This window comes from Streptomyces sp. NPDC008150 (genome assembly GCF_042956945.1).
GTDB lineage: Bacteria > Actinomycetota > Actinomycetes > Streptomycetales > Streptomycetaceae > Streptomyces.
Genome location: NZ_JBIBHJ010000010.1, coordinates 232,624 through 288,717 on the forward strand (window position 1 = coordinate 232,624; position 56,094 = coordinate 288,717).

General features: G+C 72.4%; 50 protein-coding genes, 1 tRNA gene, 1 pseudogene and 1 riboswitch (2 of these 53 cut by a window edge). Of the genes and pseudogenes, 31 read left to right on the plus strand and 21 right to left on the minus strand.

Annotated elements, in window-relative coordinates; all coding sequences use genetic code 11:
• Positions 1-146, minus strand: the 5' end (the start) of a protein-coding gene (locus ACFZA0_RS24525; RefSeq protein WP_391020670.1) for a cupin domain-containing protein. 262 nt of this gene lie to the left of the window's left edge; the window shows 146 of its 408 coding nt (coding positions 1-146); the start codon lies at positions 144-146; its stop codon lies beyond the left edge, outside the window.
• A gap of 200 nt (positions 147-346) precedes the next feature.
• Between ACFZA0_RS24525 and ACFZA0_RS24530 the strand changes: the two genes are divergently transcribed.
• The 12 genes from ACFZA0_RS24530 (at position 347) to ACFZA0_RS24585 (ending at position 11,923) form a co-directional block, all read left to right on the plus strand.
• Positions 347-937 carry a carboxymuconolactone decarboxylase family protein gene (locus ACFZA0_RS24530; RefSeq protein ID WP_391020672.1) on the plus strand — a complete coding sequence of 197 codons (591 nt, stop codon included), beginning with the start codon at positions 347-349 and terminating at the stop codon, positions 935-937.
• Positions 934-2,502 (plus strand): ATP-binding cassette domain-containing protein, encoded by a 1,569-nt coding sequence (locus ACFZA0_RS24535; RefSeq protein ID WP_391020674.1) that lies wholly within the window; start codon positions 934-936, stop codon positions 2,500-2,502. Before ACFZA0_RS24530 ends, ACFZA0_RS24535 begins: the two co-directional genes overlap by 4 nt.
• Entirely contained in the window at positions 2,499-3,512 is a 1,014-nt protein-coding gene (locus ACFZA0_RS24540; protein WP_391020676.1) for an ABC transporter permease, read from the plus strand. The genes ACFZA0_RS24535 and ACFZA0_RS24540 overlap by 4 nt, the downstream gene beginning before the upstream one ends.
• 225 nt (positions 3,513-3,737) lie before the next feature.
• The gene (locus ACFZA0_RS24545) at positions 3,738-4,691 is read left to right on the plus strand and encodes a substrate-binding domain-containing protein (RefSeq protein WP_391020678.1); all 954 of its coding nucleotides are present in this window, start codon (positions 3,738-3,740) and stop codon (positions 4,689-4,691) included.
• A 232-nt stretch (positions 4,692-4,923) separates the two neighbouring features.
• On the plus strand, positions 4,924-5,835 hold the full coding sequence (locus tag ACFZA0_RS24550) for a LysR substrate-binding domain-containing protein (RefSeq protein ID WP_391020680.1): 912 nt from the start codon (positions 4,924-4,926) through the stop codon (positions 5,833-5,835).
• A gap of 169 nt (positions 5,836-6,004) precedes the next feature.
• The gene (locus ACFZA0_RS24555; protein ID WP_391020682.1) at positions 6,005-6,925 is read left to right on the plus strand and encodes a VOC family protein; all 921 of its coding nucleotides are present in this window, start codon (positions 6,005-6,007) and stop codon (positions 6,923-6,925) included.
• A gap of 40 nt (positions 6,926-6,965) precedes the next feature.
• Positions 6,966-8,414 (plus strand): aldehyde dehydrogenase family protein, encoded by a 1,449-nt coding sequence (locus tag ACFZA0_RS24560; RefSeq protein ID WP_391020684.1) that lies wholly within the window; start codon positions 6,966-6,968, stop codon positions 8,412-8,414.
• 4 nt (positions 8,415-8,418) lie between these two features.
• The gene (locus tag ACFZA0_RS24565; RefSeq protein ID WP_391020686.1) at positions 8,419-9,216 is read left to right on the plus strand and encodes a fumarylacetoacetate hydrolase family protein; all 798 of its coding nucleotides are present in this window, start codon (positions 8,419-8,421) and stop codon (positions 9,214-9,216) included.
• Positions 9,213-9,584, plus strand: a complete 372-nt coding sequence (locus ACFZA0_RS24570) for a VOC family protein (protein WP_391020688.1) — start codon at positions 9,213-9,215, stop codon at positions 9,582-9,584. Before ACFZA0_RS24565 ends, ACFZA0_RS24570 begins: the two co-directional genes overlap by 4 nt.
• A 26-nt stretch (positions 9,585-9,610) precedes the next feature.
• A complete protein-coding gene (locus tag ACFZA0_RS24575; RefSeq protein WP_391020690.1) occupies positions 9,611-10,384 on the plus strand; it encodes an alpha/beta fold hydrolase in 774 nt (257 codons plus the stop codon).
• 9 nt (positions 10,385-10,393) lie between these two features.
• Positions 10,394-10,864, plus strand: coding sequence for a heme-binding protein (locus ACFZA0_RS24580; protein WP_391020691.1), 471 nt, complete (start codon positions 10,394-10,396; stop codon positions 10,862-10,864).
• Positions 10,865-10,867: 3 nt separating this feature from the next.
• Positions 10,868-11,923, plus strand: a complete 1,056-nt coding sequence (locus tag ACFZA0_RS24585) for a methionine synthase II (cobalamin-independent)-like protein (protein WP_391020693.1) — start codon at positions 10,868-10,870, stop codon at positions 11,921-11,923.
• 130 nt (positions 11,924-12,053) lie between these two features.
• Here ACFZA0_RS24585 and ACFZA0_RS24590 read toward each other — a convergent pair whose 3' ends face one another.
• Positions 12,054-12,341, minus strand: a complete 288-nt coding sequence (locus tag ACFZA0_RS24590; protein ID WP_391020695.1) for an antibiotic biosynthesis monooxygenase — start codon at positions 12,339-12,341, stop codon at positions 12,054-12,056.
• Between the two features lie 259 nt (positions 12,342-12,600).
• On the opposite strand from ACFZA0_RS24590, the gene ACFZA0_RS24595 reads away from it, so the two are divergent.
• The 5 genes from ACFZA0_RS24595 (at position 12,601) to ACFZA0_RS24615 (ending at position 19,106) form a co-directional block, all read left to right on the plus strand.
• Positions 12,601-14,049: an aldehyde dehydrogenase family protein gene (locus ACFZA0_RS24595; RefSeq protein ID WP_391020697.1), complete on the plus strand. Its 1,449-nt coding sequence runs from the start codon at positions 12,601-12,603 to the stop codon at positions 14,047-14,049.
• Positions 14,050-14,084: 35 nt separating this feature from the next.
• Entirely contained in the window at positions 14,085-15,293 is a 1,209-nt protein-coding gene (lhgO, locus tag ACFZA0_RS24600; protein WP_391020701.1) for an L-2-hydroxyglutarate oxidase, read from the plus strand.
• Between the two features lie 132 nt (positions 15,294-15,425).
• Positions 15,426-16,286: an amidohydrolase family protein gene (locus ACFZA0_RS24605; protein WP_391020703.1), complete on the plus strand. Its 861-nt coding sequence runs from the start codon at positions 15,426-15,428 to the stop codon at positions 16,284-16,286.
• Between the two features lie 13 nt (positions 16,287-16,299).
• Positions 16,300-18,009 carry a thiamine pyrophosphate-dependent enzyme gene (locus ACFZA0_RS24610; RefSeq protein ID WP_391020705.1) on the plus strand — a complete coding sequence of 570 codons (1,710 nt, stop codon included), beginning with the start codon at positions 16,300-16,302 and terminating at the stop codon, positions 18,007-18,009.
• A gap of 20 nt (positions 18,010-18,029) precedes the next feature.
• Entirely contained in the window at positions 18,030-19,106 is a 1,077-nt protein-coding gene (locus tag ACFZA0_RS24615) for an Ldh family oxidoreductase (RefSeq protein WP_391020707.1), read from the plus strand.
• Positions 19,107-19,406: 300 nt separating this feature from the next.
• On the opposite strand, the gene ACFZA0_RS24620 is transcribed toward ACFZA0_RS24615, so the two are convergent.
• Together ACFZA0_RS24620 and ACFZA0_RS24625 are read right to left on the minus strand one after the other, a co-directional pair.
• Positions 19,407-20,465 (minus strand): YncE family protein, encoded by a 1,059-nt coding sequence (locus tag ACFZA0_RS24620; RefSeq protein ID WP_391020709.1) that lies wholly within the window; start codon positions 20,463-20,465, stop codon positions 19,407-19,409.
• A 239-nt stretch (positions 20,466-20,704) separates the two neighbouring features.
• Entirely contained in the window at positions 20,705-22,546 is a 1,842-nt protein-coding gene (locus ACFZA0_RS24625) for a hypothetical protein (protein ID WP_391020711.1), read from the minus strand.
• 178 nt (positions 22,547-22,724) lie between these two features.
• On the opposite strand from ACFZA0_RS24625, the gene fes (ACFZA0_RS24630) reads away from it, so the two are divergent.
• A complete protein-coding gene (fes, locus tag ACFZA0_RS24630; RefSeq protein WP_391020713.1) occupies positions 22,725-23,987 on the plus strand; it encodes an enterochelin esterase in 1,263 nt (420 codons plus the stop codon).
• On the opposite strand, the gene ACFZA0_RS24635 is transcribed toward fes (ACFZA0_RS24630), so the two are convergent.
• The 10 genes from ACFZA0_RS24635 to fes (ACFZA0_RS24680) form a co-directional block, all read right to left on the minus strand.
• Positions 23,927-24,901 (minus strand): 4'-phosphopantetheinyl transferase superfamily protein, encoded by a 975-nt coding sequence (locus ACFZA0_RS24635; protein WP_391020715.1) that lies wholly within the window; start codon positions 24,899-24,901, stop codon positions 23,927-23,929. The genes fes (ACFZA0_RS24630) and ACFZA0_RS24635 overlap by 61 nt on opposite strands.
• Positions 24,874-25,053: an MbtH family NRPS accessory protein gene (locus ACFZA0_RS24640; protein ID WP_391020717.1), complete on the minus strand. Its 180-nt coding sequence runs from the start codon at positions 25,051-25,053 to the stop codon at positions 24,874-24,876. Before ACFZA0_RS24640 ends, ACFZA0_RS24635 begins: the two co-directional genes overlap by 28 nt.
• Positions 25,050-28,955, minus strand: coding sequence for an amino acid adenylation domain-containing protein (locus ACFZA0_RS24645; RefSeq protein ID WP_391020719.1), 3,906 nt, complete (start codon positions 28,953-28,955; stop codon positions 25,050-25,052). Before ACFZA0_RS24645 ends, ACFZA0_RS24640 begins: the two co-directional genes overlap by 4 nt.
• On the minus strand, positions 28,952-29,179 hold the full coding sequence (locus tag ACFZA0_RS24650; protein WP_391020721.1) for a phosphopantetheine-binding protein: 228 nt from the start codon (positions 29,177-29,179) through the stop codon (positions 28,952-28,954). Before ACFZA0_RS24650 ends, ACFZA0_RS24645 begins: the two co-directional genes overlap by 4 nt.
• A gap of 6 nt (positions 29,180-29,185) precedes the next feature.
• Positions 29,186-29,818, minus strand: coding sequence for an isochorismatase family protein (locus ACFZA0_RS24655; RefSeq protein ID WP_391020723.1), 633 nt, complete (start codon positions 29,816-29,818; stop codon positions 29,186-29,188).
• A 15-nt stretch (positions 29,819-29,833) separates the two neighbouring features.
• Positions 29,834-31,501: an AMP-binding protein gene (locus ACFZA0_RS24660; protein WP_391020847.1), complete on the minus strand. Its 1,668-nt coding sequence runs from the start codon at positions 31,499-31,501 to the stop codon at positions 29,834-29,836.
• An 8-nt stretch (positions 31,502-31,509) separates the two neighbouring features.
• Positions 31,510-32,706, minus strand: a complete 1,197-nt coding sequence (locus tag ACFZA0_RS24665) for an isochorismate synthase (RefSeq protein WP_391020725.1) — start codon at positions 32,704-32,706, stop codon at positions 31,510-31,512.
• Positions 32,707-32,816: 110 nt separating this feature from the next.
• Entirely contained in the window at positions 32,817-33,638 is an 822-nt protein-coding gene (locus tag ACFZA0_RS24670) for a 2,3-dihydro-2,3-dihydroxybenzoate dehydrogenase (RefSeq protein WP_391020727.1), read from the minus strand.
• Positions 33,635-34,633 carry an ABC transporter substrate-binding protein gene (locus ACFZA0_RS24675; protein ID WP_391020729.1) on the minus strand — a complete coding sequence of 333 codons (999 nt, stop codon included), beginning with the start codon at positions 34,631-34,633 and terminating at the stop codon, positions 33,635-33,637. Before ACFZA0_RS24675 ends, ACFZA0_RS24670 begins: the two co-directional genes overlap by 4 nt.
• Positions 34,634-34,751: 118 nt before the next feature.
• On the minus strand, positions 34,752-36,164 hold the full coding sequence (gene fes, locus ACFZA0_RS24680) for an enterochelin esterase (RefSeq protein ID WP_391020731.1): 1,413 nt from the start codon (positions 36,162-36,164) through the stop codon (positions 34,752-34,754).
• A gap of 297 nt (positions 36,165-36,461) precedes the next feature.
• Between fes (ACFZA0_RS24680) and ACFZA0_RS24685 the strand changes: the two genes are divergently transcribed.
• From ACFZA0_RS24685 to ACFZA0_RS24695, 3 genes are all read left to right on the plus strand, one after another.
• Positions 36,462-37,514 carry an iron chelate uptake ABC transporter family permease subunit gene (locus ACFZA0_RS24685; protein ID WP_391020733.1) on the plus strand — a complete coding sequence of 351 codons (1,053 nt, stop codon included), beginning with the start codon at positions 36,462-36,464 and terminating at the stop codon, positions 37,512-37,514.
• Positions 37,511-38,590 carry an iron chelate uptake ABC transporter family permease subunit gene (locus ACFZA0_RS24690; protein WP_391020735.1) on the plus strand — a complete coding sequence of 360 codons (1,080 nt, stop codon included), beginning with the start codon at positions 37,511-37,513 and terminating at the stop codon, positions 38,588-38,590. The genes ACFZA0_RS24685 and ACFZA0_RS24690 overlap by 4 nt, the downstream gene beginning before the upstream one ends.
• A gap of 93 nt (positions 38,591-38,683) precedes the next feature.
• Positions 38,684-38,757 (plus strand) — tRNA-Pro (locus tag ACFZA0_RS24695).
• Between the two features lie 156 nt (positions 38,758-38,913).
• Here ACFZA0_RS24695 and ACFZA0_RS24700 read toward each other — a convergent pair.
• Complete coding sequence (locus ACFZA0_RS24700; protein WP_391020737.1) at positions 38,914-39,213, minus strand: tyrosine-type recombinase/integrase; 300 nt, start codon at positions 39,211-39,213, stop codon at positions 38,914-38,916.
• A gap of 738 nt (positions 39,214-39,951) precedes the next feature.
• On the opposite strand from ACFZA0_RS24700, the gene ACFZA0_RS24705 reads away from it, so the two are divergent.
• Positions 39,952-40,158, plus strand: a complete 207-nt coding sequence (locus tag ACFZA0_RS24705; RefSeq protein WP_391020848.1) for a DNA/RNA non-specific endonuclease — start codon at positions 39,952-39,954, stop codon at positions 40,156-40,158.
• Between the two features lie 1,039 nt (positions 40,159-41,197).
• On the opposite strand, the gene ACFZA0_RS24710 is transcribed toward ACFZA0_RS24705, so the two are convergent.
• From ACFZA0_RS24710 to ACFZA0_RS24725, 4 genes and pseudogenes are all read right to left on the minus strand, one after another.
• Positions 41,198-41,887, minus strand: coding sequence for an IS630 family transposase (locus tag ACFZA0_RS24710; RefSeq protein ID WP_391020850.1), 690 nt, complete (start codon positions 41,885-41,887; stop codon positions 41,198-41,200).
• Positions 41,888-41,924: 37 nt separating this feature from the next.
• Positions 41,925-42,116, minus strand: a pseudogene (locus tag ACFZA0_RS24715) (transposase); the annotation flags it as partial.
• 210 nt (positions 42,117-42,326) lie between these two features.
• Positions 42,327-43,520: a 4-hydroxybenzoate 3-monooxygenase gene (locus ACFZA0_RS24720; protein WP_391020739.1), complete on the minus strand. Its 1,194-nt coding sequence runs from the start codon at positions 43,518-43,520 to the stop codon at positions 42,327-42,329.
• A gap of 188 nt (positions 43,521-43,708) precedes the next feature.
• Positions 43,709-44,491, minus strand: a complete 783-nt coding sequence (locus ACFZA0_RS24725; protein WP_391020741.1) for an IclR family transcriptional regulator C-terminal domain-containing protein — start codon at positions 44,489-44,491, stop codon at positions 43,709-43,711.
• Positions 44,492-44,752: 261 nt separating this feature from the next.
• Here ACFZA0_RS24725 and ACFZA0_RS24730 point away from each other — a divergent pair, with 261 nt between their 5' ends.
• Positions 44,753-45,295 carry a hypothetical protein gene (locus ACFZA0_RS24730; RefSeq protein WP_391020742.1) on the plus strand — a complete coding sequence of 181 codons (543 nt, stop codon included), beginning with the start codon at positions 44,753-44,755 and terminating at the stop codon, positions 45,293-45,295.
• Between the two features lie 61 nt (positions 45,296-45,356).
• Here the strand turns inward: ACFZA0_RS24730 and ACFZA0_RS24735 are convergent, their stop codons facing one another.
• Both ACFZA0_RS24735 and katG read right to left on the minus strand, forming a co-directional pair.
• Complete coding sequence (locus ACFZA0_RS24735) at positions 45,357-46,880, minus strand: hypothetical protein (RefSeq protein ID WP_391020744.1); 1,524 nt, start codon at positions 46,878-46,880, stop codon at positions 45,357-45,359.
• 228 nt (positions 46,881-47,108) lie between these two features.
• A complete protein-coding gene (katG, locus tag ACFZA0_RS24740) occupies positions 47,109-49,343 on the minus strand; it encodes a catalase/peroxidase HPI (RefSeq protein ID WP_391020746.1) in 2,235 nt (744 codons plus the stop codon).
• Between the two features lie 255 nt (positions 49,344-49,598).
• Here katG and ACFZA0_RS24745 point away from each other — a divergent pair, with 255 nt between their 5' ends.
• The 8 genes from ACFZA0_RS24745 to ACFZA0_RS24780 form a co-directional block, all read left to right on the plus strand.
• Positions 49,599-50,018 (plus strand): transcriptional repressor, encoded by a 420-nt coding sequence (locus ACFZA0_RS24745; RefSeq protein WP_391020748.1) that lies wholly within the window; start codon positions 49,599-49,601, stop codon positions 50,016-50,018.
• Between the two features lie 196 nt (positions 50,019-50,214).
• On the plus strand, positions 50,215-50,379 hold the full coding sequence (locus ACFZA0_RS24750; RefSeq protein WP_391020750.1) for a putative leader peptide: 165 nt from the start codon (positions 50,215-50,217) through the stop codon (positions 50,377-50,379).
• Between the two features lie 222 nt (positions 50,380-50,601).
• A complete protein-coding gene (locus tag ACFZA0_RS24755; protein WP_391020752.1) occupies positions 50,602-51,498 on the plus strand; it encodes a glutathione S-transferase C-terminal domain-containing protein in 897 nt (298 codons plus the stop codon).
• 66 nt (positions 51,499-51,564) lie between these two features.
• A riboswitch (SAM riboswitch) is annotated at positions 51,565-51,673 on the plus strand.
• A 409-nt stretch (positions 51,674-52,082) separates the two neighbouring features.
• Positions 52,083-53,084 (plus strand): ABC transporter permease subunit, encoded by a 1,002-nt coding sequence (locus ACFZA0_RS24760; RefSeq protein WP_391020754.1) that lies wholly within the window; start codon positions 52,083-52,085, stop codon positions 53,082-53,084.
• Positions 53,081-53,878 carry an ATP-binding cassette domain-containing protein gene (locus tag ACFZA0_RS24765; RefSeq protein ID WP_391020756.1) on the plus strand — a complete coding sequence of 266 codons (798 nt, stop codon included), beginning with the start codon at positions 53,081-53,083 and terminating at the stop codon, positions 53,876-53,878. Before ACFZA0_RS24760 ends, ACFZA0_RS24765 begins: the two co-directional genes overlap by 4 nt.
• 110 nt (positions 53,879-53,988) lie before the next feature.
• Positions 53,989-55,008 (plus strand): transporter substrate-binding domain-containing protein, encoded by a 1,020-nt coding sequence (locus tag ACFZA0_RS24770; RefSeq protein ID WP_391020758.1) that lies wholly within the window; start codon positions 53,989-53,991, stop codon positions 55,006-55,008.
• A 144-nt stretch (positions 55,009-55,152) separates the two neighbouring features.
• Positions 55,153-55,311: a putative leader peptide gene (locus tag ACFZA0_RS24775; protein ID WP_391020760.1), complete on the plus strand. Its 159-nt coding sequence runs from the start codon at positions 55,153-55,155 to the stop codon at positions 55,309-55,311.
• 65 nt (positions 55,312-55,376) lie between these two features.
• A protein-coding gene (locus tag ACFZA0_RS24780) for an LLM class flavin-dependent oxidoreductase (protein WP_391020762.1) crosses the window boundary here: on the plus strand, positions 55,377-56,094 show its 5' portion. The gene runs 515 nt beyond the window's last position; only the first 718 of its 1,233 coding nucleotides appear in the window; the start codon lies at positions 55,377-55,379; its stop codon lies beyond the right edge, outside the window.

The window sequence follows — 56,094 nt, forward strand, 5'->3', positions numbered from 1 at the left end:
GCGCCCGAGCCGACCGGATACACGCTCATACCGCTGGTGATGCGGTTCTCGCCGCCCGCGGACGACGTGGTGATCAGCGGCGTCGTCACGACGGCGCCCCCTCGGTCCAGCAGGGGGACGTCCGCGACCTTGATGATGGTGGGCATCCGGGTTCCTCTCGACGGTGCGGTGTTGCGTCGAACGACGTTAGGTGTCCGCCCCGTGAATGGGTGCCCCCTCCCGTGCAGGTTTACCTTGCGCTCCGGGAAGGGCTGGCTTCTTGAACCCGGCTGTAGCGTCGGCGGCGTCGCACGGTCCGTGGATCCGTGCGTGTAACGCGCCGGAAAGAAAAGGCAGGTACGGCCCCATGAGGCTCCCCGTTCTCACCGAAGAGGAAATGAACCCCCGCCAGCAGGAGCTGGCGGCCCGCATCACCGCGCGCCGCGGTGCCGTGCGCGGCCCCTTCCGGGTGTGGCTCAACAGCCCGGACCTGTGCGACCGCGTCGAGTCGCTCGGCGCCTTCGCCCGCTTCGACTGCAGCCTGCCCAAGCACCTGCGGGAGCTGACGCTGCTGATGGCGGCCCGCAACTGGGACGCGCAGTACTCCTGGAACGCCCACGTGCACCAGGCGATCGAGGCCGGCGTGCCGGAGACGGCCGTCAAGGCCATCGCGGAGAAGCGCCCCGCCGCGTTCGACAACGCCAAGGACCAGGCGTTCTACCAGTTCTGCCGGGAGATCCTGGAGGAGCACTTCGTCTCCGACGAGACGTTCGCGGCCGTCCAGGAGCACTTCGACGCGACCGCGCTCGTGGACACCATCGGCGCGCTCGGCAACTTCACGATGCTCGGCATGTGCCTGAACACCTTCCAGGTGGACCTCCAGGCCGACAAGCAGCCCCCGTTCCCCGACATCCGCGGCTACGGCCGTGTCGCACCGGACGGGGAAGACACTCCATGACCTCTCTCAGAGACCGGAACCCGGAGGGGGGAGGCGCCCCCGCACCGTCCGTCGCGGACGGCAGGGGCGCCGGGGTGCCGGAGGCCGTCGTGCGCGTACGGGGTGTCACCAAGAGCTTCGGCGGGGCGGCCGCGCTCAAGGACGTGGACCTGGACCTGTACCCGGGTGAGATCCACGCCCTGATGGGCATGAACGGCGCCGGCAAGTCGACGCTGGTGCAGGTCCTCTCGGGGATCCACCAGCCCGACTCCGGCACCGTGGAGGTGAACGGGCACACCGAGCACGGACTGACCGTGCGCAGGGCCCGGCGGCTCGGCATCTCGTCCGTGCCGCAGCGGCGGGAGCTCGCGATGGGGCTCACCGTCGCCGAGAACGTCATGCTCGGCGACCTGCCGAGGCGGGCCGGCGCGGTGCACTGGCGCCGGGTCCGCTCGGAGGCCCGCGCGGCCCTGGCCGCGCTCGGCATCGACATCGACGTGGAACGCGTCGCGGGCTCGCTCACCGTCGCCGAACAGACGATGGTGGAGGTCGCCCGCGAGGTCCGCCGCGGCGGGCGGGTGCTGATCCTGGACGAGCCGACCGCGTGTCTGAGCGCGGAGGCCGCCAACCAGATCAGGGCCCTGGTGCGCACCCTGCGCGACGAGGGTGTCGCCGTGGTGTACATCTCGCACTACATCGACGAGGTCATGGCGGTCGCCGACCGGCTGACCGTGCTCCGGGACGGGGCCGTGGTGCGCAGCGCCCCGGCGGCCGAGATGGACCCGGCGCTCCTGGTCCGCTCGATGGTCGGCAGGGACGTCGTGTCCACCCGCCCCGAACGCCCGGCTCCCAAGGCGGAGATCGGCCTCGCGGTGCGCGGCCTCGGCGACGGACGGGCCATCCACGACTTCGCCGTGGACGTCCGCAAGGGCGAGATCGTCGCCGTGCTCGGCCCGGCGGGCGACGCGCAGTCCCGCCTGTTCCACCTGTTGTCGGGGCGCGAGCGCCCGGCGGCGGGCGCCGTGCACGTCGACGGCAGGCGGATACCGCCGGGCCGGGTCGCGCACGCGCTGCGCGGCGGTCTGCGCTGCGTCACCGGAGACCGCAGGACCCTCGGCCTGGTGCCGGGGCTGACGGTGGACGAGAACCTGATGCTGGCCGGCGACCGGTTCGCCCGCCGCCGCCTGCACCGCACGACCGCCCTGGCCCGCCGCGCGGCACCCGTGCGCACCGCCTACGGCGTGGTCGCGCTGTCCGGCAACCCGCCCGTGGGCTCGCTGTCCGGCGGCAACCAGCAGAAGGTCCTGCTGGGCAAGTGGCTGGAGACGGAACCCGTCGCCTGCTTCCTGGAGGACCCCACCAACGGGGTGGACATCGCGGCGATGGCGGACATCCACGTCCTCGTCGACGACCTCGCCTCCCGGGGCGTCGCCGTGCTCCTCGCGTCGTCCTCCGCGGAGGAGGTCATGCGCCTGGCCGACCGGGTCGTCGTCGTCCGCTCCGGACGTGTCGTCGCCGAGCACGCCATCGAAGACATCACCCACGACGAACTCGTCGCCACCGCCCTCGGAGGACAACCGCAGTGAGCGTCAAGACACTTACCGACGGTCCGGACCTCACGGAACCGGGCGCGGCAGCGGGTTCCCGGTTCTCGCCGGCCGCGCTGGGGCGGATACCCCACATCGGACTGATCGCGGTCCTGGTCGTCGTGATCGTCGCCACCGCGACGCAGACCGACTCGTTCACCACCACGAACAACATCGTCAACGTGCTGCGCCAGGTCAGTGTGACCGCCGTGATCGCGGCGGGCCTGACGCTGCTGATGACGGCCGGCGGCATGGACTTCTCCATGGGCAGCAACGTCGCCGTCACCACCGCGGTCGGCGCGCAACTGCTCTCGCACGGCCACTCCACCCTGTTCACCATGGTCGCCTCGATCGTGCTCGCCACGCTTCTCGGCCTGGTCAACGGGCTCGTGGTGACCTTCACCAACGTCGCCCCGTTCGTCGCCACCCTCGCGACGGCGACGCTCCTGGACGGAGTGGCCCTGCTCGTGCTGAACGGCATGAGCGTGTCCATCGGCACCAAGATGTTCGCGCTGGGCAACGACAAGGTGCTCGGTGTGCCGTACCTGCTGGTCGTGGCGATCGTCGTGCTCCTGGCGACCGCCCTGGTCATGCGGTTCACCGTGTTCGGCCGCGACGCCTACGCCATCGGCGGCAACGAACACGTCGCCCGCCTGTCCGGCATCAACGTCACCGCCCGCAAGCTGTCGCTGTACGCCGTCACCGGCGCGCTCTCCGGTCTCGCGGGCCTGATGCTGCTGTCCCGGCTGGGCTCCAGCAGCCCCGGCACGGGCGGTCTCACGCTCCAGCTCACCGCCGTGGCCGCGGTGGTGATCGGCGGCACCTCGCTGGCCGGCGGCCACGGAACCGTCGTGGGCACCGCGCTCGGCGTCGTCCTGCTGGGCGTCGTCGCCAACGCGCTCAACCTCGTGCAGGTCTCCAGCTACTACCAGCAGGTCTCGGTGGGCGGTGTGCTGCTGATCGCCGCCGTCGCCAACGAGATGCACAAGGCACGCGCCGCGCGCGGCTGACCGCGCCGCACCTCCCACGCGGGACGCGACTCCCCGGCCCACGGCGGCACTTGGAACCCGCCCCGGGCCCCATCGGCGACACCCGGAACACGTCCGGACACACCCCGGGCGCACCTCGGGGCACGTCGCCGACGCACCACGGCACCAACCGTGGCACTGAACCACGCCACTGAACCATTCCTCTGACGCTCCGTCATGAAATCCGCTCAGGAAAGGCGTTACACCATGAGACTCTCCGTCCACTCCCGCAGAGCACTGTTCGCGGCTGTCGCCGGCACCACCCTCGTACTGGCCGGCTGCGGCAACGACGGCGGCGGCAGCGGGAGTTCCGGCGACAAGACCCTCGGGTTCGTCAACGGCGGTGACACCGAGTTCCACACGTGTCTGCAGAAGGCGGTCCAGCAGCAGGCCAAGACCGACGGAGCCAAGGTCCTGACGGCCAGCTCGCACCAGGACTCCGGGGCCGAACTGTCCAACATCGAGGACATGATCTCCCGGAACGTGGACGCGCTGATCGTGCAGACGGTCAACGTCGACGCCCTCAAGGGCGACATCGCCAAGGCCAAGGCCTCGAACATCCCGATCTACCTGACGTCCGTCGCCACCAGCGACGTCGACGACATCCTCGGCGCGGCCGTCGTCGACCTCGGCAAGGTCGGCGCCCTCGACGCCGGCTGGGTGTCCAAGGACGCGGGCGGCAAGGACGTCAAGGTCGGCATCGTCGCCGGTGCCCCCGGTGCCGCCTCCGACCTGCTGGTCAACGGCTTCACCAAGGCCCTGCCGGCCAACGCCAAGGTCGTCGCCAACCAGCCCGGCATGTTCAACGCGGCCAAGGCGCAGGACGTCGCCGAGAACATGATCCAGGCCCAGCCGGACCTGGACTACGCCTTCGTCGCCAACGAGGAGATGGGTCTCGCGGTGCGCAAGGCGTTCGACGCGGCGGGCGCCAAGGACGTCAAGATCGTCACGGTCAACGGTACGGACGAGGGCCTGGCCGCCGTGAAGGACGGCAGGTTCTCCGCGACCGTCGCCAACTCTGCCATGAGCATCGGCCAAACGGCGGTCAAGAATTCGATAGGACTCCTTGAAAAGAAGAAGGTTGACAAGATTGCCAACATTCCTCTTGTCTTGGTCACCAAGGACAACGTGAGCGAGGCCCCTCAGTACTGCCCGAAGTAAGGTGAACGGGCCGCCGCCGGGAGCGGTGCCCCACTGATCCGAGTCCTGAGCCGCCCGTCCGCCAGGTGTCCGGAATGCCTTGACAGAGCCGCTGTGAAGGCATTCCGGAGTGGCGTGATCCCACGTCCAGCACATGCCGTGAGTCCCGTCTCCGGGCGACCACCCACCCGCACTAACGTACGACCGGCGTGGCCGGGGGCACCCCTGGCAGCCCGGGTTCTCCGGAGGAAACATGGACCGCTTGCTCCTCATGCACAGCTTCGTCACCGTCGCACAGGCCGGCAGCTTCAGCGGCGCCGCCAAGAAGCTGGGCTCCTCGGGGTCGCTGGTCTCGCGCCACGTGGCCGAACTGGAGCGTCAGGTGGGCGTCCGCCTGGTCAACCGCACCGCCCGCTCGGTGAGCCTGACCGAACCCGGCCAGCGCTACGCGGAGTTCGCCGCGCGCATCCTCGAGGAGATCGACGCCGAGGACGCCACCCTCGGCCAGCTGCACGACCGTCCCGAGGGCACCCTCAGCATCATCTGTCCCAAGTGGATCGGCAGCCTCGACCTCGGCGACGCGATAGCCGCCTTCTCCGCCGCACACCCCAAGATCCACGTCCGCTTCGAGCTGGGCGGCATGTCCGACCGCACGTACGACTTCCTGGACAGCGGCTTCGACGTCGCCTTCCACACCCGCGACCTCCGGGACTCCAGCGTCCGGCTGAAGAAGATCGCCTCGCTGCCGTTCGTGCTCTGCGCCTCCGAGGGCTACCTCGACCGGCAGGGCCCGCTCACCGAGCCCAACGGCCTCGCGCAGCACGAGTGCCTCGTGCACGTCAACGACCCGGTCTGGCGCATCGGCCACGGTCACGCGTCCACCCTGCACAAGATCCGCAACGTCGCGTTCTCGTCCAACTCGTACATCGCGCTCCAGAAGGCCGCCCTCTACGGCCGCGGCATCGCCCTGCTCCCGCAGCGCCCGGCCTACGACGACCTCATGTCCGGCGCCCTGCGCGTGCTGCTCCCGGAACTCACCGTGCCGGACCGCCCGCTCTACGCCATCTACGGCCCGGGACAGGCCACCCCGCGCAAGGTGACGGTCTTCCTCGACTTCCTCACCGAGTGGTTCTCCAGCAACCCCATTCCCGCGATCGGCCACTGACCTGCGGCGCAGCCGTTCCCCGCGGGGGCGACCCAGTGTGCAAGAAACGATTGCAATGCCCGCGTGACGTGGCTGTTGAGGCTGCCCGACGGCCAAACCTACGATCGCCGAGGACCGGTGACCGTGTGAGCCACCGCAGGGGCATGATCTGCGACTAAGCGAGGAATCGATGGGAATCCAGAGAATCGAATCGGTCACCTACGGCATCGACGACCTCGACGAGTGCGTCCGCTTCTTCGAGGACTTCGGGCTCCACCTGGTCGAGCGGACCGACGAGCACGCCGTCTTCGAGACGCTCACCGGACAGACCCTCCAGCTCGACACCGAGCCCGCCTCCTGGCTCCCGGCGCCCGTCGAGTCCGGCCCCACCCTGCGCGAGGTCACCTGGGGCGTCGACACCCAGGACGAACTGGACCGCCTGGTGGCCGAGGTGAGCCGCGACCGCGAGGTCCTCTCCGACGCCGCCGGTGTGCACCACACCAAGGACGAGACCGGCTTCGGCGTCGGCCTGACCCTCGCCCGCCCGCGCAACGCGGACGTCGAGCCCCGCCCGGCCAACGCGCTGGGCGCCGTCACGCGCTGGAACGACAACCTCGGTCCCCTGCACCGCGCGCACCCGCTGCGCATGTGCCACGTCGCGCTGAACATCCCGAAGCCCGGCAAGGACGAGGCCGTCGGCTTCTACACCGACCGCCTCGGCTTCCGCGCCGTCGACATCGTCAAGCCGATGGGCGTGTTCATGCAGGCCCCCGGCGACGACGACCAGCACACGATGCTGCTGTGCCACCGCCCCGACAAGGCCGGTGTCAACCACATCGCCTACGAGGTGCCCGGCTTCGACGACGTCATCGAGGGCGGCAACTACATGATCGAGAAGGGCTGGCGCGAGGCCCGCAAGCTCGGGCGCCACACGGTGGGCTCCAACGTCTTCCGCTTCGTGCACGCCCCGTGCGGCGGACGCGTGGAGTACGCGGCGGACATGGACCGGGTCGACGACACGTACGAGACCCGCGTGCACGAGGAGACCCCGCCGCACCACATCTGGACCCTGCGCACCAACCGCGACGCGCAGGACGCGCCGGCCTCCTGACCACCACCCCGCAGCCCGCAGCCTGGAAAGGCACCCATCCATGACCACCGACCACGGTTATCCCGCCGTCCGCATGTACATCGCGGGCGAGTGGGTCCAGGGCGGCACCGGACGGACCGCCCCCGTCGTCAACCCCGCCACCGAGAAGCCGGTCGGCGACGTGCCGCTCGCCACCGCCGACGACCTCGACCGCGCCCTCGCCTCCTCCGCGGAGGGCTTCAAGGTCTGGCGCGCGACGCCCGTCGCCAGGCGCACCGAGATCCTGCACGCCGCGGCCGACCTGCTGGAGGAGCGCGCCGCCGACATCGGCCGGATCTCCACCCTGGAGCAGGGCAAGCCGCTGCGGGAGTCCACCGGCGAGGCCCGCCGCGTCTCCGGCACCCTGCGCTGGCACGCGGACGACGCCCGCCGCGCCTACGGCCGGATCATCCCCTCCGAGCCCGGCACCCTGCTGTCCGTGCGCCGCGAACCCATCGGCCCCGTCGCCGCGTTCGTGCCGTGGAATTTCCCCGCCGGCGGTCCGATGCGCAAGATCTCCTCCGCGCTCGCCTCCGGCTGCTCCATCGTCATCAAGGCGTCCGAGGAGACCCCCGGGACCGCCGCCGCGCTCGTGGCCTGCTTCGTCGACGCGGGCCTGCCGGCCGGCGTGATCAACCTCGTCTTCGGCGAGCCCGCCGAGGTGTCCGCGCACCTGATCGGCTCCCCGGTCACGCGCCTGATCGCGTTCACCGGCTCGGTGCCCGTCGGCAAGCTGCTGGCGGGCGAGGCCGGCAAGGTCATGAAGCCCTCGCTGATGGAGCTCGGCGGCCACGCCCCCGTCATCGTGTGCGCCGACGCCGATCCCGTGAAGGCCGCCCGCAAGGCCGCGCAGGCGAAGTTCGCCAACGCCGGCCAGGTGTGCACCTCCCCGAGCCGGTTCCTCGTCCACGAGAGCCTCATCGAGGCGTTCACCGCCGAGTTCGTGAAGGCCGCCGAGGCGGTCGTCGTCGGCGACGGCCTCGCGGACGGCACCACCATGGGCCCGCTCGCCAACGAGCGCCGCCTGGAGTCCGTCGAGCGGCTGACCGCCGACGCCGTGCGCCGCGGCGCCACCGTCCGCACCGGCGGCGAACGCCTGGACCGGCCCGGCTACTTCTTCGCGCCGACCGTCCTGACCGACGTCCCCGCCGACGCCGACCTGATGAGCGAGGAGCCCTTCGGCCCGCTCGCCCCGATCGTCCCGTTCACCGACCTCGACGAGGCGCTCGCCGTCGCCAACTCCCTTCCGTACGGCCTGGCCGCCTACGGCTTCACCGAGAGCGCGGCCACCGCCGAGCGCCTGGTGGAGGGGTTCGAGGCCGGCATCCTCTCCATCAACCACTGCGGCGGCTCCGTCCACGAGGCCCCCTCCGGCGGCTTCAAGGACAGCGGCTACGGCAGGGAGGGCGGCCCCGAGGCACTGGACGCCTACCTCGTCACCAAGCGCGTCTCCCACCTGCTGGCGGGCTGACGCCATGAGGTACACCCGCGTGTCCGTCGGCGGCCGGGCGGTCTGGGGCCGCGTGGGGGAGGAGGACGTCGAACTGCTGTCCGAGTCCCCCCTCGACGGCGAGCCCACCGTCATCGGCACCGTCCCGCGCGCCGACGCCGTCTGGCTGCCCGTCGTCGTGCCGCCCGTGTTCTACGCGGTCGGCATGAACTACCCGCGCCACATCGAGCACGCCGCGCGGCTCGGCAACGCGGCCGCCGTCGTGCCGAAGACGCCCGAGGTCGGCTACCGCGCCAACAACGCGCTCACCGGCCACCGTTCACCCATCGTCAGGCCCGCGGGCGTCGAGGGCCGCTTCGAGGCCGAACCCGAACTCGTCGCCGTCATCGGCCGCACGCTGCGCCACGCCACCCGCGAGGAGGCACGCGAGGCGGTCTTCGGCTGGACGATCGGCAACGACGTCAGCGCCCGCACCTGGCAGCACCAGGACCGCACGTTCTGGCGCAGCAAGAACAGCGACACGTTCAAGCCCATGGGGCCGTGGATCGAGACCGACGTCGACGCCCTGGCACAGACGACCACCCTCCGCGTCGACGGCGAGGAACGTGCCTCGTTTGCCACCGGCGACATGGTCTTCGACCCCTTCGACTTCATCGTCGAGATCACCCGGCACAACACCATGCACCCCGGTGACGTGCTGTGGATGGGTGCCGAGTCCACCTGCCAGCTGGAGCCGGGGCAGACCGTGGACATCGAGATCAGCGGAATCGGCGTCCTGTCCAACCCCGTTCAGGCCGAACCCCCGGAAAGGCAGCAGTCATGAGCAACGCCCCCCGCTACATCCATCACGTCAACTTCCCCACCACGGACCCGGACCGTACCGCCGAGTGGTACACGAAGGTCTTCGGGATGAAGCGCATCATGCCCAAGTCCAACACCAAAGTGGTGCTGATGACCCGCGGCAACTTCGACCTGCACTTCACCCCCGTCGAGGAGATGGAGCGCATGGCGCCCTATCACTTCGCCGTCGAGGTCGACGACTGGGACGAGTTCCTCGCGCACCTGAACGAGCTGGGCATCAGGCACACCCGGCCCATCGAGCGCCCCGAGAACCAGTCCAAGTTCTGCTACATCCACGACCCCGACCACACCATGATCGAGCTGGTCTTCCACGGCAAGCGCCCCAACTGACCGCCACCAGCTAGGAGTTCACCCTCATGCCTATCGCCGACTCCGACGGCACCTCCATCTACTACGAGCGCCACGGCAGCGGCCCGGCGATCCTCTTCGTGCACGGCAGCGGCGGACACCACGCCGCCTGGTGGCAGCAAGTGGCGGCGCTGCGCGACGAGTTCACGGTCGTCACCGTGGACCTGCGGGGCTTCGGCAAGTCCGACTCCTCCATGCCCGAGTTCGACGGCCAGGACTTCCCCGGGGACGTCGTCGCCGTGCTCGACCAGGAGGACCTCACCGACGTCATGCTGGTGGGCCAGTCCATCGGCTCCGTCGCCGCCCTGCGCGCCGGCCTGCTGCGTCCCGAGCGCGTCACCTCCGTCGCGCTCGGCCACTCGCTCGGCGGCCTGAGCCATCCCGAGTTGAAGGAGCTGGCCGCCGCCGACCGCGCCGAGGCCGTCAAACTCCCGGTGATCGACCGGCTGTTGACCAAGCAGTTCCAGCAGGAGCGCGCCGACCTCACGTTCCTGTTCCAGCAGATGGGCACGTTCAACGTCGCCAAGATGGCCGACCTGCGCAACCTCGACACCAACGGGCCCAGCCTGGAGGAGATCGAGGCGTCCGGCGTCAAGGTCGCGTTCCTCGCCGGCGAGAAGGACGCGGTGCTCAGCGTGAAGACGGTGACCCGCGCCCACGAACTCCTGCCCGGCTCCCACCTGGAGATCGTTCCCGGCGCCCCGCACTCGATGTACTGGGAGACGCCGGAGAAGTACAACGCGGCCGTCGCCCACCTGCGCCGCACCCTGACCGCGAAGTAAGGAAGCAGCATGAGCAGCCTCACCCTCGACGCCGCCGAAGAGATCATCGCCGCCGCCCACAAGCGCGCCCAGGCGATCGGCAAGGCCGTGAGTGTCGCCGTGGTGGACGCCGGTGGCTTCCCCATCGCGATCCGCCGCCCCGACGGCGCCCGTCCGCTCACCCCGGACATCGCCCGCGCCAAGGCGTACACCGCGGCGATCATGCAGCGCCCCGGCAAGATGCTGAAGAAGTGGCAGGAGAGCCAGCCGGTCTTCTTCTCCCAGCTCTCCCAGCTCCCCGGCGCCTCGATGCCGATCCTCGCCACCGAGGGCAGCCTCACCATCAAGAAGGACGGCGAGATCATCGGCGGCCTGGGCATCGCCGGCGGTACCGCCGACGAGGACCAGCAGATCGCCGAGGACGTGCTGTCGGGTCTCGGCTACGAACTGGAGTTCGCAGCCTGGGGTGTCGCGGGCAAGCCCGCCGGAAAGGACGACTGACCCATGGCGGACACGTTCAACTACCGCATCGACCACCACGGCAGCCTGGTCCGCCCCGTCGAGCTGGTGACCGCGCGCGAGAGGCACGCCGCCGGCGACATCGACGCCGCGGCCCTGCGCGAGGCGGAGCTGGCGGCGGTCCAGGAGGTCGTGGCGGTCCAGCGCAAGCTGCGCTCCACCGTCGTCACCGACGGCGACCTGCCCCGCGAGGACTTCCGCAGCGCCGTGCTCGAAGGCGTCTCCGGCTTCCGCCGCACCGACGACACGGACGAGGACGGCCTGGTCCGCTGGGTCGCCGAGTCGCTGCCCAAGGCCGACGGCCCGCTCGTCGCCGACTGGGCGGCCCGCCTGGCGGACCTGACCTGGATCGCTCCCAAGGTGACCCTGCCGTCGCCCGCCTACATCGCCGCCACCACCTTCGACCCGGCGCTCGCCTCCTCCGGCGGCCCCGCCTCGGCCCGCGAACTCGGCGAGGCCCTCGCCGCGATCGTGCAGGCCGAGATCGAACTCCTCGTCACGCGCGGCGTGCGCCTGATCCAGCTCAACAACCCGCTGCTGCTCGCCCAGGTCGCCGCCGAGCCCGCCGGGGGCGGCGCGCTGTCCTTCGAGGACGCCCTCGCCGTGGACGCGCTCGCCGTGCGCCTGGACGAGCGCCCCGAGGGCGTCCGCATCGGCCTCGCCCCCGGCTTCGAGGCGCCCGCCGCACTCGACGCGGCGAAGGTCGGGCAGCTGTACGCCGGCATCCCGGTGGACCGCTGGGTGCTCCCCTACTTCCAGGGCACCGAGAGCGAGCTGGAGCTGCTCAAGGCGCTGCCCGAGGACCGGGACGTGTGCCTGGGCGTCGTGGACGCGACCACCGCCGAGCTGGAGGACATCGACACCGTCATGGCACGGGTCGACGCCGGCGCGGAGTTCAAGGACATCGAGGACATGGCGATCGCCCCCTCGCGCGGCTTCGCCGACGTGGCCGCACGGCCGCTGCTGACCGCCGAGGAGCAGCGCCGCAAGCTGGTCCTGGTGGAGACGCTGGCCCGCTACTGCTGGGGCAACGAGTTCTGACCGCGGCACCCCCGGGCGCGGAGGCCGCCCTCCGCACCCGGGGCACGCGAAAGGCCGGAAGACGCGTGAGCGTCTCCCGGCCTGCGGCGTGCGCGACGCCGCGAACTCCCGTACCGGCGCCGCCGGTTCCTCAGAGCACGTCGGCGAACGTCACCGAACGGTCCGTCAGCAGCGGCCACACCGTCCCCACGATCAGCTCCTGGAAGTGGGCCGCGTCCTTGTGCGCGTCGAACCCGGCGCGGTCCGCGTACTGCTCGTACAGCACGAAGCTGCCCGGCCGGTCCACCTCGGCGTGCACCTCGTACGCGAGGTTCGCCTCCTCGGCCCGGGTGTGCTCGCGCACCTTCAGCAGCGCGGCACGCACCGCGGCCTCGTCGGCGGGCTCACAGTGGTAGCGGGCGACGACTGCGTAGGCCATCCGTGGTTCTCCTTCGTACGGGCCGGGCCGCGGGCTCCCCGCCCCGGCCCGTCGGCTCCCGGCGGCGTGGCACATGCCGTCCGGCCTGCTGATTCCAACACGGCCGGCCCCCGCCCCGGCCCGCGCGCGGTGCAAGCAATGCCTTCCCGCGCGGGGGTGGTGCGGGTACCGCTTCATGGTGTGTGGTCACATCCGGCCCGTTCTGCAGCGCCACAGTGCGGAACGCGTCACCACGGCCGACAAAGGAAGTGATCTTTCAATGCGTACCCTGGAAACCCTCTCCGGCGGGGAGTGGGTCGCGACCGGTGAGTGGATCGACGTCCACGACCCCTCCGACCTGCGCACCCCGGTGGCCCGCGTTCCCGCGATGAGCGCCGCGGACGTCGCCCGCGCCTACGACCACGCCGAGCAGGGCTTCGCGACCTGGAAGCGCACCAGCCCCTTCGAGCGGGCCCGGATCATGACCGACGCGGCCCGCCTGCTGCGCGAGCGCGTCGGACGGATCGCCGAGGACGTCAGCACCGAGATGGGCAAGACCCGCGCCGAGGCGACGGGCGAGACGATCAAGGCGGCCGACTTCCTGGAGTACTACGCGGGCGTCGCCCGCCAGGGCTACGGGACGCTGCTGCACGACGCGCGCCCCGAGACCCGCACCAGCTACCAGCGCGAACCGCTCGGCGTCGTCCTGCTGATCACCCCGTGGAACGATCCGCTGATCACCCCGGCCCGCAAGCTCGCGCCCTGCCTCGCCGCGGGCAACGCGGCGATCCTCAAGCCGGCCACCGACACCCCGCAGTCCGCGCTGCACCTGGCGCGCGCCCTGCACGACGCGGGCCTGCCCGCCGGTGTCCTCAACGTCGTCACCGGCCGCGGCGCGCAGATCTCCGACCCGCTGATCGCCGACTCCCGGCTGCGCGCGCTGTCCTTCACCGGCAGCAACGAGGTCGGCGAGGCGCTGCGCGCGCAGCTCGCCGCCACCGGCGTCCGCTTCCAGGGCGAACTCGGCGGCAAGAACGCCACCGTCGTCCTCGCCGACGCCGACCTCGCCGCCGCCGCGAAGGCCGTCGCCAACGCCGGGTTCGCCCAGGCCGGCCAGCGCTGCACCGCCACCAGCCGCGTCATCGTGCAGCGCCCGGTGTACGACGAGTTCAGCAGGCTGCTGCTCGCCGAGGCCGCCGCCCTGCGCCTGGGCCCCGGCCTCGCCGAGGGCACCACCATGGGGCCGCTGGTCAGCGCCCGGCAGCGGGACGGTGTCCTCGCCGACATCGAACGCGCCGTCAAGCAGGGCGCGTCCGTCCTCGCCGGCGGCGACCGCCCGGCCGACGAGGCCCTCGGCCACGGCTGCTACGTCACCCCGACCGTGCTCGGCGACGTCACCGCCGACCTCGACATCTGGCGCGAGGAGGTCTTCGGGCCCGTCGTCGCGCTGTACCCGGTGGACACCTTCGAGGAGGCGGTCGAGGCGGTCAACGACTCCGTCTTCGGCCTCGCCGCCGCCGTCTTCACCAAGGACCTGGGCAACGCCTACCGGTTCACCGACGAGGCGGAGTGCGGCCAGATCGCCGTCAACACCACCACCTCCGGCTGGGACGTCCACCACCCCTTCGGCGGCTTCCGGGACTCCGGCTCGCCGTTCAAGGAGCAGGGCGAGGAAGCCCTGCGGTTCTACACCCGCGTCAAGACCGTCGCCATCCACTTCGGTGCCTGACGCCCGGGTCTCCCAGCAAGGAAAGGAGGATGCCGATGGCTGACGAGACGATCGGCATCGTCGGCGCCGGCATCGTGGGCCTGGCCACGGGCCGCGAGATCGCGCTGCGCCGCCCCGGCACCCGTGTCGTGGTGTTCGAGAAGGAGCGGACGGTCGCCGTCCACCAGACCGGCCACAACTCGGGCGTCGTGCACGCAGGCATCTACTACGCGCCGGGCAGCCTCAAGGCCGACCTGTGCGTGCGGGGCGTGCCGCTGCTGCGCGAGTACTGCCAGGAGCGGGGCATCCCGTACCGGGAGATCGGCAAGCTCGTGATGGCCGTCCGCGAGGACGAACTGGGCCGCATGGAGGGCCTGTACGAGCGGGCCGGGAACAACCACGTGCCCGATCTCCGCAAGGTCTCCAAGGAGGAGATCAGGGAGCTCGAACCGAACGCGGGCGGCATCGCCGCACTGCACTCGCCGCGCACCGCGATCACCGACTACCCGGCGGTCGCCCGCGGGTTCGCCAAGGACATCGAGGACTCCGGCGGCGAGGTCCGCCTCGGCTTCGCGGTCACGTCCATCACCAACGTGCCCGGCGGCATCGAGGTCGCCTCCGGGCAGGACAGGGTGAAGGTCGACCGGCTGCTGCTGTGCGCCGGCCTCCAGTCGGACTCCGTCGCGAAGCTCGCGCAGGACAAGCAGGAGCCGCGGATCGTGCCGTTCCGGGGCGAGTACATGCTGCTCAAGCCGGAGAAGACGGACCTGGTCAACGGCCTCATCTACCCTGTCCCGGACCCCCGTTACCCCTTCCTCGGCGTGCACTTCACCCCGCGCGTCGACGGCTCCGTCGAGGTCGGCCCCAACGCCGTCCTGGCGCTCGCCAAGGAGGGCTACAGCCTGGGCAGGGTCTCCGTGAGGGACCTGGCGGCGCTCGCCGCGTACCCCGGTGCCTGGAAGATGGCCGCCCAGCACTGGCGGACCGGCGTCAAGGAGTACCGGGGCTCGCTGTCCACGGCCGCGTTCATGAAGGACGCGAAGCTCTACGTGCCCGGCGTCGGACCCGCCGACGTGGTGCGCGGCGGAGCGGGCGTGCGCGCCCAGGCACTGGACCGGGACGGCACCCTCGTGGACGACTTCCGCATCCATCAGGTGGGCCGCATCACCGCCGTGCGCAACGCCCCCTCGCCCGCCGCCACGGCGTCCATGGCGATCGCGGAGCACGTGGCCGCGGCCGTCTTCGGCGACGGTTCCGCAAGCTGAAAATGCCCTGCGTACTGCGCACTTCCGCGCAACTACTGCTTGCATCCCCAGCTCTCGGCAAGGCGTTCCCGTCCGCCTAGCGTTCCTTCCGCACCACTTCACCACCCCCCGTCGAAGAGAAAGAGTCACACCATGTTCGTTGTCGACACGCAGATCCACATCTGGAAGGAAGAGACGCCGGACCGTCCCTGGGTCCCCGGCGCTCGCGAGCGGATCCGCCTCAACGGCCACCGTGAGGAAGCTTTCTCGTACGAGGAGGCCCTGGAGCTCATGGACGAGGCCGGCGTGAACCGTGCGCTGATCCTGCCGCCGTCGTGGGAGGGCAACCGCATCGACTACGCGCTGGAAGCCTGTGAGGCCCACCCGGACCGCTTCGGCATCATGGCCCGTGTCCCGCAGGACAACGAGGTCGAGGGCACCGCGATGCTCAAGGACTTCGCGCAGAATCCTTACATCAAGGGCACCCGCCTCACCTTCCACCGCCCGCAGGACCGCAACTGGATGATCGACGGCACCAACGACTGGTACTGGCCGGTCGCCGAGGAGCTGAACGTCCCCACGATGGTCCACGCGCCCATCTGGAAGCGCGAGCTCGGCGAGATCGCCCAGAAGCACCCGGGCCTGAAGATCATCATCGACCACATGGGCATCATGGCCCGCTGCGTCGACGACGCGATCGGCTACTGGGTCGCGGAGACCGCCGACCTGGCCCCGCACCCGAACATCTACGTCAAGGTCTCGGCGCTCCCCGGCTACTCGACGCAGCCCTTCCCGAACAAGAACATCGAGAAGTACGTGCGCGAGATGGTCGACAAGATGGGCCCGCAGCGCTGCTTCTACGGCACGGACATCACCCGCCTGCTCGGCCACGGCATCACCTACACCGACACGATCGAGCAGTTCACCAAGCACTACGACTTCACGCCGGAAGAGCTTGAGTGGATCATGGGCCGCGGCATCAGCGAGGTCCTGAACTGGCCGATCGAGGGCTGAGGAAACACCAGAGATGACGGACAGCAAGCACACCCCAGGCACCGACGGCGGTGACGCCGTCGTCTCCGCGTTCAACGCCGTCGGCGCCGACTACATCTTCTGCTCCTCGGGGTCCGAATGGGCCCCGGTGTGGGAGTCCCTGGCCCGGCGTCACCGTGACGGTGACCCGGCGCCGGAGTACCTGGACCTGACCCACGAGACCGTCGCGGTCGGCATGGCGACCGGCTACGGCCTGGTCGCCCGCCGCCCGCAGGGCGTGCTCCTGCACGCGGCCCCCGGGCTGCTCCAGGGCTCCATGGCCGTGCACGGCGCCCTGCTCGCCGGCGTCCCCATGGTGGTCACCTCCTCGGAGTCGAGCACCTACGGCGACGGACCGGGCCAGGACCCCGGCGGCCAGTGGTACCGCAACCTGTCGATCGTGGGCGGGCCGCACAACATCGCCCAGCCGTTCACGAAGTGGTCGAACGAGGCGGCCAGCGTGCACACGCTGCCGACGATGATCACCCGCGCGGCCGAGCTGTCCTGGCGCGCCCCGCAGGGCCCCGCGTACCTGAACATCCCCCTGGAGATCCTCCTGGAGGAGTGGGACGGCCGCGCGGCCAAGGACATCGTCAGGCCGGGCTCCATGCACAGCTCGCCCGAAGAGGTCGACCCCGTCGCCCAGATGATCCGCGAGGCGAAGAACCCCGTGATCGTCACGGAGACGGCCGGCCGCGAGGACGGCGGCTTCGAGTCGCTCGTCGCCTTCGCCGAGGCGTGGAACATCCCGGTCGTCGAGCCCGACTCGGCGGTGTGCGGCAACTTCCCGCGCACCCACCCGCTGCACGCGGGCAGCGACATCGGCCCGTGGATGGACGAGGCGGACCTGATCCTCCTGGTCAACTGCCGCGTGCCGTTCTACCCGCCGAGCCGCAAGCCGTCGAAGGCGAAGATCGTCGTCATCGACCAGGTACCGCAGCGCCCGCACGTGGTCTACCAGGTGCTGTTCGCCGACGTGTACCTGGAGGGCAACGTCGCGAACACCCTGCGCCAGCTCGCAAAGCGCGCCAAGGACCTCGACGCCGACGCCGTCACCGCGCGCCTCGCCGCGCAGGAGGAGCGCCGCGCCGCCGAGCAGGCCGCCATCGCCGCGGCCGAGGCCAGGGCCGAGCAGAGCGAGGGCGTCGACCCGGTGCTCGTCGCCGCGACCCTGCGCAAACTGCTCGACGGCAAGGACGGCATCGTCGTCGACGAGACGATCACGCACAGCCGTGTCGTCAAGCGCCACGTGCGGACCGACGACCCCGACTCGTACTTCTACGTGCAGGGCGGACTCGGCCAGGGCATGGCGGTCGCGCTGGGCGTGAAGCTCGCCGCCAAGGAGCGCCCCGTGGTGCTCACCATCGGCGACGGCGCCTTCACCTACAACCCGGTGATCCAGTCGTACGACGCGTCCAACGCGTACGGCCTGCCGGTGCTGATCGTGGTGTTCAACAACCGTGTCTACAAGTCGATGAACCTGAACCACCGCAGGTTCTACCCCGAGGGCGCGGCGGCCGACACCGGCGAGTGGCTCGGCACCGACCTGCACCGCCTTCCCCGACTCGCGGCCTTCGCCGAACCGTTCGGGATGCACACCGAGACCGTCGACACCTCCGACGCCCTCGCGCCCGCCCTGGAGCGCGCGCTCAAGGCCGTCGCCGAGGGCACCACCGCGGTCGTCGACGTCCTCGTCACCCGCTGAACCGAGAGGCATCCGCCACCATGACCGACACACCCGCACCCAAGCCGGGCAAGGTACTGGTTCCCGCCGAGGACCTGCGCACCTTCTCCGCCGCGCTCCTCGAGAAGGGCGGCCTCAGCGCCGAACACGCCGCCACCACCGCGGACGTCTTCGTCTGGGCCGCACTGCGCGGCGTCGACTCGCACGGCATCGCGCGCGTCCCCGCCTACCTGGAGCTGATCTCCAAGGGCATCGCCAACGCCACGCCCGACATCAAGGTCGAGTCGACCTCCCCGATGGCCGCCGTCGTGGACGCCGACCGCGCCCCGGGCCCGGTGGCCCTGAGCGCCGCCGCGGACGAGGCCGTGAAGCGGGCGAGGACCGGCGGCATCGCCGCCGTGGGCGTGCGCACCACCGTGCACACCGGCGCCATCGGCTACTACGTCACGAAGATCGCCGAACAGGGCCTGGTCGGGCTCGGGTTCGTCGCCGGCATGCCCAACATGGGCTACACCGGCGTCAAGGGCGCGGCCGTCGCCACCAGCCCGCTGGCCATCGCCGTCCCGGCCGAGGACCACGCGCCGCTGCTGCTCGACATGGCCACCGCCACCATCGCCCTGGGCAAGATCCGCCAGGCGAAGGCGAGCGGCACCCCGCTGCCCGAGGGCGCCGCGGCCACCGCCGACGGCACCCCGACCACGGACCCCGAACTCGCGGTCATGCCGCTGCCGTTGGGCGGCGCCAAGGGGTCCGGCATGTCACTGGCGTTCGAGCTGCTGACCAGTGTGCTGGTCGGCGCGCCGATCTTCTCGTCGTTCCACTCGGACGACCCGAAGGGCCGCAAGCACCGCCAGAACGCGCTGCTCATCGCCCTGGACCCGGCGGCGTTCGGCGGGGCCGAGGGCTTCACCGCGGCCGTCGACCAGACGCTCACCACCCTCAAGGGCCTGCCGGCCGCCGACGACGCCGAGGGCGTCTTCTACCCCGGCGAGCGGAGCTCCACGGTGGCCGCCGGCCGCGCGGACAAGGGCATCCCGGTGGCGCCGAAGGTCTGGCGCGAGCTGAACGAGAGCGCGGAGCGCCTGGGCGTTCCGGTGCCGAAGCCGGTCTCGGCCTGAACCGGCGGGGGCCTCCTGCCGAGGAGGCCCCCGCCCGACGGCCGCCGCACGTGTCCGGGGGGACGCGGGCGGCGGCCGTTTCTTCTATGACTGCGCGTCAACTGACATGCAGAGCAGCTGAGTTGTCCTCGGGGAACCGCGGGCCCGGACCGGAGGACCGGGCGAGGGGGCCCGTGTCCGGCCGACGTCCGGCGCCGCGACACGCTCGCGGTCGGTCGCGACGGGGACGGCCCGGTCCGGGCCCGCGGTGGCTCAGTGCCTCAGCGGCTCAGCGGCTCAGCGGCTCAGCGGCTCAGTGGCTCAGCGGCCGAGCACGACGCGCGTGATCTGGTCCGAACCGTCCACGCCCGCGCCGGACTTGTCGACGACGTACGCGGTGCCGTCGACGACCTCGACGTGGTTGGGGTTGGCCCCGGTCGCGACGCTCTCCTTGACGGTGCCCTTGCGCGGGTCGACGACCGTGGCGGTGGCGGCGGTGCGGTTGACCACCACGACGTTGCCCGACCGCTCGTCGGTGGCGACGGACAGGGCGCCCGCGCCGGTGGCGACGGTCCGGGTGACAACTCCCTTGCGCAGGTCGACGACCGAGACGTCACCGCCGGTCTGGTCGGCCGTGTACGCGGTCCTGCCGTCCTTCGACAGGGAGACGGAGATCGGGCCGTCGCCGGCCGGGACGAACACGGGCGTGGCGGAGTGGCGGCGCAGCTCGATGATGCGGTCGCCCGCGAGGTCGGCCGCGTACAGCGTGCCGGTCCTCTCGTTCACGGCGAGTCCGGCCGGTCCGGCGCCCTCGATCGTGACGCGCTCCTTCTCCTTGAAGGTGCGGCTGTCGTACGCCACGAGGGTGCCGTCGCCGTAGGCGCTCGCCCACACGGTGTCGTGCGCCTCGTCGACCACGATCTCCCGTGCGTGGCTGACGTTCGGCAGGGTGGCGAGGTGGGCCCCGGTGCGCTGGCTGTAGACGCCGACCGAGTTGGAGCGCGTGTTGGTCGTCCAGACCGTGTCGTGCTCGTCGTCCACGGCCACGCCGTACACGGCCTCGACGGCGCCCGTGGCGGCGTCGGTGGCGGCCGCGTAGGTCGCCTTCACCTCAAGGGTGCGGGGGTCCACCTTGCTGAGCGAGGAGGGCGTGCCCGCGCGGCCCACGGCGCTGGTGACCCAGAGGGTGTGGTTCCGCTCGGAGTACGCGGACTGGTAGAGGCCGGCGGTCAGCGAGGCGACCGTCACCTTGGACGTGCTCGTGGCTCCGGAGTGCGCGGACGCCGTCCCGGTGAGGGCGAGGGCGGTACCCGCCGCGACCGCGACGGCGATCGACGTGCGGGCGGCGGCACGGCTGGTGCCGCGAGTGGTTGAGGACATGGAAAGGGTCAACTCCAAGGCATCGGTACGTAGTTGGTGTGCGGATCCGACCTCTTCAACTTAGCTTAGGCTTACCTAAGTAAGGAACTCTTGCCGTGTGAGCCCGGTTACATTCGATCTTCCGGGGGCGGACGGAACGCGCAGGGCGGCATCAGGGCGCGCCAACGGCCCCCGGGGCGCCGCCCGTTGGGGGCGGACCGGTCCCGGGGGCTGCCGGTGTGCGGGGTCGTGCCGGGGTGTCAGCCGGCTGCGGGGGTGGTGGTCGCGGTGCCCCCGGAACTCGTGCGGCGGCGCACCACGTACAGCGTCGTGGCCGCGGCCCCGGCAGCGCCGCCCACGGCCGCCGCCGCGGCCGACCAGGCGATCGTGGCGTAGGAGACCGGCGCCTCCAGGGACGCGGCGTTCGCCGTCGTGGCCGCCGAGCCGATGTCGCCGGAGCCGGTGCCGGTCGTGGCGGTGTCGTCGCCGGAGGCGGCGGCCGCCGTCGCCGCCGTCACCGTGAAGCCGACCTTCAGCGTGGTGGGCGGGTTGGGCGCGAGGAAGCGCAGCCAGTGCGCGCCCGCCGAGGTGCCGGCGGGGACGGTCACGTCACCCTCGTAGGCGCCGTCCGCGTCGGTCTTCCACTGGCCGAGGATGTCCTCGTCGTCCAGCTTGAGGGTGACCTGCTGCGACGCCGGGAACTTGGTCACCCTGAAGTGCAGCCTGCCGCCCGCCTGGACCTTGGTCGCGGTGATCGTCGCCCTGGCGCCCGCGTCGTTGGTGGCGCTGGCGGGCTCGCCCGACGCCTCCGGGACCGGGGTGGCGGACGTGCCGTCGGCGCCGTCCGCGCCGGTGGAGCCCGTCGTGCCCGAGCCGGAGGTGCCCGCCTCCGCGCCCGAGGTCACCGTGAAGGCCGCCTTGAGGCTGGTGGGCGGGTTGGGCGCGAGGAAGCGCAGCCAGTGCGCGCCCTTCGTGATGTCGTCCGGCACGGTGACGCTGCCGGAGCGGCTGCCGTCCGACCCGATCGTGGTCTGGGCGACGATGGTCTCGTCGTCCAGCTTCACGGTGAGCTGCTGACCGGCCGGGAAGCCCGTCACCCGGTAGGAGACGGTGCCGCCGGCGGCCACCCGGGAGCCGCCCGTGACGGTCGCCGTGGTGCCGGAGGTGCCTGAGCCGCCGGAGGCCGAGCCGGTCGAACCGCCGCCCCCGGAAACGCCGTTGGAGCCGCCCGAGGACGAGCCGCCGGACGACGAGCCGCCCGAGCCCGAACCGCCGGACGAGGAGCCGCCGGAGGCCGAGCCGCCCGAGCCCGACGGGCTTCCGCCGTCGCCGCCGCCCGAACCGGACGCCGTGACCGTGATGTCCGCCTTCAGGCTCGTCGCCGGGTCGGCGGCGAGCACCCGCAGCCAGTGCGCGCCCGCCGAGGTGCCCGCGGGCACGGTCACCGAGGCGGAGAAGGTGCCGTCGGCGCCGACCGCCGACTTCCACTGGCCGATGATGTCCGCGTCGTCCAGCTTGACCGTGACCGTCTGCCCCTTGGCGAAGCCGGACAGGTCGAAGGAGACCTTGCCGCCCGCCCGCACCGACGAACTCCCCAGCCCGATCGCCGGATCGGCGGCCTTGGTGGGGGTCGCGGTGGGTGTGGGCGTCGGCGTGGGGGTGCTCTCCGCCACCACCGAGAGGGCGTCGCTCCGGACGCTCGTGCCGGTGGACAGGAAGCGCAGCCAGTGCCCGTCGCCCACCGTCGCGCCGGCGGGAACGGTGACGCTGCCGGAGAAGCCGCCGTCGTCCCCGATGGTGAACTGCTTGAGCAGCGCGGTGTCGTCGAACTTGACGCTCAGGGTGCCGCCGGCCGGGAAGCCGGTGACCGTGAAGGAGACGTCCCCGCCCGGCTTCACCGACGTGCTGCCGAGGCTCACCGAGGGCGTCGTGGCGTCCGCGGCGAGGGCCACCGTGCCCGTGGTGTCGACCGTGCCGTCGCCGGTGGCCAGGGGGAGCGCCGCGGCGAGCGCGCCCAGGCCGAGCGTGGCCCCGGCCGTCAGCGCGACGGCGCGGTGGGCGCGGGTCCGGGACGGAGTCGTGGTGGGTCTGCCGGAGTTCATGGGACGGGGCTCCTGACGTGCGGCGCGAGGGCGCGAAGTGAGAAGGCGTCGGGAGTGGGGCGCGGGCGTGCGCGGGTGCGTGACACCGGGTCGCGGCACCGGGGCCCGCACCCCCCGACGATGTTGACTTAGGTTAGCCTAACCTTCTGTTGGAACGTTCTCTCACCCCGGAGCCACGATGATCGCGTCCGCCCCGCCCCAGGGGGCACCGCACCACCCGCCCCGGCTGACCAGGCCCGACCCGGTGCCGCGGTTGTCCGCCCCCGGTGTCCAACTCCCGGACCCAGCCGATGCGGAGGAGTTCTGGGCCGAGGCGGCCCGCCGGGGCACACCGCTCCTGGCCCCCGATCCGCTGGGCGCGGCCGACCACTTGGCGGTGACGTTCCTGTGGCGGGGCACCCCCGCGACGCGCGCGGTGCACGTCCTGCCGAACAAGCTCGGCGATCCCCGGTCGCCCGAGGGCAACCTGATGGAGCGGGTGCCGGGCACCGACGTCTGGCACTGGACGCTGCGGCTGCGCGACGACTGGCGCGGTACCTACGACCTGTTCGTGGACGAGGGCGACTGCCCCGAGCCCGGCACCCGTGACTACTGGGCCCGGCTGCGTACCCGTCCGCGTGCCGACCCCCTCAACTCCCGTACGCTGCCCCGTCGCTGGGGCGGTGTCCCGGTCCCGTACGCCGAGCTTCCGCGCGCGCCGCGGGCGGGCGACTGGCAGGCCCGGCCGGGGGTGCCCGCCGGGACCGTCACCGAGCACACCGTCGCGAGCCGGGTGCTCGGCGGCAGCCGCCGCGTGTGGCTGTACGAACCCCCGGGACGTGCGGGGGAGTTCGCCGATCTCCCGGTGCTCGTACTGCTGGACGGGGAGCACTGGCAGCCGGGTCTCGGGGTGTCCGCGCTGCTGGACAACCTCATCGCCGACGGCCGGATCCCGCCGACCGCCGCCGTCCTGCCGGAGTCGGTCGACGCCGCCACCCGCTGGGCCGAGCTGTCGTGCCGCCCCGCGTTCACGTCCTTCCTCGCCGACGAGCTGCTGCCCTGGGCCGCCGGGCGGCAGCCCGCCCTCACCGACGACCCCGCGCGCACGGTGCTGGCCGGACAGAGCCTCGGCGGACTCACCGCCGTCCACGCGGCCCTGGGCGCGCCGCACCGGTTCGGCAACGCCCTTGTCCAGTCGGGGTCGTTCTGGTGGCCGGTGGGCCCGGACGCCGAGTGGCTCACCGCGCGCATCGCCGCGTCACCGCCGCTGCCCGTGCGTCTGCGGCTCTCCTTCGGCGAGCAGGAGTGGGTCGCGCTGCCCGCGGCCCGGCGCCTGCGCGACACGCTCGCCGCCGCCGGGTACGACGACGTGACCTACCGCGAGTTCAACGGGGGTCACGACTATCTCTGCTGGCGCACGGAACTCGCGGACGGCCTGGTCGAACTCCTCGGCGCGGGCTGACGCGCCCCGGCCGGGCGGCGGTCGCCGTGCCGCGGCCGGTCCGGCGGTGCGGGGGAGCGGCGCGACCGCGCAGGCCCCCGCCCACGGCCCGGGGACCACGGCGTGGGGGGGGGGGGGGGGCCGCCCCCCCCCCCCCCCCCCCCGGCCCCCCCCCCCCCCCCGGGGGGGGGGGGGGGGGGGGGGCGGGCGGCCCCCGCGCCGCCCCCCCCCCCGGCCGGGGGCCCCCGGGGGGGGGGGCGGGGGGCCCCCCCCGCCCCCGACGCCGGACGTGTCCCCGTGCCCACGAAGTGTTCCCGGAGGGCACGGTGCGACAGCCCCTCGCCCGTCGCCTTCAACAGCGCCTCCTTGCGCGTCCAGCACCGGGCGAACGCGGCGGCCCGTCCGCCCGGTGCGAGACGGGCCAACTCCCCTTGCTCGCGGGGGTGCAGGGCCGCGGTCGCGTCCCGTACCAGGTCCGGGTCCGGGGTCCGCTCCAGATCCACCCCGACCGGGGCGGCGGCCACGCCCAGCAGTGCGGCGCCGGCCGTGCGGGAGAGCGAGAAGTGCAGCCCGGCCCCGGCCGGTCCCGCGACCGCCGGGCGGCCGTGCGGGCCCCCGCAGCCGGGACAGGGCAGCCGCGTCAGCGGTACCTCCGCCGGGGCCGACCCGAGCCGCAGCCCCAGCAGCAGGCGCAGCACGGCGTGCGCGGCGACGTACAGCGCACGGTCGTCGGCACGCCGCAGCGCCGACGCCCGCTCCCGTTCGCCGGAGCTCAGCGCGGACCACCCCGGCGGGTCCGCCGGGGACCCGCCGGGGACCGTCCGCACCAGCCACAGCCGCGGCGACCGCGGCCCGCTCGTCGCGGGCGCCCCGCCGGACCCCCGTGCCCCGGTCCCGGACACCGCGCTCACCCCCGCTCCACCCGCCGCACGCACGCGTCGTGCGGCGCCGGGCCGAAGCGGGCCGCCCAGCCCGGGGGCACCGCCCGCCAGGCCGGCCACAGCGACACCGCGCCGCGCGGGCTCTCCAGCACGAGGTGGGTGTCGTGGCCCTCGGGACCCGGGTCGAACGGGCCGGCGGCGCTCACGCGTCGATCTCCCTCAGCCGGGCCGTCAGCGCGGCGGCGATGTCGTCGAGGAACCGGTCACGCATCAACTGCGGGTGCGTGCAGTCGAGATCGAGGTTGACGATCTCGCCGCCGACGTGCGGACGCCACGCCTCGCGGGTCAGCCAGTCCTCGGCGCGCGGCGCCGCCGCCGTGAAGAACAGCACGTCGCCGTCGTACCGGGCGTGCCGGTGTTCGCGCATCATCCGCGCGTGGTTCGGCACGATGTCCACGATCCGCGACAGCGTGCGGTCACCGAGTCCCGCGAGCGGACTGCCGGCCCGGCGCAGCGTGGCGAGCACGTCGTCGCGGTCGCGTTCGCCGGTGCGCTCGAAGCCCGCCATGCGCAGCACCGCCGTGAGCGCGTCGCCCTCCTCGGGCGCGGACCGTTCCCGCCACTGCTCGGCGGGGAACGAGTCGAGCAGCGCGAGGAGTTCGACCTCCTCGCCCGCCTCCTGGAGCAGCACGGCGACGGTGTGCGCGAGGACCCCGCCGACGGACCAGCCGACGAGCCGGTACGGGCCGTGCGGGCGCGTCCGGCGGATCTGCCGGACGTAGTCCTCCGCCTCCTCCTGGAGGCTGGCCGGCAGCGGGTCGTCGTCGGCGAGGCCGCGCGCCTGGATCCCGTACACGGGCTGGTCGGGGCCCAGACGTGCGGCCAGTCCGGCGTAGCACCACGCGATACCGCCCGCCGGATGGATCGCGAACAGCGGGGCGCGCCCGCCCTCCGCGCGCAGCGGCAGCACCACGCCGAGCGCGTCCCCGGACGCCGGGCGCCCGGCGTCGAGACGCGGTGCGAGCGCGGCCGGGGTGGGCGCCTCGAACAGGGAGCCGATGGTCAGTTCCGTGCCGAACTCCTCCCGTACCCGGCCCACCAGTCGCACCGCGAGCAGCGAGGTGCCGCCCAGGTCGAAGAAGGCGTCGTCGGGACCGACGCCGTCCACCCCCAGCACCTCGGCGAACAGCCGGGTCAGGGCCTCCTCCCGCGGACCCGACGGGCGCCGGGCACCCGGGCCGCCCGCGAACACGGGGGCGGGCAGCTCCCGGCGGTCCAGCTTGCCGTTGGGGCTGAGCGGGAACGCGTCGAGGACGACCACCGCCGACGGCACCATGTGCTCGGGCAGTTCACGGGCGACGGCGGCGCGCACGGCAGCGCCGTCGACCGCGCCGGTGACGTAGCCGACGAGGCGGTCCTCCAGCACCAGCGCGCAGGCGCCGTCCACGCCGTCCCGGGCCGCCAGCACGGCCTCGATCTCGCCGAGTTCGATGCGCTGCCCGCGCAGCTTCACCTGGTGGTCGGTGCGGCCCAGGTACTCGACCTCGCCGTCGCGCGTCCACCGGGCCAGGTCGCCGGTGCGGTACATGCGGGTGCCGGGCGCACCGAACGGATCGGCCACGAACCGGGTCGCGTTCAGCTCGGGCCTGTTGAGGTAGCCGTCCGCCAACTGCGCACCCGCCAGGAACAGTTCGCCCGGAACGCCGGGCGGGCACGGCTGGAGCGCCGCGTCCAGGACGTACAGGCGGGTGTTCCACACCGGCGCCCCGATCGGCACGGGACCCGTACCGTACGGCGCGCACGCGTGGAAGGTGACGTCGACCGCGGCCTCCGTCGGGCCGTACAGGTTGTGCAGCTCCACGCCGGGCAGCGCGTGCCCGAAGGCGTTCGCCGTCTCGCGGGGCAGCGCCTCGCCGGAGCAGAAGACGCGGCGCAGTCCGGTGCAGGACGCCGCGTCCGGGCCGGCCAGGAAGACCTGGAGCATCGACGGCACGAAGTGGCAGGTGGTGACGGCCTGTTCGCGGATCAGCCGGGCCAGGTACACCGGGTCCTTGTGCCCGCCCGGGTCGGCGACGACCAGCGTCGCGCCCTGCCGCAGCGGCCAGAAGAACTCCCACACCGACACGTCGAACGACGAGGGCGTCTTCTGCAGCACCCGGTCCCCGGCGGTCAGCCCGTACGTGTGCTGCATCCAGCGCAGCCGGTTGTCGATCGCACCGTGCGACACCACGACACCCTTGGGCCGGCCCGTCGAGCCGGAGGTGTAGATGACATAGGCGGGATGGCCGGGCGTGAGCGCGCGCGCCGGGTTCACCCACGGGTACGCGGAGAGGTCGAGGCCGTCCAGCACCACGAGCGGTGTCGCCGTCCCGGCGGGCAGCCGCTCCGCGCTGTCCGTGACCGCGCACACGGGGGCGGCGTCCTCCAGCATGTACGTCAGCCGCGGCGCCGGGTAGTCGGGGTCGAGCGGCAGGTAGGCGGCGCCCGCCTTGAGCACCGCGAGCAGAGACACCACCAGCTCCACCGAGCGCGGCACCGACACCGCCACCACCCGGCCCGGTCCCGCGCCCTGCCGTTGCAGGTGCCGCGCCAGCCGGTTGGCGCGCGCGTTCAGGTCGCCGTAGGTGAGGGTCGTGTCCCCGTGCACCAGCGCGATCGCGTGCGGGGTGCGCGCGGCCCGCGCCTCGATCGGGCCCACCAGCGTGGTCCTCGGCAGCGTGCGCGCCGTACGGTTGAACTCGTCGACCACCAGGGCGTGTTCGGCCGGGGTCGCGATGCCGTGCCGGGCGAGCGGCGCCTGCGGGTCGGCGACGGCGACGCGGTCGAGCAGGTGCAGGAACCGGTCCTGGTGCGCGGCCAGGTCGGCGCGTCCGTACAGCGCCGGGTTGCCGTCGTGGTCGACCCGCAGGCCCCGGCCGTCCGCCCGGTCGTAGACGTTCACGGTGAGGTCGTCGACGGGCCCCGCCGACAGGTTCCGGGCCCGGGCCGGCGACCCCGCGAAGTCCGCGCCGTAGTCGAAGGGCATGACGTTCACGAGCGGGCCCACCAGGCCCCGGCCCTCGCCCAGCAGGCCGAGGTCGCGGCGGATGTCCTCGTACCGGTAGCGCTGGTGGCGGCGCACCTCACGGATGCCGAGGACGACCCGGCGCACCAGCTCCGCGAACGTCGCGTCGGGGGAGACCGTCAGGCGCAGCGGCAGCACGTTCATCACCATGCCCGGCACCCGCAGCGCCACCGAGCCCATGCGGCCCATCATCGGCAGCCCGAGCACCACGTCCGCGCGGCCTGTCGCGCGGGAGGTGTACAGGGCCTGCGCGGCGATCAGCACGTCCGGCCAGGTCGCCCGCAGCCGGGCGGCCAGTTCGCGCAGGCTCTCGGTCGCCTCCGGGGAGAGGTACGCGGTGCGGCGCAGGAACGTCCGCCGGGGGAGCGCGGACCGGCCGGCCAGGCGCGGCGCCTCCGGGCGGTCGGCGAACGCGGCGGACCAGTGGTCGCGGTCGGCGGCGAACGCCTCCGAGCCGCGGTACGACGCGTCGTCGGCCACCAGGCCGGCCAGCGTGCCGAAGGCGCGCGGGGACGGCTCCTCGCCGGCGGCCAGGGCCCCGTACACCTCGGCGGTGCGGCGCACGAGGAGCGAGTAGCCGTACCCGTCGGTGACCAGGTGGTGGATGCGCTGGTACCAGAGCCAGCGCCGCTCGCCGACCCGGAACAGGGCGTGCGCGAAAGGCGGTTCGGACGTCGGGTCGCAGGGGCGGGCCAGGTCGGCGGCCATCCACTCCTCGGCCGTGCGCACCGCGTCGTGCGCGGCCCGCAGGTCCCGCACGGTGAGCGGCAACTCAACCTCGTCGTACAGCAGTTGGCGAGGCCCGTCGGGGGTGTCCGTGAACCGCACGCGCAGCGCGTCCGCCTCGGCGACGACGCGGCGGAGTGCTTCCGCGAACGTCTCCGGGTCGACCGGGCCGTCGATCTCCAGGCACTCCGCGGTGTTCTGCGCGGGGCTGTCCGGGTCGAGGGCCCGCGCGTACCACATGCCCGACTGGGCGGCGGTGAGCGGGAGTTCGGTGACCGGCAGGCCGACCGGGTCGGCGCCGGTGTGCAGCAGCGTCATACCGCCCCCAGCTTCGGCGCCCAGACCTCGATGGCCGGCTGCTCGGCGAGATCGGCGAAGTCGGCGTGCACGCCGTGGTCGCGGCGCCAGCGTTCCAGCAGCGCCATGATGCGCACGGAGTCGAGCCCGTGGTCGACGAGGTTCTCGTCGAGGGGGATGTCCGCGGGATCCTCGCCGAGGCAGTCGGCGACGTCGGTGCGGATCTGCTCCAGGGTGAGGGCCATGACGGCTCAGACCTCCTTGAAGAGGGCGTCGGTGGTGGTCACGACCGCGCAGCGGCCGGCGGACCAGCGCAGCGCCATGTCGTGGTCGTCCCGGGAGAAGTCGGCGACGGCGTCCGCGACGACGAACGCCTGGACGTCGCGCATCCACGCGTCGCAGGCGGTCATCATGACGCCGATGTGCGCGTACACGCCGACGACGACGATCTGGTCGCGGCCCCAACCGGCCATCAGCTCGGCCAGTTCGGTGCGTACGTAGGCGCTGTACTTCCACTTGGTGAGCACCACGTCGTCCGCGTCGGGCGCCACCGCGTCGGGCACGGCGAGCCGTGCCGGGTCGTCGGCGACACCGGGGCCCCAGAAGTCGAGCTGGAGTCCGCGTTCCTCGGGGGTCTGGCCGCCGCGCTGCGTGGAGTAGACGACCGGCACGCCGAGGCGCCGGCCCTCCTTCAGCAGGCGGGCGGTGTTGTCGAGCATGCCGGTCAACGGCTGCTGCCCGGCCGGGAAGGCGGACAGGAAGTGCTCCTGGAGGTCGTGCACGAGCAGCACGGCGCGGTCGGGGTCGACGGTCCAGCCGACCCGGTTGGCGGGCAACTCGTCGGCCGTGGGCAGGGGATACGGGGCGATGGCGGGAAGTGCCATGTCGGTGGGGGCCTTTCAGTGCTGCTCGGCGGCGGACCGCTGGTGCTTCTTGCTGACCTTGCCGACGCCGGTCTGCGGGAACGCGTCGACGAACTCGACCAGGTCGGGGACCTTGTAGGCGGCGATGCCGCGCTCGCGCACGAACCGTTTCACCGCGACGGCCCGCAGCGGCTCGGCACCCTCGCGCAGGACGACGTACGCCAGCGAACGCTCCCCGAGGTACTCGTCCGGCACCCCGACCACCGACACGTCGTGCACCGACGGATGGCCCAGGATGACGTTCTCGACCTCCTCCGGCGCGATCTTCTCGCCGCCCCGGTTGATCTGGTCCTTCGCCCGCCCCTCGACGACCAGGTGCCCGCTCGGCAGCCGCCGCACGATGTCGCCGGTGCGGTAGAAGCCGTCCCCGGTGAACGAGCGCGCGTTGTGCTCCGGGGCCCGCCAGTAGCCGCGGATCGTGTACGGCCCGCGGGTCAGCAGGTGCCCGAACTCCCCGTCGGGCAGGTCGTTGTCCTCGTCGTCCACGACGCGCACCTCGTCGTCGGCCGAGATCGGCCGGCCCTGCGTGGTGACCACCGTCTCCGTGTCGTCGTCCAGGCGCGTGTAGTTGACCAGCCCCTCGGCCATGCCGAACACCTGCATGAGCCGGCAGCCGAGTGCCGGTTCCAGCCGACGGGCCGCCTCCGCGCTGTACTTGGCGCCGCCGACGAGTACGAGCTCCAGGCTCGACAGGTCGTGCGCGCTCTTCGCGGCGGCCTCCGTCCACACCAGCGCGAGCGGCGGCACCAGCCCCGTCATGGTGATCCGCTCCCGCTCCACGAGGGGGAACGCGGTGCCCGGATCGGGTGCCGGACTCAGTACGGCGGTGCCGCCCGCGTACAGCACACCCAGCCAACCCGGCGAACTCATGGGGTAGTTGTGGGCCGCCGGCAGGACGACGAGGAAGCGGGTGCCGCCGTCGACCCCGCAGATCTCGTTGGAACCCCGCAGCGAGTACAGGTAGTCGTCGTGCGTGCGGGGGATGAGCTTCGGGACGCCCGTCGTGCCGCCCGAGAGCTGGAGGAACGCCAGCTCGTGCGCCAGGGGCCCGGCGAGGGCGCCGTCCGGCTCGCGCGGCACGTCGGAGAGCGCCGTGTGCGGGCCCGGGTCGCCGGCCACGAACACCTCGCGCAGCGAGGGGGTGGCGTCCTTCACGCGCGTCGCCAGTTCGCGGTGGTCGAATCCGGCGTTGCGGTCCGGGATCACGTACGCGACGGCCTCCGTGGCGGCGCACAGATGGGCGATCTCGGTGTCCCGGTGCGCGGGCAGCGTGTAGACCGGCAGCGCGCCGATCCGGAACAGCGCGAAGACGACCTCGACGAACTCACCGACGTTCGGGAGCTGGAGGACGACGCGGTCGCCCTTGCGGATGCCGCGCGCGGCGAATCCCGCGGCCAACCGGTCGGCGTTCTCGTCGAGTTGGCGGTAGGTCCAGGTGCGGCGCACGGCACCCGGCTCGACCAGCGCCACCCGGTCGGGGTGGGTCGCGGCGCGGTCGCGCAGCATCCCGCCGAAGGTCTCGCCGCGCCAGTGGCCCGCCGCGCGGTAGCGCTCGGCGAACCCGGCCGGCCAGGTGGGCGCGTCGAGCCCCGGCGTGGTCGCGGGCGGTGAACCGGCCTCGGCTGCAAGGGCGTTGTCGGTCACGGAGGTGGTCACAGCGAGGCCCCCACGGCACTGAGGAACGTACGGAACTTGGCACCGGTCTCGGCGGTCTCCGCCTCCGGCGACGACGCGGCCACCACACCGGCGCCCGCGAACAGCCGCAGCGAGCGGCCCTCGGCCTCGGCGCAGCGGATCGTCACGACCCACTCTCCTTCGCCGTCCGCGTCCTGCCAGCCGACCATGCCGGTGTAGGCGCCCCGGTCGAACGGCTCCGACGCGGCGATCACGGCGCGCGCCACGTCGGTCGGCGTCCCGCACACGGCGGGCGTCGGGTGCAGCGCGGCGGCCAGGTCCAGCGCGGTCGTGCCCGGGTCGGCGAGGCGGCCGGTGACGGTGGTCGACAGGTGCCACATGGCCGCCGTCCGCACCAGCGTGGGCCGCTCCGGCACGTCGAGCCCGTCGCAGAAGGGGGCCAGGGCCGCCCGGACCGCGTCCACGACGACGGCGTGCTCGTGCAGGTCCTTCGGCGACTCCAGCAGCGCCGCGGCCCGGCGGACGTCCTCGGCGAGGTCGGGGCTGCGCGGCGCGGACCCGGCGAGCGGGTTGGCGACGAGCCGCCCGCCCCGCCGGGCGACCAGCAGTTCGGGGCTGGCGCCCACGAGGGTGCGGCCCGGACCGGTCGGCACGGCGAACGTGTAACCGGCCGGGTCGCGGCGGGCCAGCCGCCGCAGCATGGCGGGCAGGTCGGGGCGCCGGGGCGCGGTCAGTTCGAGGGTGCGGGCGAGGACGACCTTGTCGAACTCGCCCGCCCGCATGCGCGTGACGGCGGAGGCGACGGCGGCCGCGTACTCCGCGGCGGCCGGTACCTCGGTGACCTGCCAGTCCGTCCGGCTCTCGGTGTCCGGCACCGGCAGCGCGATCAGCGGGTCCTCGCGCAGCGGCGGCGCCCAGCGGACGCTCTCCGGAACGGCGAGCATGGGTGCCGCGTCCGGGGCGAACGGCAGCGCGCCGATCACGACGGGAGCGGGGTCGCCCGCCCGCCGCCGTGCCCGGAGCGTCTCCCGCACGCGGACGGCCAACGGGTCGCTCCCGTCGGGTATTTCGGCGGCGGTGCCGCGGCCGAGGAGGGTGTGCCGGGGCGAGGCGAGGAACCGGTCGGTGGCCGGCCGGTAGACGTCGATCAGACCGGTGGCCTCGCCGGGCGGGACCAACTCGGGTGTGACGGGTTCGTGCACAGGGGCGGTCATGGTTGTCTCCAGTGGGGGGACGGACGGCACGGACGGGGCACGGTGCGGTGCGGCGCGCGGGGCCGGGGCCGGCGGGGGGACGGCCGGCCCGGCGGCGCCCGCGGCGGGGGTCAGGCCCGCAACGTGGCGCCGCCGTCCACGTACAGGTCGTGCAGGGTGATGTGGCGGGCGCGGTCCGAGGCGAGGAAGACCACTGCGTCCGCGATGTCGGAGGGTTCGGCGATCCGGCCGAGCGGGATGCCCGTGCGGTACGTCGCCGGGTCCCCCTCGATCACCCGCCGCGCGGCGGCGTCCTCGTCGCCGGCCGCCCACATGCCGCGCTGCATGTCGGTGAGGGTGGAGCCGGGGGAGACGGTGTTGCACCGCACGCCCCGTCCCGCGACCTCCAGGCCGAGGCACTTGGTGAACATCACCGTCGCGGCCTTCGACGCCGCGTACGCCGCCATGCCCGTACGGGGGATGCCGCCCGCGTTGGACGCGACGGTGACGATGCTGCCCCGGCCGCGCGCGGTCATCCGGCGGGCGGCGGCCTGCGACACGTGGAACACGCCGTTGGTGTTGACGGCGAAGGTCGCCGCCCAGTCCGCGTGGTCCAGGTCGACGACGTCGGACATGCGCAGCACCCCGGCCACGTTGACGCAGACGTCGAGGGCGCCGAGCGTGGTCTCGGTGTCGTCGACCAGCGCCTCGACGGCGGCGGCGTCGGTGACGTCGAGGGTGCGGGCGGTGACCTGATGCGGGTGCCTCTCGGCGAGTTCGCCGATGCCCTCCGGCCCCAGATCGGTGGCGAGGACGCGGGCGCCGCGCTCGACGAGGGCGGTGACGACGGCGGCGCCGATGCCGCGTCCCGCTCCGGTCACGAGGGCGAGACGCCCGTCGAGTCCCGGTTCCCCGGTGGTTCCCGCGGTCCCGCCGCCGGTACGGGCGCTCACGGGGCGAGCGCCTTGGTCACGTCGTCGAGCACGATCCGGGCCGCGAGCGGGCCCCCCGCGCTGTTCCAGGCGGAGCCCTGGACGACCACGACGTGTCCCTCCTTCTCCGCCTTCAGGCGGCCGAAGTTGGCGACCTTCCTCGCCTCGGCGTAGGCGGTCTCGCCGTCGGCCTTCGTGCCGAGGACGCCGAAGAACAGCCAGTCGCCGTCGATGGTGGAGAGCTTCTCCGGGCTGACCGGCACGCTGTGCCCGACGCCGGTGCCCCGCTGGTTCGCGGGCCGGGTCAGGCCGAGCTGGGCGAGGGTGGAGCCGACGTGGTTCTTGCCCACGCCCACGGTGGAGGGCGCGCCGTTCTGCCAGCGCACGACGCTCGCCTCGGTGCCCGCGTTGGCGCCGAGCCTCTTCTTCGCGGCGGCCACGTCGCTGTCGAAGCCGGCGAGCCACTTGGTGGCCTCCGGCTTCTTGTTGAGCGCGTCGGCGGTCGCGGTGAAGCTCTTCTTCCAGTCCTCGTTGAGCTTGGCGGTGAGCACGGTCGGCGCGATGGCCTTGAGCTTGGCGAGCTGGCTCTTGGCCGCGGTGGTCTCGTCGACCAGGATCAGGTCCGGCTGGAGCGCCGCGACCTTCTCCAGGTCGGCCTCGGCGACGGTCGCCACGACCTGGGTGCCCTTCGCCTTGTCGGCGAGGTAGGTGGACACGCCCTTCTGTCCGCGCCCCGCTGTGGTGCCGACCGGCAGGACGCCCAGCGCGAGGGAGGCGTCGAGGGTGGGCTCGCTCAGCGCGACGACCTTCTTCGGGTCGGCGGGCACCTTCACCTTGTGGCCGTCGGCGTCGGTGACCTGGCGGGTGGCGGACGAACCGCCGTCCTGGGCCTTGTCGTCGCCGCCGCACCCGGTCAGGACGACGGCTCCGGCCACCGCGGCGGCGGCCGACGCCAGGAACGTTCTGCGGGAGGCGCGGGACGGGCGGGAGGCACGAGGGGAACGGGGGATGGGCATGGGGAGGCAACTCCGGTTTCTGTCTTGGTGGTGGGGTGTGATGCGGTGTGCTGAGGTGCATGTCATGCACAGGACATGGATGTGGCCGTGGTCGGCCCCCGCGTCGGCGCCGGGGTGCTCAGGGGCGGGCGGTGCCCAGCAGCCCGACCAGCCCGTCGGCCAGCGCGCCGTGCCAACAGGCGTGGTCGTGGCCGCCGTTGAACTCGCCGTGGGTCACCCGGTGGCCGCCCGCGCGCAACGCGCCGGTCAGCGTGCGGGCGTGGTCCACCATGGCGCCCTCGTGCAGTCCGACGGCCACGTGGAACGTCGTCGGCGCGAGCCGCGCGGCGGTGTACCGCTCGACGAGCCAGGGCAGGCCGTCGACCGGGGGTTTGGGCTCCGCCTGCGCCACCCCGGGCCGCCACCACAGCGACGGCGACTGGGCGAGCACCGCGCCGAACCGCTCGGGCCGGGTGAGCGCGGCGTACAGCGCGGTCGTGCCGCCCAGGCTCTGCCCCGCGACGACCGTCCGCCCCGGTTCGGTGGTCAGCGGTGCCCGGGTGGCCGCCCAGGGGAGCAGCTCGTCGGCGAGGAAGGCCACGAACGGGTCGCGTCCGCCGAGGTCGCGCCACCTGGTGTGCCGGTCGACGGCCTCCGGCGCGACCACCGCGAGCGGGGGCAGCGTGCCGTCGGCGATCAGCACGTCCAGGGTGTGTTCGAGACCCATGCGGCCGAACCACATGTCGCCGTCGCACAACACGACCACCGGCAGCGGCTGTTGGACCAGGGGCCCGCCGTGCGCGACGCCGGTCGGCAGGTAGAGCCGCACGTCCCGGTCCTCGCCGAGCACGGCACTGCCCACGCGGTGCCGTTCCACGCGCCCGGCCGGCACTGTGCCCACCCGCTGCGCCCACGGCTGGGCGGGGGCGTGCGGCAGCGCGAACACCGAACTCTCGGCGGCGTCCCAACGTGTGGCGACCGTACGGGGGTTGAGGGGATCGGCGGCGGCGTGCGCGGACAGTCCGCGCAACCGGTGCTGCAACCCCTCCGGGTCCGCGGGCGGTTCGTTCACCGAGATGTCGGCGGCCAGACGGTACGTACCCCGGTGGTCCGCGCGCAACTTCAGCCCCAGGTGCCAGACGTCCGTGCCCGGGACCTGCTCCAGCAGGGAGCCCGCCAGGAACCGACGGTCCGTCAATCTGTTGGCCAGCAGCACCACTTGGCGGGTAGCACGGTGACCGCGCCACAGGAACGTGACGGCGCGGTGGTCGGGCTCGTCCTCGATCTCCTCGATCAGCGGCGTGCCCAGCCGCTCCACTTCACGCCAGAACTCGGCCGAGAGGGCGGCCCGTTGCTCACCGTCATCAGCCGCGAGGCGGCCGAGGAGGCGGGTGACCCGGGGGCCGGTGGTCCGGACCGGCCGGGTGCCGTCGCGGGCATCGGCCGCCGGGTCCGTGGCGCCGGGGTCGGGCGCGGCTGTCGCGATCGGCACGGTGCTCCGCGTCGTGGTGGAGGATCCGGTGGTCCGTCGCGCGCTCTGCTGGGCGGGCATCTCTCCTCTTCTCGTCGCCGGCAAGGGCAAAGGGTCGTGCCGATCCACGCTCCTGGCCCGACCGGCACGGGGGACGGTTCGGGGCGGCGTGCCAACAAGATCGTCAACAACACTTCTTAGGTTAGCCTAAGCTAAGCACATGTCCATTGGATCATGCCCCCGGCCGAGGGAGGGCCGGCCGCTCCTCGCCGGGCGCCCCCCTCGCTCCCGGCCCGCGTCCTCCGTCCCGGCCCCCGCCGTCCAAGGGGGCCCCGGGCAGGGCCCTCCCTACCCGCCCGCCCCGTCCGGAACCACGTCGTGACCGCCGTCACCGCCGCGCCCGCACCGCCCGGCGAGGCACCCGCCGCTCCCCGTTCCGGCCGGACCCGCGCCCGAACGGCCGGACTGGTACTGGGACTTGTCCTCCTGGTCGCGGCGGCCGCACTCTCCCTGGCGGTCGGTGCCAAGCAGATACCCCTCGACCAGGTCTGGTCCGGGCTGTTCACCCCGTCGGGCACCGCCGACGACGCGATCGTGCGCCAACTCAGGCTGCCCCGCACCCTGATCGGCGTCGCCGTCGGCGCGGCCCTCGGCCTCGCCGGTGCCGTCATGCAGACCGTCACCCGCAACCCGCTCGCCGATCCCGGGCTGCTGGGCGTCAACTCCGGTGCCGCGGCAGCAGTGGTGACCGCGATCAGTGTGCTCGGGATCACGTCGTTCACCGGCTACCTCTGGTTCGCACTGGTGGGCGCGGCCGTCGCCGCCACCGCCGTCAACGCCCTCGGCGGCAGCCGGGGTGCCACCCCCGTACGACTCGCCCTCGCCGGAACGGCCGTCAACGCGGCGCTCCTCGGCTACGTCAACGGCCTCCAGCTCTGGGACCTGAGCACGCTCGACTCCATGCGCTACTGGTCGGTCGGCACCCTCGCCAAGCGCGACCTCCACCTGCTCGTGGTCGTCCTGCCGCTGCTCGCGGCCGGCGCGCTGCTCGCCCTCGGCCTGGCCCGTCCGCTCGGCGCGCTCTCGCTGGGGGACGACCAGGCACGGGCCCTGGGCACCAAGGTCGAACGCACCCGCGTCCTGTCGGTCGTCGCGGTCACGCTGCTGTGCGGCGCCGCGACCGCCGTGTGCGGGCCGATCGGCTTCGTGGGCCTGATGGTCCCGCACGCCGCCCGCTCCTTCAGCGGCCCCGACCCCCGCTGGCTGTTCCCGTACTGCGCGGTGTTCGCCCCGGTCCTCCTGCTCGTGTCCGACGTGATCGGGCGGGTGGTCGTGCCGCCCTCCGAGATCGAGGTGGGCACGGTCACCGCGTTCCTCGGCGGCCTGCTCTTCGTCCATCTCGTGCGGAAACGGAAGGTGGCCCAACTGTGAGCACCACCGAGGCACCCCGCCGCGGCGGGCCCGTGCGGCAGGGGCCGCGCGGCGCCCTGCTGCGCACCGGCCGCTGGTCCCTCCGCTACGACCCCCGCGCCCTGTCCGTGTGCGCGGCCCTGGCCGTGATCGCTGCCGTCAGCACCGTCTTCGCGGTGGGCACCGGCAGTTACGCGGTCGCGCCGCTCGACGTGGTGCGCACCTTCCTCGGCGACGGGCCGCCGGGCGCCGAGTTCGTCGTCGTCGACCTGCGGCTGCCGCGCGCCCTCGTGGCGGTCCTCGTCGGCTTCGCGATGGGCGTGGCGGGCGCGGTCTTCCAGTCCCTGACCCGCAACCCGCTCGGCAGCCCCGATATCACCGGCTTCGGCAACGGTGCCTCCGCGGGCGCCCTCGTGGCCATCATCCTGTTCGACGCGGGCGCCCCGCAGACCGCGGCCGGCGCCGTCTGCGGCGGCTTCGCCACGGCCACCGCGGTCTATCTGCTCGCGTGGAAGCGCGGCGTGCACGGCTACCGGCTGATCCTCGTCGGCATCGGCGCGTCCGCCGTCCTCGGCTCGGTCACCAGCTTCCTGTACGTCCGCGCCGACATCGGCAAGGCCGCCGAGGCCGCGAGCTGGATGATCGGTTCCCTCAACTCCCGCGACTGGAGCCAGGTCCGCGTCGCCGCGCTCGGCCTGGTCCTGCTGCTGCCGGTCGTGGTGGTGCTCGGCCGGCGGCTGACCGTACTGGAGATGGGCGACGACACCGCCGCCGCGCTCGGCGTACCGCCCGAACGCAGCCGCCTGCTCCTGCTGTGCGCGGGCACCGGCCTCACCGCGATGGCCGTCGCCGCGGCCGGACCGATCCCGTTCGTCGCCCTCGCCGCCCCGCAGTTGGCCCGCCGCGTGACCCGCGCGACCGGCCCGAACGTCCTCGCGGCGGGCTGGACGGGCGCGGTCCTTGTCTCGGTCGCCGACCTGGCCACCCAACGCGCCACGGGCTCCGCCCTGTTGCCGGTCGGCGTCGTCACGGGCGTGGGCGGCGGCCTCTACCTCGCGTGGCTCCTGCGCGCGGAACGCCGGGCGGCACGCCTCTGAACCCTCCCGGGCCGGGCGCCCGGGGAACACCCTCCGTGCCCGTACGGTATTCTTGCCGAGCGCGACCACACGGCTGACGGCCCGGTCGCGCACCGGGACGTGGCGCAGCTTGGTAGCGCACTTGACTGGGGGTCAAGGGGTCGCAGGTTCAAATCCTGTCGTCCCGACTGGAGACAGTCGCAGACGAGGGCCGGTGTCGGAGCTTTCCGACACCGGCCCTCACCCGTTTCTGGGGACCAGTTGGGGACCAGGTCCTCTGGACCGCCGGTGTCAGCGGGTGGTGACGATCCTGCTGGGCGGGGTGCGTGGGGCGCGCAGGGCGGTCAGGTGGGTGGTGAGTGCGGTGCCGGCGGCTGTGATCTTGTGGACGTCGGGGTCAGGTAACGCTGGGTGGTGGTCAGTGATCCGTGGCCGGCGATGCGGCGCAGGACGTGGATTTGTACGCCTGCGTCGGCGAACCAGGTCAGGCCGGTGTGGCGGAGATCGTGGCGGCGCAGGTGTTCGTAGCCGAGTGCGGTGACTACGTCGTCCCAGTGGGTGGCGTCGCGCAGGACGGCGGTGGAGATGCGTCCTCCGCGTGGTCCGGTGAAGAGGCGGGCGTCGGGGTTGGGTCCGGCGGCCAAGACGTGCTGGGCGACGAGGGGACGTATCTCTTCGATGATCGGTACCTTGCGCGCGTTTGCCTTTGGTGCCCTTGTCGGTGAGTCCTCCGGGTGCGGGGGTGGTCTGGCGGCGCACGGTCCAGATCCACTGGGTGGTGTCGATGTCGCCGACGCGGCAGCCGGATACCTCGCCGATGCGTGCGGCGGTGGATGCCGCGAAGAGGACGACGTCGCCCCAGCCGCGGTACTTGTCGTGGGAGGCGGCGACGAGAGCCTGTGAGAGTCGGGCGAGGGTTTCCCAGTTGGGCAGGGCGAGTGCGCGGGGGTTGAGGAGCTCGTCCTCGACCTGCTTGTAGAGCTTCTGCCAGCCTGTCACGCGGGCGGGGTTGACCTTGATGATGCCGTCGCGGACCGCTTGCTCCATGATGCGGACCAGGACGGCGATGGTGTTCTTCACCGTCGAGCGGCTGTGCTCGTCGGCGATCCAGTTCTGCACGGTCCGGTCGACGACACCATTGGTGATCATCCGCACCGGGAGGTGGCCCAGTGCCGGGACCACACGCACCCGCCATCCCGACAGGTAAGGATCGAGGGTCTTCAACTCCATCCCGCGCAGGGCGAGTTCCATGTTCGCGCTGCCGTAGTCGGCGAGGCTCATCGTGGCCAGCGACGGCGTCAGGCCGGCCTCCGCGGCCTCGATGATGGCCTCACCTCTTGGCTCGTCAGCTGGGCGGAGATGGAGATGACCTGCGTAATTTGGTGCCCCTTTACGCGGCAGTGAACACTCCCCTCATGGCGGGATATGAAAACGCAATAGCGAAACGAGTGCAGGAGAGCGGGGAAACTATTTACTATCAAGTGATACCGCATTATCAAGGCAGTAGCGGAATTCCGGACTCGGTTACGCTCTCCTGGTCTGGTAATATGGGACCTTCCGGCAGTAAAACGCTCGCAAATGTACCGTGATTGCGACCTGGTGGAGTGCGGATGCCTTGGGTTACTGACCTGTCGAGTGCAGTCTCATGGAGGCCGCTTTCTCTATCCATTGAATGGGAAGGGATTGAGCGCCATCTCGGCACCTCCTTGCCGGAAGATTTCAAGGAATTCTGCGAGTGCTTCGGTGAGGGGGAATTCTGTGACTATGTGCGTGTGCACTCCAGTTCTGGCGGGGCTCAACTGGCAGTGGTTGAAAAACTCCAGAGATTGCGAGGAATTGTTGCCGAGCACCCCGTCGTTGAAATGGGATATGCCCCGCATGGCTTGTTCCGTGAGGGGGAAGGGGGACTCATTCCATGGGCAGTGACTCAGACGGCGGCAGAATTCTACTGGCTCGCCCTCCCTGGAGTTCGGCCCGAAGAATGGCCCGTGCACGCCAGGGGTGAAGTCGGAGGATGGGAAGATTTCGGCACGTCGATGAGTGAATTTTTGTACAAAATCCTCTCCGGTGAGGGCGCTGGAAGGTTTGGGGTAGCGGACCTTGTGCCTGTGCCGTTTTACCGGTGTGACGACAGTGTGATCTCGGACGGTCTTTAACAACGGCTACTGAGGTTGAATTCGTAGGGGCGTTGGGTGTGCCCGGCCTGCGGTATGACGGTGTGATGCGGGTATCCACAGGGTGGCGGGTTGGCTGCCGAACGGCAGCAGTTCCGCGAGGAGTTACGGGTGCAGGCGGCCGAGCGGTTCGCGGGCGGTAAGGCGAGTTCCGTCATCGCCAAGGACCTGTGGGTCAGTGTCCGGTCGGTACAGCGGTGGCGGGTGGCCCGCGGCAGAACTGCGCACCCTCTCCGAGGAATACCCCGGCATCTGGCAGCTGCGAGCAGAGGGCCGGGCCACCACGCGCGCAGCCGCCGCGCAATACGCCGCTCCAGTCGAACCAGAACAGCTCATCCGCCTCGCCGATACTGCCCAACTGCACTGGATCGCAGACGAGCACCATCTGCTCGACATCGTCCTAGAATCCCTCGATCGCTTCGCGAAGGCCCTGCACCGGCCATGTCGGGTTGTGTCAGTCGGTTCTGATGGCGAGGCCGGTCTCGGCGAGGCAGCCGTCGATGAGGTGGCTGCGGTACTGGATGTGCCGCAGGCCGCGGCGGACGGTGTTGATGAGGTGGTCCGGGGTGTGGAAGGCGACGTTGGAGAGCCAGCCGCGTCGCAGGAGGGACCAGATGTCCTCGACGGGGTTGAGGTCGGGCGCGTAGGGCGGCAGGTAGTAGATGGTCAGCCAGTCGCGGTTCTCGGCGAACTCGCGCAGGCCGGCGGCCTTGTGGACATTGCGGTTGTCCCAGACGAGAACGATGGGGCCGCCGAGTTGCTGGTGGGCGGCGCTCAGCAGGTCGCGGTAGTCGCGCCAGGAGAAGCTTTTACGTCCGTCGCGCCGGGCGTCGTCTGGTCGGGGCCGGTAGATCAGCCTCGATCGGTGGCCGGGTTTGTAGCAGGTCAGAGCGGCGATGGGGACACGTCTGCGGGACCGGCCGCGAACGCGGACGACCGGGGTCCGGCCGCGTGGTGACCAGGTCCGGGCGGTCGGCGGCGTCATGGAGAGTCCGGCTTCGTCCTCGAAGACGAGCCAGGCTCCACGGGCCGCCGCGAAACCTTCCGCGCAGGGCCACACGTCCTTCACCCATCCCGTGACGGCATCGTCGTCGCGCTCGAGAGCACGGCGGGCCGGAACCTGGCAGGACCAGCCGTTGCGTATCCAGGAGTTTGCGTACGCCCTGGATCGTGTAGGTCAGGCGGAAGCGCCGGCCGATCAGCGTCTTGATACGGGCCAGGGTCCAGCGCTGGTCCTCCCAGCCGTGCGCGGCCGGCCCCTTGGCCAACTCCACCTCCAGCGAGGCGACCTGGGCCTCACTGAGCCTGGGCAGCGAGGCCGGCCCCTGCGAACGCAGAGCTCGCGGGCCGCCCTCCTCCCAGGTCCGCCGCACCGCTGGACCGACCGGACACTGACCCGCAGGTCCCTGGCGATCACCGAACTCGCGTCGCCCAGGGCGAACCGCTCGGCCGCCCGGACTCGCAACTCCTCGCGAAACGACTGCCGTTCAGCAGTCAGGCCACCACCTTGTGGATACCGTATACAACGGTCATACCGCAGCAACCGGTCACCCAACAGCCCTTACGACACTACGAGTTCAACCTCAGTAGCCGAGGATCGCCTCCCGTCCCGGCAGGGGCCAGCCCGTGTACGCCTCGGCGAGGTAGGCCCGGCCGGCGCCGGACTCCACCACCGTGCGCAGTTCGCCCAGTTGACGTCGCCGGTCGAAGGCGGCGGCCCCCGGCTGGAGGTGCAGCATGCTGGTCATCCACCAGGAGAAGTGCTGCGCCTTCCAGATGCGGTCCTGGGCCGTCTCCGGGAACGCGTCGAACAGCCGGCCGTCCTTGTCGAGCAGAAGCGCCCGCAGCGCCTCGGTCAGCAGGACCACGTCCGCGACCGCGAGGTTCATGCCCTTGGCGCCGGTGGGCGGAACGGTGTGCGCCGCGTCGCCGACCAGGACGACCCGGCCGCGGCGCATCTCGTGGGTGACGAAGCTGCGGAACCGCAGCACGTCCCGCTGGAAGACGCGGCCCTCGCGCAGCGTCGTCCCCGGCACCCGGGCCTGGAGGATCTCCCACAGCCGGTCCTCCGAGTACGCCCCCGGGTCGGTGTCCGGGGCGCACTGGAAGTACATCCGCTGCACCGTGGGGCTGCGCTGGCTGATCAGGGCGAAGCCGTCCGGCGAGTTGCTGTAGATCAACTCGTCTGCGCTCGGCGGGGCTTCGCACAGGATGCCGAACCAGGCGAAGGGGTACTCCCGGAAGTAGCCTCCGCGGGTTCCCGCGACGGCCTCCCGGGTCACCCCGCGCGAACCGTCCGCGCCGACCACCACGTCGGCCTCGATCTCGCTCACGTTGCCGTCGGCGTCCCTCGCGAGCACCCGAGGCCGGGTCGTCCCGGCGTCCTCCACGCGCTCGGCCGTCACCCCGAACCGCAGGTCCTGCCCCGCGGCCAGGCGGGTCGCGATCAGGTCCTTCAGCACCTCGTGCTGCGGATACAGCCACACCGCCCGGCCGACCATGTCGGCGAAGTCCACCCGGTGGCCCTCGCCGCCGAAGCGCAGCTCGATGCCCTCGTGCTTCTGGCCGACGGTGAGCACGCGGTCCGACGCGCCGGTCCCGGCGAGGACCTCCACGGTGCCCTGCTCCAGGATTCCGGCCCGGATCGTGGTCTCGATCTGCTCGCGGGTGCGGGAGTCCAGGACGACCGACTCGATGCCGTGCCGGTGGAGCAGGTGGGACAGCAGCAGGCCTGCGGGGCCTGCGCCGATGATGGCGACGCGGGTGCGTTCCAGCATGTCGTCTCCTTCGACGCCGTTGCGGGGTGCCCGGAGTCTGCCGCCCGGCGCCCCGTCCCTACGACGCCGATTCCCGTTCAACGGGGATCGAGTTGTGCCGGTGTCGCGGGGGACGGGCTGCTCCGCCGGCAAGTAGCGCTCCCGCGGCGGGTGTTCGGCCGTCGCACCGGCGCCGGCCCGTGCGTGTCCTACGCACCGGTCGTGCCGGGGGCCCCGTGCGCCCCGTGCGCACTCAGCGCCGCGGAGACGCCGGCCGCGGCAGCCCGCAGTTCCTCGACCGCGGGCCGGGTCGGTGCGTCCCGGGGGAGGACGACCGACAGTGCGGCGATCACCGGCCCGCGCCCCTCGCGCACCGGCACCGCGACGCCCGTCGACACCGGCTCCACCGAGCCCGGCGCCACGACGACCCCGTCCCGCCTGATGTCGGCGAGCACGGCGGCCAGCCGCTTCGGATCGGTCACCGTGTCCCGCGAGACCGCCCGCAGGGGGCGCCCAAGGACCCGTTCGCGCAGCTCGGCGGGGCTGAACGCGAGCAGGACCAGGCCCGACGACGAGGCGTGCAGGGGCAGCCGCCCCGCGATCCGGGTGATGTTCGCGCCGGCGTGCGGGTGGGACAGCCGCTCGACGAACAGGGTCTCGTCGCGCTCCAGGACCGCGAGCTGGGTGTGCTCCCCGATCCGCGACTGGACGCGCTCCATGTACGGCAGCGCCGTCTGCCGCAGCCGCAGCGCCCGCGACCCCCGCAGGGCCAGCTCCCACAACCGCATCCCCAGCATCAGCCGCTGGTCCTCGTCCTTCTCCAGCAGGCCGCACTCCACCAGCTCGGCGACCATGCGGTAGGCCGTCGTCGACGGCAGCCTCGCCCGCCGCCCGATCTCCGCCGCGGTCTGCACCGTCCGGTCCGTGTCGAACGTCTCCAGGACGCGGACGATCCGTTCCGCGACCGTTTCCCCCGATGTCGAGTTGGCCATGATCCGCCCTCACTCCGCCAGAACACCTGTCAGGACAACGCGCGGTGCGCTCCCCGCGGTGCCCCTCGAACCTCTCGACCTCCTCGGGCGCGAGGCCCACCATCATGCGCCGCTCCGGTCCGCCGGCCGGCTCGGCACACTCGGCGGTGGGGCGTCCGCCGCGACCTGCGCGCCGAGCCGTGGAGGGGGCCCGTACGATGATCGGGCTGCGGACTGGAATACTCCGTACGCCCCCTCCCCGCCCTCCCAGGAGCCTCGTCCGTGAACACCGCCGTCCTGGCCTCGGCACCCGGACTGCACTTCTACCGCCTCACCGGTGCGGTTCTGCTGCTGTTCGCCCTGGCCGTCCTGCTGCTCGTCCTGCTGGGCAGGCGAGTCGCCCGGCGCGGCACCCTGTGGGCGCCCGAGTTCGGGGCGCGCTGCCGGGAGACCGCCCTGTACGGCCTCGCGGCCTCGTTCGGTACCTACGGAGCCGGGCTGCTGTTCGGCTTCATGCAGTTCGGGGACGACGCCAAGGTGTGCTCGGTCACCCGGTACGGACTCACCGGGCAGGGCCACGTCCTGCCGACGGCCACGTTCTTCCCCCTGAGCAACTCCTGCTACTGGCCCGACGGTTTCGTCCGGGAGTTCGTCCCCGTGTACATCAACCCGGTGCTGACGTTCTTCCTCACGACGGCCGTGCTGGCCGGGGCGGTGGGCCTCGCGATGTGGCTGCCGGAGCGGCGCGGCCGTGCGCGGGACGAGGACGGGGACGTGGCCGCCGGGGCCGCGAGCACCGGAGCCTCGGTGAACTCCCGGGGCTGAAACGGGAGTTCACCGGGGTGCCGGTGGGTGCGGCCCCGCCGTGCGCGGTCGAAGCGGCGGTTCAATAGGTGTAGTTCGTGGTGTAGGCGCACTCGGTGTAGAGGTAGCCCGACCGCAGTTTCGCGGTGTCCGACGCGGGGGAACCGCCGCTGTCGTCACGGGACTTGTGCACGAAGTAGGTCGTGCCGACCGGCAGCCGGATGGTCTTCTGCGGATAGTTCTTGCCGGCCGAGCACGGCTTGAAGCCGAGCCCCAGGGTGCTGCTCAGGGAGTACGACGAGCAACTCCCGCACGCCTTCAGGGTGAGGGACCCGGTGACCGGACCGGTGTACAGGACCGTGATGTCGTCGGGGCTGTCGTTCTTGATCGTGACGGAGATGCTGCCGCCCGACGCGGTGGTGGGCAGCTTCTTGCCGGCCGCCGGGACCGTCTCGGCCACCTCCGCGGCGATGGCGATCTTCTTGGCGCGCCCCGCGTTCCCGCTGTGCGGGTTGTCCTTGACGAAGTCGTTCATCGTCGTGACGGCCTCGCTGTAACTCCCGTCCCGGTACTGGTCGACTCCGCACGCGTACGCACCTGTCCGTGCGCTCGCGGTGGCCCGGCCGGCGTCCTTGTCGAGGGCGCCCGAGAGCCCCGCCTCCTCACCGGGCAGTTCCTGGACGTCGGTGGCGAGGGAGTCCAACCGCTGAACGGCGGCGCAGGGTTCGGAGCCGCCGACGGCCTTCACCGCCGCGTCCACCCGCGTCTTCACTGCGGGCTCGACCTCCCCGGCCTGGGACGACTTCGGGAACGTCGACAGCAGATCGGCGAACTGCGTGGTCCACTCCGACGATCCGGCGGCGAGCGACGCGGCCCCGCATTCGTACAGGGAGGTCGCGAGCCGGTCGTCGGGCCAGCCGGAGAGTCCGCCCACGGTCTTCCGGGCGACCGAACCCGGCACGGTGCGCAGGTACTTGAGAGGCGCGACGGCGCCGCAGTAGTCCTTCACCGTGTAGGGGGCGGCGACCGTCGCGTAGTAGGTCCGCACCCGGTCGGGCACGTGCCCTGCGGCACGGGAGCCGGGGTGGTCCTTCACCAGTCGGTCGTAGGCGGTCAGCGCGCGGCGGTAGTCGGCCTCGGACGCCGCGAAGGGCCGCTCGGCGGCCGCCGCGACCAGCTTGTCCGCCCGGTCCAGCCGGTCGAGCAGCATCTGTTCGGTCGCCTCGTCGCGCGCCCCGTCGTACAGCACCGCCCCGCCCGCCGGCACGGCCAGCAGGACGAGACCCAGCACGGCCGCGACCAGGGCGCCCGGCAGCAGCGACAGCCGGGTGCGCAGGCCCACGGCGGCGCCGTGCGCGGCCGCGAGCAGCAGCAGGACCAGGTACCCCACCAGCAGGGCGCCGGGCACGCCGTCCGGGTCCGCGGGCAGGGCCACGACGAGCAGCACCGCCGTGGCGATCCAGCACACCGCCATGAGGCCCCAGCGCCGTACCAGGGCGTAACCGAGCCCGAGCCCCGAGAGGTTCAGCAGCCCGACCGCGACGGCCCGCAACGGGTCCGCCGGTCCCGCGGGCGCGGGTGGCGCCGGCGGTGGAGCGGTCGGCATCGGCGGACGTGTGTATCCGTCGTGCGAACTCTGTGGATCCCAGGACATGACGGCCCCCCGTCGATCACGCCCACAACCTCGGACTTGTCAGAGTACGGCCAGGAAGCCGAGGGGGACAGGGGGCTTTCGGCGCCGAACGCGCACGACCGCGGGGGCCGTCGCGGATCTGCTCCGCGACGGCCCCCGGGACGTGGCCGGCCGGACCCGGTGGGGTCCGGCCGAACGGGATCAGACCAGGTCGAACCGGTCGAGGTCCATGACCTTGCTCCACGCGGCGACGAAGTCCGTCACGAACTTCGACTTCGCGTCGTCGCTCGCGTAGACCTCGGCCAGCGCCCGCAGTTCGGAGTTCGAACCGAAGACCAGGTCCGACCGCGTACCGGTCCAGCGGACCTCGCCGGTGGCGCGGTCGTGGCCCTCGAAGGAGTCGCGGTCACCGGCGACCGGCGTCCACTTGGTGTCCATGTCGAGCAGGTTGGCGAAGAAGTCGTTCGTCAGCACACCGGGGGTCTCGGTGAGGACGCCCGCCTTCGACTGCCCGTGGTTGGCACCCAGCACGCGCAACCCGCCGACCAGGACGGTCATTTCGGGAGCGCTGAGCTCCAGCAGGTTGGCGCGGTCGACGAGCAGGAACTCCGCCGGAAGGCGGTTGCCCTTGCCGAGGTAGTTGCGGAAACCGTCGGCGGCCGGCTCCAGGGCGGCGAACGACTCGGTGTCCGTCTGCTCCTGCGTGGCGTCGACGCGGCCCGGCGTGAACGGCACCTCGACGTCGAACCCGCCCTCCTTCGCGGCGCGTTCGACACCCACGGCGCCGGCGAGCACGATCAGGTCGGCCAGCGAGACCTGCTTGCCGCCGCCCTGCGCGGAGTTGAACGCCTCCTGCACGCCCTCCAGGGTGCGCAGGACGCCCGCGAGGCGCTCGGGCTCGTTGACCTCCCAGCCGCGCTGGGGCTCCAGGCGGATGCGGGCGCCGTTGGCACCGCCGCGCTTGTCACTGCCGCGGAAGGACGAGGCGGAGGCCCAGGCGGTGGAGACCAGCTCGGACACGGACAGGCCCGAGTCGGCGATCCGCTGCTTGAGGCCGGCGATGTCGGCGGCGTCGACCGGCTCGTACGTGCGCTCCGGCAGCGGGTCCTGCCACAGCAGCGTCTCGGAGGGGACCTCCGGGCCGAGGTAGCGGACGACGGGGCCCATGTCGCGGTGGGTCAGCTTGTACCAGGCGCGGGCGAACGCGTCGGCGAACTCCGCAGGGTTCTCCAGGAAGCGCCGCGAGATCTGCTCGTAGACCGGGTCGACGCGCAGGGCGAGGTCGGTCGTCAGCATCGACGGGGCGTGCGTCTTCGAGCCGTCGTGCGCGTCCGGCACGGTGCCGGCGCCGGCACCGTCCTTCGGCCGCCACTGGTTGGCGCCCGCGGGGCTCTTGAACAGCTCCCACTCGTAGCCGAAGAGGATCTCGAAGAAGCTGTTGTCCCAGGCGGTCGGGGTGTTGGTCCAGGTCACCTCGAGACCGCTGGTGATGGTGTCGCCGCCCTTGCCGGTGCCGAACGTGTTGTTCCAGCCCAGCCCCTGCTCCTCCAGCGCGGCGGCCTCGGGGTCGTCGCCGACGTTGTCGGCCGGGCCGGCGCCGTGGGTCTTGCCGAAGGTGTGGCCGCCCGCGATCAGGGCGACGGTCTCCTCGTCGTTCATCGCCATCCGGCGGAACGTCTCGCGGATGTCGCGGGCCGACGCCAGCGGGTCCGGGTTGCCGTTGGGGCCCTCGGGGTTGACGTAGATGAGGCCCATCTGCACGGCGCCGAGCGGGTTCTCCAGCTCGCGGTCGCCCGTGTAGCGCTCGTCACCGAGCCAGGTGGTCTCGGGACCCCAGTAGACGTCCTCCTCGGCCTCCCAGACGTCGGCACGGCCGCCGGCGAAGCCGAACGTCTCGAAGCCCATGGTCTCCAGGGCGACGTTGCCGGCGAGGATCAGCAGGTCGGCCCAGGAAATGTTCTGGCCGTACTTCTTCTTGACCGGCCACAGCAGACGGCGGGCCTTGTCGAGGTTGGCGTTGTCCGGCCAGCTGTTCAGCGGGGCGAACCGCTGCTGGCCGGCACCGGCGCCGCCGCGGCCGTCGCTGATCCGGTAGGTGCCGGCGCTGTGCCAGGCCATGCGGATGATGAGCGGGCCGTAGTTGCCGAAGTCGGCGGGCCACCAGTCCTGCGAGGTGGTCAGCACCTCGGCGAGGTCACGCTTCACCGCCGGCAGGTCGAGCGACTTGAACGCGGTCGCGTAGTCGAAGTCCTCGCCCAGCGGGTTCGCCACGGCCGGGTTCTTGGAAAGGATGCGCAGGTTCAGCCGGTCCGGCCACCACTGACGGTTGCCACCACCCTGCGTGGGGTGCGGGGCGCGCGCGGTGTGCACGACCGGGCAGCCGCCCGACTCCTCGGCTTTGGGTTCGGTGACGATTGCGTCGTGGTTCTCAGTCATGGAAATCCTTCCGGACCTGGCAGATCGCTGAGCTCTGGAGCTTGAGGGTGCGGCGCCAGGACCCGGGGCCGTTCGGGGCGGGGGGTGCGTCTCCTGCCGTACCGGTGGACCGGGGGTTCTTGGCTGTCGCCGGAACTGATCCTACGATGGACAGAGTCCAAGTCAAGAAGGGCGCCAAATCCGTATCGGCTCGCAAGCCGGACGTTACCGGCGAGACGTCTCCCGTCCCACCGCACTTGAGATAGGTGAACCAATATGAGTGACCTGCTGGGGCGACTGCGTGGACGTGGCTGGCGAATGACCTCCCAGCGCCGTGTCGTCGCCGAGGTCCTCGACGGCGATCACGTGCATCTCACGGCCGACGAGGTGCACGCGGCGGCGGCCCGGCTCCTGCCCGAGATCTCCCGCGCGACCGTCTACAACACCCTGGGCGAACTGGTCACCCTCGGCGAGGTGATGGAGGTCACCTCCGAGGGCCGCGCCAAGCGCTACGACCCCAACGCCCACCGCCCGCACCAGCACCTGGTCTGCTCGGTCTGCGGCACCATCCGCGACGTCCACCCCGTCGGCGACCCGCTCTCCGCCCTCCCGGCGGACCAGCGTTTCGGGTTCGCGGTCTCGGAGGCGGAAGTGACGTACCGCGGGCTGTGCCCGGGGTGCGCCGCCACGGCGTGATCAACGGGCCGTCGCCGGCGGGGAGTCGACGTCCGCGGGGCGGCGGGCGGCAGCCGGCCCGTCGCGCCGGGGCGGCCCGGCCCCTCCCCGCCCGGCGGGCCGAACGCCCCGGTGACCGATCGGTGGACGCGGTCTTGACGGGTGATCCGGGCCGTCCGACACTCGTCGAGGAATCCTAGTGAACAGGTAGGGAAATATGGGGCGTCCCGAGGCGGTCACCGGCCGTGGGCGGCGTACCCCGCGCGGGCCCCTGCCCCTCGTACCCCCGGCCGCCGTGCCCGCACCGGCCTCGCCCCTGCTGACCTCCCGCCGCCACATCGACCTGCTGCGGGTCTGCAGCGCGATCGGACGCGTCGGCTGAGCCGACGCGCCTCCCGCCCGGACGACGACGTACCGGCGCCCGCCCGCCACGGGCCGGCCCCGGGCGTTCCCGCGCGTGCGCGGCGCGCGGACGGGGCCCGCCGCCCCGCCGCGCGACGCGCACCGCGGACGTCCGCCCGCCGCACCGCCGCAACCGCCGTCCACGACGTGCCGTCCGGCCGTCCTCCATGCCGCGCCGCCTGCGCCCCACCCCGGGAGACCCATGTCCGTCACGCACCTCACCGCGCACCCGTCCCGCCGCCCGGTGCCCGCGTTCCGCGGCCGTATCGGACGCGACGCGCGCAGCGGCCACTACGCCGTGCCGCGCCGCTACCGCATCCACCTCTCGACGGCCTGTCCGGGCGGCCTGCGCATCGCCGTCGCCCACCGGCTGCTCGCGCTCGACGACATCTGTCCGGTCACCTTCCTGCCCGCCGTGCCCGACGGCCCCGACGGCGGCCACACCGTGCTGCGCCCGCTGTACGAGGCGAGCATGCACCACTACTCCGGCCCCGCCCTCGAACCGGTGCTCAGCGACGACTGGTCCGGCCGCATCGTCAGCACCCACGCGCCCGACATCATGCGCGACCTCGCCCGGCACTTCGGCGACGGCCGCGCCGACCTCTACCCGTGCGGCGCCGAGTCCGTCGTCCAGAGCGTCGAGCGGCTCTGCTCCGAAGGCATCGACGGCGCCGCCCAGCGGGCGGGGCGGCCCGACGCCACCGAGGCCGAACGTGCCGCCGCCGTCGATGAGTTGGACGCCGCCCTCGCCTCCGCCGAGCAGCTCGTGGGGGCCGGCCCCCACGTGACGGGACAGGCGCCCACCGCCGCCGACATCGAACTGTGGACGGCCCTGGTGCGGCTCGACACCGTGCACCGCAACCACCTGGACGCCGACGCCGTGCGCCGCGCCGCCGCCCACCGCGTCCTGTGGGACTACGCGCGGGCGCTGACCGCGCACCCCGCCTTCGGCGCCCATCTCGACCTGGCCGGCATCGACCGCCGCCACCGCGCGGGCTGCCGCGGCCTGGAGGCCGCCGGAGCCGCCGTCCGGATCCTCGACTGGGCCGCGTACGCGGGGAGTTCACCCGCGCACGACACCCGCCCCGACGACTGCTGAGCCGTACCAGCAGGTGGACCGGCGTTGACATCCGCTCGCACGCCTGTCTTAACTATCGCCCAGAACGGTCATGAGCGTCAGCGACAAGCCCTGGCTTGCTGACCGGCAACCCTCGCTCCGCGGTGGGGTGCCCCAGGTGACGACCGGACCGGAAGTGATTCGGTAAGCGCGAGGCCCGACGGGCCGGAACGGTGACGGTGACGGACATGTACGCAGCCCCCCGGACGGCGACAGGCCGTCCCGCGGGCTGCGTACAGCCGTCCGCCGAACCGCTCGTCGCCGATCGCGCCGTCGATCTGCTCCGCGTCAACAGCGCACTGTGTACCGCACCGGGCCGTGCCCGCTGTCGAGGCTGACACCGCATCGCGGTTTCCCTCTCCTCGCAGCACCTGGCCGTCCCGCAGTCTCCGGATCCCCGACGAACACCGCCGAGACGGTGTGCCGTTGTCCGCCAGCCCCCGGTTCCGTGCGTTTCTCCGTGACCGTCCCGTCCCCGCGATGCCTTCCACAGCCCCGCGGGCGAGCCGCCGGTACGTGACGCGAGCACGGCAGACCCGGGGGAGTCCGCCTCCGCTGGAGCCGTCATGAGTGAACCCCCGGGCGCCGCCGTATCCGTGGCCGCCGAGCCGACCGACGCCGGAACCGCGTCCGCCGAGAAGCGCTCCGCCGCGCACCCCGTCGCGCAGCGCGTCCTGCCCCTGCGACGCCCCGGGCGGTGGATCGCCACCGCCGTGGTCCTGGTCCTGCTGGCGCAGGTCGTGCACGGGCTGGCCACGAACCCCTTCTACCAGTGGGACCGCTTCCGCTACTGGTTCCTGCGGCCGACCGTCCTCGACGGACTCGTCGTCACCCTCGAAGTCACCGCGCTCAGCGCCGTGCTGGGGCTGCTCGGCGGAGTGCTGCTCGCCGTCTGCCGGCTGTCCGCGAGCCCGGTCCTGCGCTCGGTGAGCTGGGTCTACACCTGGCTCTTCCGCTCGGTCCCGCTGATCGTCGTCCTGATCTTCCTCTACAACTTCAGTGCTCTGTACCAGACGTTGAGCCTCGGCGTGCCCTTCGGCCCGTCCTTCGTCAGCTTCGACGAGTCCCGCCTCGCCACCGACATGACCGTCGCGGTCGTCGGGCTCAGCCTCAACGAGGCCGCGTACGCGTCGGAAGTGGTCCGCGGCGGCATCCTCTCCGTCGACCAGGGCCAGCACGAGGCCGCCTCCGCGCTGGGACTGCCCAAGCGCTACCAGTTCACCCGGATCGTCCTGCCGCAGGCACTGCGTTCCATCACCCCGAACTACGTCAACCAGCTGATCGGCCTCATCAAGGGCACGTCCCTGGTGTTCTACGTGTCGCTGCTCGACCTGTTCGGCTCGGTGCAGACGATGGGATCCACCTACCCGGGCGACATCGTGCCGCTGCTGCTCGTGGCCACCGTCTGGTACCTGATCCTCACCAGCGCCGTGTCCGTCGTCCAGTTCTACGTCGAGCGGTACTTCGCCCGGGGCGCCACCCGCACCCTGCCGCCGACCCCGTTCCAGAAGCTCCGCACCGGCCTGGGCGACCTGCGCGAGCGCGTGCGCAAGGAGACCGCCGTATGAGCACCACCGCCCCCGCGGCCCCCGCCGGCACGGCCCCCGTGGCCGTCGAGATCCGGGACGTCCACAAGTGGTACGGCACCCAACGCGTGCTCCAGGGCATCGATCTGACGGTCCGTCCGGGCGAGGTCACCGTGATCCTCGGCCCCTCCGGCTCCGGCAAGTCCACGCTGCTACGCGTCGTCAACCACCTGGAGCGGCCCGAGATCGGGCACGTCAGCGTCGGCGGCGAACTGATCGGCGTGCGCCGGCAGGGCGAGCGTCTGAAGGAACTCAGCGAGCGCGCGATCCTCGCGCAGCGCAGCCGCATCGGGTTCGTCTTCCAGAACTTCAACCTGTTCCCGCACCTGACCGTCCTCGACAACGTGGCCGCCGCGCCGGTCGCCACCGGACGGCTCGACCGCTCCTCCGCGAAGGAACTGGCGCGCGAACTCCTCGCCCGGGTGGGTCTCGCCGACCGCGCCGACGCCTACCCGCGCCAGCTCTCCGGCGGCCAGCAGCAGCGCGTCGCCATCGCCCGCGCACTGGCCCTGCGGCCCGGCGTCATCCTTTTCGACGAGCCCACCTCCGCGCTCGACCCCGAACTCGTCGGCGAGGTCCTGGCCGTCATCAAGGACCTGGCCACCAGCGGCACCACGCTGCTCGTCGTCACCCACGAGATCGGGTTCGCCCGCGAGGTCGCCGACCGCGTCGTCTTCATCGACGAGGGCCGGATCGTCGAACAGGGGCCGCCCGCCCAGGTGTTGGACAACCCGCAGCACGAACGCACCCGCGACTTCCTCAGCCGGGTCCTGTGACGTCGGCGGTGCGCCGCCGCGCCGCGACCGCACCGCCCGCCGTGCAGACCGTCCCACGTCCCACCGTCCGCCCATCGCTCACCGCTCACCGCTCACCGACAAGGACAGCCATGCCCAGCCTCAGCCTTCGCAGCAGACTCCTCCGATCCGTCACCGCCGGCACCGCCGTCGTCTCGCTCGCCGGGGCCCTGGCCGCCTGCGGGGGCGACAGCGACGCCGCCACGAAGACCGACACCGCGGGCAGCGTGACCGTGGGACAGCTCTCCAACGGGGCCGCGAAGGAAGCCACCCTCAAGGTGTCCGAGGTCAAGTCGATCAGCGCCGAGGTGCCCGCGAGCGTCAAGAAGGACGGCACGCTCACGATCGGCGTCGGCGCACTGCCCGACGGCTTCCCGCCGCTCGCCTACGTCGGCTCCGACCAGAAGACCCTCACCGGTTCCGAGCCCGACCTGGCACGGCTGGTGGCGGCGGTGCTGGGCCTCAAGCCTCAGTTGCAGAACGCCACTTGGGAGAACATGTTCGTCGGGATCGACAGCGGCAAGACCGAGATCGCGCTCGCCAACATCACCGACACCGAGGAGCGCAAGCAGAAGTACGACTTCGCCTCCTACCGCCAGGACAACGTCGGCTTCGAGGTGACGAAGAAGAGCACCTGGAACTTCGACGGCGACTACGAGAACCTCGCCGGCAAGACCGTCGCCGTCGACTCCGGCACCAACCAGGAGAAGATCCTCCTGGAGTGGCAGGCGAAGCTGAAGAAGGAGGGCAAGAACGTCACCGTCAAGCGCTACGCCAGCAAGAACAGCGTGTACCTGGCGCTGACCGGCGGGAAGATCGACGCCTACTTCGCGGCCAACCCCGGCGTCGCCTACCACGTGACGCAGACGGCGAAGTCGCCCAACGCGACCCGCAGCGCCGGCACGTTCTCGGGTGCGGGCGCCTCGCTCCAGGGCCTGATCGCGGCGACGACGAAGAAGGGCAACGGGCTGGCCCAGCCGGTCGCGGACGCCATCAACCACCTCATCAAGAACGGCCAGTACGCCAAGTGGCTCAAGGCCTGGAACCTCTCCGACGAGGCGGTCACCAAGTCCGTGCTCAACCCGGCCGGCCTGCCCCTCGACAACTCCTGACACCCCGTCAGTGACCCACCGGGCGCGGTGGGTCACCGCACCGGCCGCCGTGCGGAGGGGAACACGGCGGTCGGAGCGGGTGTTGTACAGGAGGGACAACTCCTCGCGCACGCGCGGGCGTTGCACACGACGGAGGTGACGGACATGGACGCGGAACGCACGACCGCCGCGGCCGTCGCCCCCGCCGGGCCCCTGCCGCACGCGACCGCCCCACGCGCCCTGGTCCCGCGCCGCCGTGTGCGTCTGCACGGCAGGCCGCACATCGACCTGCTGCGCACCGCCGGCGCGCTCTGTCGCTCCTGACCCGTTTCCCTCCGCCGCGCGCCCCCGTACCGGGCGACCCCTCACGGACCCAGGAAGGCATACCCGTGTCCTCAACCACACCCTCACCCGCCGCCGACTCCGCCTCGGCACACCTCCACCTGGCCGTCGCCCTCGACGGCACCGGCTGGCACCCGGCCTCCTGGCGCGAGCCGTCCGCCCGCCCCGGCGACCTGTTCACCGCGGGCTACTGGGCCGACCAGGTCGCGGAGGCCGAGCGCGGACTGATCGACTTCGTGACCATCGAGGACGGCCTCGGCCTCCAGACCGCACGCCCCTTCGAGCCCGACGACCGCACCGACCAGGTCCGCGGACGGCTCGACGCGGTGCTCGTGGCCGCCCGCATCGCGCCGCTGTCGAGCCACATCGGACTGGTGCCGACGGTGATCGCGACGCACACCGAGCCGTTCCACATCTCCAAGGCGATCGCCACCCTCGACTACGTCTCGACGGGCCGTGCCGGCCTGCGGGTCCAGGTCACCGCGCGGCCCCACGAGGCGGCCCACTTCGGCCGCCGCACGCTGCCCGACGTCGACTTCGACGACCTGGGCGGCGCCGCCGTCCGCGAGCTGACCACCGACCTGTTCGACGAGGCCGACGACTACGTGGAGGCCGTCCGCCGCCTGTGGGACAGCTGGGAGGACGACGCGGAGATCCGCGACACGGCCACCGGCCGCTTCGTCGACCGGGACAAGCTGCACTACATCGACTTCGAGGGCAGGTACTTCAGCGTCAAGGGCCCCTCCATCACGCCCCGCCCGCCGC

Bases quoted from the DNA above. Each gene is read 5' to 3' on its own strand.
- ACFZA0_RS24530 (WP_391020672.1), top strand. From the start codon at position 347: ATGAGGCTCCCCGTTCTCACCGAAGAGGAAATGAACCCCCGCCAGCAG.
- ACFZA0_RS24535 (WP_391020674.1), top strand. From the start codon at position 934: ATGACCTCTCTCAGAGACCGGAACCCGGAGGGGGGAGGCGCCCCCGCA.
- ACFZA0_RS24545 (WP_391020678.1), top strand. From the start codon at position 3,738: ATGAGACTCTCCGTCCACTCCCGCAGAGCACTGTTCGCGGCTGTCGCC.
- ACFZA0_RS24550 (WP_391020680.1), top strand. From the start codon at position 4,924: ATGGACCGCTTGCTCCTCATGCACAGCTTCGTCACCGTCGCACAGGCC.
- ACFZA0_RS24555 (WP_391020682.1), top strand. From the start codon at position 6,005: ATGGGAATCCAGAGAATCGAATCGGTCACCTACGGCATCGACGACCTC.
- ACFZA0_RS24560 (WP_391020684.1), top strand. From the start codon at position 6,966: ATGACCACCGACCACGGTTATCCCGCCGTCCGCATGTACATCGCGGGC.
- ACFZA0_RS24565 (WP_391020686.1), top strand. From the start codon at position 8,419: ATGAGGTACACCCGCGTGTCCGTCGGCGGCCGGGCGGTCTGGGGCCGC.
- ACFZA0_RS24570 (WP_391020688.1), top strand. From the start codon at position 9,213: ATGAGCAACGCCCCCCGCTACATCCATCACGTCAACTTCCCCACCACG.
- ACFZA0_RS24575 (WP_391020690.1), top strand. From the start codon at position 9,611: ATGCCTATCGCCGACTCCGACGGCACCTCCATCTACTACGAGCGCCAC.
- ACFZA0_RS24580 (WP_391020691.1), top strand. From the start codon at position 10,394: ATGAGCAGCCTCACCCTCGACGCCGCCGAAGAGATCATCGCCGCCGCC.
- ACFZA0_RS24585 (WP_391020693.1), top strand. From the start codon at position 10,868: ATGGCGGACACGTTCAACTACCGCATCGACCACCACGGCAGCCTGGTC.
- ACFZA0_RS24590 (WP_391020695.1), bottom strand. From the start codon at position 12,341: ATGGCCTACGCAGTCGTCGCCCGCTACCACTGTGAGCCCGCCGACGAG.
- ACFZA0_RS24595 (WP_391020697.1), top strand. From the start codon at position 12,601: ATGCGTACCCTGGAAACCCTCTCCGGCGGGGAGTGGGTCGCGACCGGT.
- lhgO (WP_391020701.1), top strand. From the start codon at position 14,085: ATGGCTGACGAGACGATCGGCATCGTCGGCGCCGGCATCGTGGGCCTG.
- ACFZA0_RS24605 (WP_391020703.1), top strand. From the start codon at position 15,426: ATGTTCGTTGTCGACACGCAGATCCACATCTGGAAGGAAGAGACGCCG.
- ACFZA0_RS24610 (WP_391020705.1), top strand. From the start codon at position 16,300: ATGACGGACAGCAAGCACACCCCAGGCACCGACGGCGGTGACGCCGTC.
- ACFZA0_RS24615 (WP_391020707.1), top strand. From the start codon at position 18,030: ATGACCGACACACCCGCACCCAAGCCGGGCAAGGTACTGGTTCCCGCC.
- ACFZA0_RS24620 (WP_391020709.1), bottom strand. From the start codon at position 20,465: ATGTCCTCAACCACTCGCGGCACCAGCCGTGCCGCCGCCCGCACGTCG.
- ACFZA0_RS24625 (WP_391020711.1), bottom strand. From the start codon at position 22,546: ATGAACTCCGGCAGACCCACCACGACTCCGTCCCGGACCCGCGCCCAC.
- fes (WP_391020713.1), top strand. From the start codon at position 22,725: ATGATCGCGTCCGCCCCGCCCCAGGGGGCACCGCACCACCCGCCCCGG.
- ACFZA0_RS24645 (WP_391020719.1), bottom strand. From the start codon at position 28,955: ATGACGCTGCTGCACACCGGCGCCGACCCGGTCGGCCTGCCGGTCACC.
- ACFZA0_RS24650 (WP_391020721.1), bottom strand. From the start codon at position 29,179: ATGGCCCTCACCCTGGAGCAGATCCGCACCGACGTCGCCGACTGCCTC.
- ACFZA0_RS24655 (WP_391020723.1), bottom strand. From the start codon at position 29,818: ATGGCACTTCCCGCCATCGCCCCGTATCCCCTGCCCACGGCCGACGAG.
- ACFZA0_RS24665 (WP_391020725.1), bottom strand. From the start codon at position 32,706: ATGACCGCCCCTGTGCACGAACCCGTCACACCCGAGTTGGTCCCGCCC.
- ACFZA0_RS24675 (WP_391020729.1), bottom strand. From the start codon at position 34,633: ATGCCCATCCCCCGTTCCCCTCGTGCCTCCCGCCCGTCCCGCGCCTCC.
- fes (WP_391020731.1), bottom strand. From the start codon at position 36,164: ATGCCCGCCCAGCAGAGCGCGCGACGGACCACCGGATCCTCCACCACG.
- ACFZA0_RS24720 (WP_391020739.1), bottom strand. From the start codon at position 43,520: ATGCTGGAACGCACCCGCGTCGCCATCATCGGCGCAGGCCCCGCAGGC.
- ACFZA0_RS24725 (WP_391020741.1), bottom strand. From the start codon at position 44,491: ATGGCCAACTCGACATCGGGGGAAACGGTCGCGGAACGGATCGTCCGC.
- ACFZA0_RS24735 (WP_391020744.1), bottom strand. From the start codon at position 46,880: ATGCCGACCGCTCCACCGCCGGCGCCACCCGCGCCCGCGGGACCGGCG.
- katG (WP_391020746.1), bottom strand. From the start codon at position 49,343: ATGACTGAGAACCACGACGCAATCGTCACCGAACCCAAAGCCGAGGAG.
- ACFZA0_RS24745 (WP_391020748.1), top strand. From the start codon at position 49,599: ATGAGTGACCTGCTGGGGCGACTGCGTGGACGTGGCTGGCGAATGACC.
- ACFZA0_RS24750 (WP_391020750.1), top strand. From the start codon at position 50,215: ATGGGGCGTCCCGAGGCGGTCACCGGCCGTGGGCGGCGTACCCCGCGC.
- ACFZA0_RS24755 (WP_391020752.1), top strand. From the start codon at position 50,602: ATGTCCGTCACGCACCTCACCGCGCACCCGTCCCGCCGCCCGGTGCCC.
- ACFZA0_RS24760 (WP_391020754.1), top strand. From the start codon at position 52,083: ATGAGTGAACCCCCGGGCGCCGCCGTATCCGTGGCCGCCGAGCCGACC.
- ACFZA0_RS24765 (WP_391020756.1), top strand. From the start codon at position 53,081: ATGAGCACCACCGCCCCCGCGGCCCCCGCCGGCACGGCCCCCGTGGCC.
- ACFZA0_RS24770 (WP_391020758.1), top strand. From the start codon at position 53,989: ATGCCCAGCCTCAGCCTTCGCAGCAGACTCCTCCGATCCGTCACCGCC.
- ACFZA0_RS24775 (WP_391020760.1), top strand. From the start codon at position 55,153: ATGGACGCGGAACGCACGACCGCCGCGGCCGTCGCCCCCGCCGGGCCC.